The following is a 57,671-nucleotide window of genomic DNA, read 5'->3' on the forward strand; positions in this document are numbered from 1 at the left end:
CAACGCCATAACGTTCAGGGTCAGATACTTGATAAGCAAATACACAACCGCCTTTAAGCTTTGTTTTGCTTTCCAAAAGTTGAGGTAGGCCTGTACCATAAAATATGTTATCTCCCAAAACCAATGCAACAGAATCGTCTCCAATAAAGTCTTCTCCAAGGATAAATGCTTGTGCTAATCCGTTTGGAGATGGCTGTATTTTGTACTCAAAACGACAACCTATTTGAGAGCCGTCTCCAAGAAGTCTTTGGAAAGCTTCCTGATCATGAGGCGTAGTGATAATTAAAATCTCACGAATTCCAGCTAATAACAGTGTGGAAATCGGGAAATAAATCATGGGTTTATCATATACAGGCATTAGTTGCTTGCTGACCGCGATTGTTAATGGGTATAATCTTGTGCCTGATCCTCCAGCGAGAATTATTCCTTTCATATATTGATGTGATTATAGTGAAATAAGCTTTAAGGTATCTCAAAGCTTATTATTCGGTAATTAGTTATATTGTTTTTCGTAATATTTTTGATAGTCTCCAGAGGTCACATGCTCGAGCCATTCTTTATTTGATAAAAACCAGTCGATTGTTTTGGAAAGCCCTTCTTCAAATGTTACAGATGGTTTCCAGCCTAGATCTTTATTAAGTTTTGTCGCGTCTATTGCATAGCGTTTGTCATGTCCAGGTCTGTCTTTCACAAACGTAATGAGCTTTTCTGAAAAACCAACAGATTTGCCTGTTTTTTCGTCAACTTGCTTGATGAGTTCTTTTACAAGGTCGATGTTTTGCCACTCGTTCCAACCGCCAATGTTGTAGGTTTCACCAGTTTTGGCTTCATGAAAAATCTGGAAAATTGCTTTTGCATGATCGATAACATATAGCCAATCTCTTGTGTATTTTCCGTCGCCATATATTGGTAAAGGTTTTTCGTTCAGTATGTTAGAGATGCAAAGTGGAATCAGTTTTTCTGGAAAATGATTTGGCCCATAATTATTCGAACAATTAGAAACGATAAATGGCATGCCATACGTGTTCCCATAGGCTCTTACCAAATGATCGGAAGCCGCTTTGCTTGCAGAGTAGGGTGATTTTGGATCATAAGAAGTTTCCTCGGTGAAGAAACCTGTTTCTCCTAGCGCACCATAGACTTCGTCTGTAGAAACATGATAAAACAGATTGGTTCTTGGTTCATCAGGGAAATTACCATGTTGATGGTCAGGATTTAGTGCCCAAAATTCTTTAGCCAAATTTAACAGGTTAGCTGTACCATTCACGTTGGTGTTGATAAAAGCATTAGGATCGGTAATGCTTCTGTCGACATGAGATTCCGCCGCTAGATGTATGACGGCGTCAGGATTATGCTTTTCAAAAACTTTTCTAAGTTCTTCAGGTTTTGTTATATCAGCTTTTTCGAAAATGTAATTAGCTTCATTCTCGATATCTTTTAAATTTTCTAGATTTCCAGCATAAGTTAGGGCATCTAGATTGATAATGTTGGTGTTGGGAAGGTTCTTAACAAATTCTCTTACAACATGAGATCCGATAAAACCTGCGCCACCTGTTATGATAATGTTTTTCATATTAGTTTTTTACGGTTTTTCTACCGATTGATTTATAAAAAAATCCGTGTTGTTCTGGAACTTCTAGAGGGAACATATTACGACCGTCAAAGATGATTTTGTTTTTCATTTTGGATGCCATAAGTTCAAAATTTGGATTTTTAAACTCGGGCCATTCCGTTGCGATTAACAGACAGTCAGCATCTTCTAATGCGGAATACATGTCTGTCGCGTATTCGATTTTATCACCGATAACTTTGCGAACATTAGACTCCGCAATTTTATCATAAGCTATGATTTTTGCGCCTTTATCAAGAAGGATTTTGATGTTGTCCAAAGATGAAGCTTCTCGGATATCGTCTGTATTTGCTTTAAATGCCAAGCCCCAAAATGCAATTTTTTTACCACTAAGGTCATTAAAATATTTCTCGATATCTCTTGTTAAAATAACTTTTTGAGCATTATTAACAGCTTCTGTAGATTCTAAAATTTTGAAGTTAAAATTTTCATCTTTTCCAGATTTTATTAAAGCTTTTACATCTTTCGGAAAGCATGAGCCTCCATAACCAATGCCCGGGAACAAAAATCTGTGACCAATACGATCATCGCTTCCCATGCCTAGTCTTACTTTGTCAACGTCGGCACCTACCAATTCGCAATAATTTGCGATTTCATTCATGAAAGTGATTTTTACAGCTAAGAAAGAGTTGGCAGCGTATTTTGTGAGTTCCGACGATTTTTCGTCCATGAAAATTATTGGAACACCGGTATTGGTAAATGGCTGATAAATTTGTGCCATAATGTTTTTTGCTCTCTCAGAACTGCAACCTACAACAACTCTAGCAGGATTCATAGAGTCTTCAACCGCAAAACCTTCTCTCAAAAATTCCGGATTGGATACAACGTCAAACGGAATATCTGTTTTCGATTTGATAACAGCACCCACTTTATCCGCCGTGCCTACTGGGACAGTTGACTTGTTAACCACGACTTTGTATTCGGTCATCATTTCGCCAATGTTATTAGCGACTTTTAGAACGTATGACAAATCTGCAGATCCATCTTCTCCTGGCGGTGTTGGAAGTGCTAAGTAGATAACTTCACTTTTGTCTAAAGCTTCTTTAAGATTGGTCGTGAAAAATAAACGATTGGCTTGTATATTTCGAAGAAACATTTCCTCAAGGTTTGGCTCGTATATTGGGACGATACCTTGTTTCATCCCTTCAACTTTTTTTTCATCTATGTCTACACAATATACAGAATTTCCCAATTCTGCTAAGGTTGTACCAGTTACTAATCCTACATAACCAGTTCCTACAATGGTAATATTCAATGTTTGAGTTTTTAAATTTTGTACAAAGATAATTTTTTTTAAGATATTTAACAGGGCTTTAGTCTTTTCCCTGATTTTAGTACAGTTTAATTTTATTTGTTAAATGTTAAGAAGCTTGTTGATGTAAAGCCTTAAAATTCAATATAATTTGGATTTTTTTAAAAAAAGACTTACATTTGCAGAAGATTTACGGAACAGAATGAAAAGGCCTTCGAGAGAGAGCCTTTTTTCGTAGATGTAATTCATTAGGGAATATGAGTTTTAGAGAGAAAGTAGAAGCTTTGGTGGCTTCTTATTTAGAGGAGAGAGAGGATTTGTTTTTGGTTGATCTTAAGATTTCGGCAGATGACCAAATAACAATTATTATCGATGGAGATCAAGGGGTTAATTTACAAGATTGCTTGGATGTTAGTCGCGCTGTCGAGTTTAATCTTGATCGCGAAGAGCATGATTTTGGGCTTCAGGTAATGTCTCCAGGCTTGTCGGAGCCATTGACTTTGGTGAGACAATTCAGAAAAAATCTAGGAAGAGAATTGGATGTTCTTCTGACTACAGATGAAAAAATCCAAGGAGAGTTGATAATGGTTGATGATGAGTCAATCACTTTGATGTTGAGATATCGCCGTCCAAAACTTATTGGAAAAGGTAAAGAAGATGTCGAAGAAGAAAAAGTAATAAGCCTTGCTGATATCAAAAAGGCTTTGGTGGTAATTAAATTTTAATAAAGAAAAATATTAATCAATGGATAATTTAGCTTTAATTGAAGCATTTGGCGATTTTAAAGAAGTAAAAAATATTAGCAAAATTGATTTGATGGCAATCATAGAAGATTCTCTTAAAACACTTTTGAGAAAAAGATATGATTCTGACGATCATTTTGATGTTATTGTTAACCCTGATAAAGGCGATTTTCAAATTTTCTTGAATAAGAGAATTGTTGAAGATGAGATGTCAGAAGATGATGACTTAGAAATCGAAATTTCTGAAGTTAGAAAAATTGACTCAACTTTTGAAGTTGGTGAAGAATATACACAAGAAATTCCTGTGGCTAAATTAGGCCGTAGAAACATCTTGACGCTTAAGCAGATTTTAGCAACTAAAATTCAGGAGCATTTTAATGCGGCTTTGTACGAGCAATTCCGCGACAGGATTGGACAATTGGTAGTTGGAGAAGTTCACCATATTCGTCACAAACATGTTATCATGTTGGATGATGAAGGTAACGAGTTTATCCTGCCAAAAGAAAACCAAATCCCATCTGACTTCTTCAAAAAAGGTGACAATGTTCGTGCAATTGTTGAAAGTGTTGACTTTAGAGGGGCAAAACCACAGATTATCATTTCAAGAACTTCACCGAAGTTTTTAGAGCAATTATTAGAATTAGAAATTCCTGAAATCCAAGACGGAACCATCATACTTAAGAAAGTAGTGAGAATTCCAGGTGAAAAAGCGAAAATCGCGGTTGACGCATACGATGACAGAATTGATCCAGTAGGAGCTTGTGTAGGGGTAAAAGGTTCAAGAATACATGGTGTGGTTAGAGAATTGCGCAATGAGAATATCGACGTAATTCAATGGTCAAAAAATCCGGAAATTCTTGTTAAAAGAGCTTTAGGAAATATCATTATTAATAAAGTAGAAATCAACGAGGAAGCCAACTATGCATTGGTGTATACGCCCGTTGAGGAGATTTCTAAAGTCATTGGTAAACAAGGACAGAATATTAAACTAGCCTCTTGGTTGACAGATTTTGAAATTGATGTTTACAGAGAAAAACAAGAAGACGACGATGTAGAGTTGACAGAGTTTACTGACGAGATTGAAGATTGGGTGATTGCAGAATTCAAAAAAGTAGGATTAGAAACCGCTAGAAGTGTTTTAGATAAAGATACAGAAGCCTTGCTTAATCTTGTTGATTTGGAAGAAGAAACCATCCAAGAAGTTAAAGAAATTTTGAGAGCAGAACTAGAAGATTAATTCTCAAAATTAGTCTTTGAAATATCCTATTAAAAAGTAAAGTTAAAATAGTAGTACCTTTGCTACGACAACTAAAATAAAGAAGTAAATTTAAATATGCCAAAAATTAGATTAAATAAAGCGGTTAAAGAACTTAACATTTCAATACCACGTGCTGTAGAATATCTACAAGGTAAGGGTATTGAGGTTGACAGTAATCCCAACGCTCTATTAGAAGAACAGGCATTTTCTGCATTAGAAGCTGAGTTTCGCAAAGATGGCGAACAAAGAAAAGCTTCTCATGAGGTGGTGATTTCTAAAGTTCCAGACGAAAAACTGGAAATCCAAGAAGCAAAACCTGAGGTTATAAGAGCCAAAGCTAGCGTACCCGAAACTAAAATTTTGGGTAAAATAGATCTTGATGCACAAAAACCAGTAGAAGAGGTGGCTAAGCCAGTTGTGGAAGATGCTGTGCCTGCGAAGCAAGAGGACAAAAAAGAAGAGAAACCAGAACTTAAAATTGTCGATAAAATTGATTTGTCGCAGTTTGAAACAAGGCCAAAAGCTTCCAAAAAAGAAGTTTCTAAAAAACCAAAAGCTGAAGAAGCACCATCAAAAACTGAAGAAGTGAAGCCAAAAGTTGAAAAGCCAATTGAAGCTAAACCTGCAACACAACCAAAAGTTGAAGCACCTGCAAAATCTGAAAAAACAGAAGAACCGGCAATAACATCTTCAGAACCTGATAAAATCGAAACGGTTTATCAAAAACTAGATGGTCCCAAAATCTTGAAAGAGAAAATTGACCTATCACAATTCGCAACAAAACCAAAATCTTCTAATGCTGGCGGACCAAACGCTGCTAAGAAGAAAAGAAAAAGAATTGAAAAACCAGGTCAGCCAGGAGCCAACAACCAACAAGGCGGAAATAATAATAACGCAGGAGGACAAGGCGGTAACAACCAACAAGGAGGCAACAGATTTGGTAACAATAATAACCGAGGTGGTCAAGGTGGCAACAACCAAGGTGGAAACCGTGGTGGCAACAATAACCGTGGTGGCCAAGGTGGAAATCGTGGAGGCAACAATAGAGGCGGACAAAGAGTGATGCCTGTTGAGTTGACAGATGAACAAGTTAAAAATCAAATTAAAGAGACTTTAGAAAAACTTACCAACAAAGGCGGTAAAAATAAAGGAGCTAAACATAGAAAAGATAAACGTAATTGGAGAAGAGAGCAAGATGAACTTCAACAAGAACGTGAAGCACAAGATACAACGCTTAAAGTAACAGAGTTTATTACGGTTAACGAGTTAGCCAGTCTTATGGATGTTAGTCCAACAGAGGTTATCTCTGCCTGTTTCTCATTAGGGGTTATGGTAACGATGAACCAGCGTTTGGAAGCGGATACCTTAACATTGGTTGCCGATGAATTCGGTTATAAAATTGAATTCTCTGATGCTGATCTTGAGGAATCAATCGAAGATGAAGTTGCAGATTCCGAAGAGGATTTGTCAACAAGAGCGCCAATTGTAACCGTAATGGGACACGTTGACCATGGTAAAACATCTTTGCTTGACTACGTTCGTAAAGCAAATGTTATAGCAGGTGAATCGGGAGGGATCACTCAGCATATCGGTGCGTATAATGTTAAACTAGAGAATGGTCAGAAGATTACCTTCTTAGATACACCAGGCCACGAAGCCTTTACAGCGATGAGAGCGCGTGGTGCTCAGGTTACTGATATTGTAATTATCGTAATTGCAGCAGATGACGATGTCATGCCACAGACCAAAGAGGCTATTGCCCATGCACAAGCAGCTGGCGTACCTATGATTATTGCAATTAACAAAGTAGATAAACCAAACGCTAATCCAGATAATATCCGTCAACAACTTTCAGGGATGAATATTCTTGTAGAAGAATGGGGAGGAAATGTACAATCGCAAGAGATTTCTGCTAAGTTTGGTAATAATGTAGATTTGTTGCTTGAGAAAGTATTACTTCAAGCGGAAATGTTAGAGCTAAAAGCTAATCCTGATCGTTCAGCAAACGGTGTTGTAATCGAAGCTGCATTAGATAAAGGCCGTGGTTATGTGTCAACAATGTTGGTTCAGAACGGGACTTTAAAAGTTGGAGATTATATCGTTGCGGGTAAAAACCATGGTAAGATTAAAGCCATGTTGGATGAGCGTGGAAAACCCATGCCAAGTGCGGGGCCTTCTATTCCGGTAACTATTTTAGGTTTAGATGGAGCGCCAACGGCGGGTGATAAATTCCGAGTTTACGAAGACGAAAAAGAAGCTAAAAATATTGCAAACAAACGTGAGCAACTTCAAAGAGAGCAAACACTTCGTACTAAGAAACATCTTACATTGGATGAGATTGGGCGTCGTATTGCACTAGGGGATTTCAAAGAGCTTAATATTATTCTTAAAGGTGACGTGGATGGTTCTGTTGAAGCATTGTCAGATCAATTACAGAGATTGTCTACAGCTGAGATACAGGTTAATATATTACATAAAGGCGTTGGTCAGATTACAGAAAGTGATGTCTTATTAGCCGCCGCATCGGATGCGATTGTTATCGGATTTAATGTAAGAGCAAGTGTTAATGCAAAAGATATTGCAGATAAAGAAGAGGTAGAAATTAGAACATATTCTATTATCTATGCTGCTATCGATGAAGTGAAAGAAGCGATGGAAGGCATGCTTTCTCCAGAGATTAAAGAACAAGTAATTGGTAACGTAGAGATTCGCGAAGTGTTCAAGATTTCTAAAGTTGGTACTATTGCGGGTTGTATGGTTCTTACAGGAAAAGTAACCCGTAACTCAAAAGTTAGACTTCTTAGAGATGGTATCGTGAAATTCGATGGCGAGCTAGAAAGCTTAAAACGTTTCAAAGACGATGTTAAAGAAGTTACCAAGGGCTATGAGTGTGGTCTTAATTTAAAAGGTTACAACGACATTGAGGTTGGCGACATTTTAGAAGTGTACGAAGAAATCTCCGTGAAGAAGAAACTGAAATAAAAAATACTATTCAATGAATAATAGGCTGCTAAGATCATTAGCGGCCTATTTTATTTTTATTAATAATCGTTTTAATTTAAGAATTAACTTGTAAAATAAGACGTGATATAATGTTGTTTTCTTTTTGATTTTAATAAATGTTTAAGAAAGTTTTAAAATTAATTTGGTGTATTAGGAAAAAATTAACATATTTGTAGCTTATAATATCAAATTAGTGTTAATATGAACGTGAAACTACGAGTTTTAAGCGCTGGGGCTATTTTCTTTATGGGGGCCTCAATGTTTTCACAACAAAAAAAATCCGATACGATAACTAATGCTATTGAGGAGGTAGTTATTTTAGGTACGTATGGTATCAAAGAGACCCAAGAACAAAAAGTAGGTTCTTATTCATTAGTTTCTGCTAAAGCCTTAGAAAAGCCTGTTGCGATATCTGTTGATTTAGCCATTGCAGGGCAAGTTTCGGGAGCTGTTATTAGTTCTAATAGCGGACAGCCAGGGTCAAATGCAAAAGTGCTTATCCGGGGTATCAGTAGTCTTAGTGGGGATAATCAACCACTTTATATTATTGATGGTGTTCCGGTTACAGTTGGAGATCAGGCAGGGGTGGCTACATCATCTAATGGTTTGTCATTAGTAGATCCCTCAGATATAGAATCAGTAGAGGTTTTGAAAGATGGTGCAACAACATCACTTTATGGATCTAGAGGGGCTTCTGGAGTTATCATTATCAAGACTAAGTCTGGTAAAGGTGGTAAAGGAAAGCTAACCCTTAATATGGAGTATGGTGTTGGAGGTGTTGCTTATGAGAAGTATGATTTTATGAATGCTTCGCAACAGATGCAGTCATTGATAACAGGCTTCATGAATAATGGAGAAACTTTAGAAAAAGCTACAACAAGTGCAAACGGAATTCTTAGAAATTGGGATGGTACTGTAGATACGGATTGGGAAAAAGCAACAAGACGTTCTTCAACAGGTTTGTATAAGTATGGTCTTAATTATTCTTTTGGAAATGAAAAGATTAAAGGCTATGCATCTATTGGATCTACAGAGCAAGAAGGTATAATTCGTGATGCTTTGTATAGAAGAATTAATGCAACTGTAAAGCTAAATGCTAAGCTGTCGGACAAGATTAACGTGGCTTTTTCAAATATAGTATCTAGAGGAACGCAGTGGGGACCATTGGACTATGGTTATTTTGCAAACCCAGTATTGAGCGCGAGATTTGCATCGCCAACCAGTCCTATTTATAATAAAGATGGTTCTTATAACCTAGACATTATTACTTCTGCAGGTGAAGATTTTAACCCTGTTGCTATTCAGAATATCAACAAGAGAAAATCAGCAGTTTCGAAGATACTTTCATCTTTTGCTTTGGATTATAGTATCATGAGTAACTTAAGATTCTCGACTAATTTAGGTGTAGATTACAATTATTATGATGAGTCAGAATATCGTAATCCAGATTTCGGAGATGGGAACAATCCAGCACAAGAAATCATCGGTTTAGCTTTACAAAGTGACTTTAGCTACACTACATTGAACTGGTCAAACTTCTTACACTACGATTGGACAATTAATGATGATCACAAAATTAATTTATCTGCAGGTACAGAATATACACAGATGTGGACAAAACGTTCACAAGCAGCATCTACTGGTTTTGAAAGCGGTCATTATGAGCAAAATAATTTGCAATGGGGTACTGTGCCTGTTATAGCTTGGTCTTATAACGATCAAAGTCATTTGATTGGTCTTATTGGTAGAGCTTCTTATGGTTACAGAGATTTGTTCAATGTAATGGGGTCATTCAGAAGAGATAAATACTCGCACTTTGGGGCTGATAGAAAAGAAGGTAACTTCTGGGCCACTGGAGCGAATGTTAATCTTCATAAATTTGGAAACATCGGAAATTATTTTAATGAGCTAAAAGTAAGAGCAAGTTATGGTGAAGTAGGTAATATTGGAGCAATTGAATACCTTGCTCGTCCAACTTTAGGTGTTGCCAATTATATGCTAGAAAATGGTATGGCAATTAATAATCCTGGAAATGAAAATTTAGGATGGGAGAAATCTAGAAAATACAATATTGGTTTAGATCTTGGTTTGGTTCAGAATAGATTGAAAATGTCTTTTGATGTTTATAAAAATATTGTGACCGATCAGTTAACAAGACAAGTGCCAAATGCACCCTCTACAGGTTTTGGTAACTTAGTAGGAAATGCGCTAGAACATGAGTCTAAAGGTATTGAATCAACAATCTCTTATGACGTGTTCAAAAAAGGAGATTTCAACTGGACAATTAATGCTAACTATGGCTATAACAAATCAGTCGTAACTAAGATTTTAGGACCTTATGTAGGTGTAGATGGATTTAAGAGATATGTGGTAGGCCATAATCCAACGGAATGGTTTTTAGCACATTATGCTGGTGTTGATAAAACAAATGGTGATGCGTTATGGTATACTAACGGTACGCACACACAATTAAGTAATGGTTCTGGGACAAGCGCAAGTATTGTAAGTGATTTTACAGGGAAAAATGCACTACCTGCACATACAGCTGGTTTAACCAATACATTTAGTTATAAAAACCTAACATTAAGCTTATTGTTCACTTATCAAGGAGATTTCCATGTATATGATCTTTGGGGTAGATACTTTGATAATGATGGACAAGGTATAAAAGATAATCAAGTTGTTGATGTGTTAAATGGTTGGACTACTTCAAATACAAATTCTGATAGACCTCAGTATAGACCAGGTAACACCGTGAATAAATATCATTCTACAAGATACTTATATAGAGGAGATAATATCAAGTTAAAGAGTGCAGAACTTGGCTATAAATTGACGAAAGATCAAATGAAGATAGAAGGTGTTAATAATGTATATCTTTATGTGAGAGGTGTTAACCTATTAACATTCGCATTTGACAAAAACTTACCTTTCGATCCAGAATCTAATAGTAATCACATGGGAACCATTGGTGGTATGGGATTATACGATCAAACAATGCCATTGATGAGACAATTTATGGTGGGTGCAACGATTGATTTTTAATTAAAATTCTAACAACGATTACAATGAAAAATAAAATTATATTAACATTATTTTTAGGTTCATTATTATTTTCTTGTTCAGACAGTATGTTTGAAGAAAATTATTCTGAAGCAGGATTAATAATAGTGGATGAAAATGCAGTGACAACAAATGCTGACCTAGAAAGATCAGTTAAAGGTCTGTATTCTAAAATGTCTAGCTCTAGTGGATTTGGAGGAGATCATTTCACATTTCAAGAACTCACAGGAGACATTGGATTTGTTTCTTTATCTAATTCGGGATATTTTGTAGGGACTAACGGTGGTACACATATTCAGGTTGATGGTGGCGCCGGCGGAGGACTATGGGCTACTTTCTATAATACAATTGCTAATGCCAATTTTGTATTAGGCTTTGAAGGGAAAATCGCAGAAGATGAAAATGCAGTTCATAAAAATGGAGAATTATTTGCTCATGCAAAAATGATTAGAGCTTATAATTATTTAGCATTATTGAGCTATTTTTCACCAAATTATGGGGAAGGCGATCAGACTTTAGGTGTGCCTTATCCTACGACCTATAATAAGGATGCGAAACTCCCTAGAGAATCTGTATCAACAGTTGTTAATAATGTTATTACTGAGCTAGAATCTGTTTTAGCTTATTGTGAAGAAAATTCTATACAACAAGGTATTTATGATTTTAATAGATCACTTAGTCCTATTGCTGCAGAATTATTACTAGCACGTGCTTATCTGTTCAAAAAAGACTATCCAAAAGCTGAGTACTATGCTCAGAAAGTTATCGACGATACCAATATTCCTTTCTTATTGAGAAAAGATGTTGCACAATTCTTTATTAATGGAGAAGAAGCAGCTTATGAAACAATTTTTCAATTGGAATTTAACTCCGTTACACCACAAGGTTTAACAGATTATTGGGGAACCAATGCGAGATACAAGCAAAACTTTATGGCGCGAAAATTCTGGGAGGCTTCAGGACTTAAAGTTCCTACTAATAGCGCAAAACGTGATGCAAGAGCATTCAGTTGGTATATGACCAATAATATTGTAACAGGATATCCAGATAATCCATCTCCAATAGATGTTAGAAAATATATGTCTGGAGCTAGAGATTTAGTTCAGTTAAGAAAGTCTGAAGCAGTTTTCATAAAGGCGGAAGCACAGTTTCATTCTAATCCAAGCTTAGCTTCTCAAACGGTTACTAATTGGGTTAAAGAATACCGCTTCCCAGACTATGTGCCAGCGGTTACATCAGGCCCAGGTGTTTTGGATGAAATCTTAACACAAAAAGCTATGGAGTTTTTCCTAGAAGGTCTACGTTTTTCTGATTTGAAAAGAAATAACAGAGCGATTGTTAAATATCAAACAAACTCTACGGGACAACCATTAACAGAAATTCCTGTAGGAGATAGAAGATTTGTTTGGCCAATTCCATATAGTGAAATGCAAAATAATCCTAACATTACACAAGCTCCTGGATACTAAATTATATTAATTCGGAATAATATTATATTATTCCGAATTAAAAAAAAATATTTATATTTGAATATCATTTAAAATTTATTATTATGAAAAAATTACTACTTTCTTTATCTGCTTTAGCAATCGGAGGTTTATTACAAGCACAAGCACCAGGTTGGGATGGGATGCAAACAGGTGCGCCATCTTTGCATTACCCATATGCAATGTCTGTAATTGATGCTAACACAGTTTGGTTTGCAGATCATGCAATAAGCAGTGCTCCAGACCAAGGAAAATATACAACAAAAACTACGGATGGTGGTGCAACATGGACGAATATCGCAATAACAGGTATTCCTAGTGCGGCTACTTTAGGTGACTTTAGTGCAGCTTCAGCTACAACTGCTTGGGCTGTTTCCTCTGGCTCTGGATCACAAAATGGTGTTTGGAAAACAACAAATGGTGGTACATCTTGGACTAAGCAGACTTCTGCTGCTTACGGAGGCCAATCATTTGCTAACATCGTTTATTTCTGGGATGAGAACGAAGGTATCTCCGCTGGTGACCCTGTAGGAGCTAATTTTGAAATGTACAAAACTACTAATGGTGGTACAAACTGGACAAAAATAACGAATGCACCTGCGCATGCTGGTGATTTCGGTTATACGCATATTAGATTTGTTACAGGTAATAATATTTGGATGGGTACAGATACAGGACGTGTATTATATTCTCCAGATAAAGGTGCTACTTGGCAAACATTCCAGTCACCAGCATTAGACTTTGGTGGTGTTACTACAGCTGGAAGTTTCGCAAACATGGCTTTTAAAGATGCATCAAATGGTCTTCTTCAAACGAATGATAGTGGGGTAGTTGGTCTTTGGAAAACTTCTGATAGTGGAGCGAATTGGACTGAGGTGTTCCCACAAGGAAACTTCAATGGAGAAAATATCGCTTATGTGCCAGGTACAGCTAATACTTATGTAAGTACAAGTGGAGACGGAGCTTCTTACTCTCTTGATGGTGGAGAAAACTGGGTAGATATGGAGTTCCCTGCAGGGGAGGCGCCGTATGCTGGTGCAGTTCAATTTATAAGTCCTACGGTTGGTTATGCTGGAGGGGCGAGCGAGGCTGCTGTTGGAGGTCTGCCTATTAGCGCAATGTATAAATTCAGAGGACAATTCTTAGCAGTATCAGATGTTAATGCTTCTAAAGCTAAATTAACAATTGCTAATAACCCTGTAGGTGATAAAGTTGAATTAAAGTCAACTAAAGAAATTGTTACTGCAACAGTTATTGATATGGCTGGAAAAGCTATAAAAAGAGAAAATGCAGCGTCATTCAATGTTTCTAATCTATCAAAAGGAACTTACATTATCCAAGTTCAATATAAAGACGGAAGTTTTGAAAACACTAAGATGATTAAGAAATAATTTAATTATTTATAACACACGAGCCACCAAATTAGTAATTTGGTGGCTTTTTTATTAAATATTTATGTGTTAAATTTTTGGATATGTTAAATATTATTAACATATTTGCGCCGAGTAAATATTAAATAGTGTTAATATGAATGTAAAATTAAAAGTGTTAACTGCTGGAGTTTTGTTTTTTACAGGACAAGCAGTTTTTGCACAACAAAAAACAAAAGATACGGCTTCTACAAAAGAGATTGAAGAGGTAGTTATTGTTGGTTTTGGCCAGAAGAAAACAGTACAAGAACTTACAGGTGCTGTTGCGACAATGAAAAGTGATGCTATCAAGGATGTGCCCGTTGCTTCAGTGGATAAAATGCTACAAGGTAGAGTATCTGGTGTACAAACAGGTAACGCGTCTGGACAACCAGGTGGTTTTGCGAGTGTTCGTGTAAGAGGTATTGCATCTGTAAATGGTGGTGTTAACCCTATTTATGTTATCGATGGTGTACGTGTGCAGTCTGGAGATTTAACTTCTGGAGCTGTTACCGCTAATATCTTGGCAAACTTAAACAATGATGACATTGAAAGTGTAACAGTTCTTAAAGATGCTGCGTCAACCGCTGTATATGGTGCTGATGCAGGTGCAGGGGTTATTGTTATCACTACAAAATCAGGTAAAAAAGGTAAACCAAAGATTTCATTGAATTTTGAAACGGGTACCAACTCTAGAGCTATCAAAGGAATGGAAGGGCTTAACGCTTCTGAATTTAGATATATTCTAGAAAATGCCTTTGGTAATGCATACGGAATGACTCCAGAAGAAACTCGTGCTGAGATGATTGCTGGTGAATTTGGTGCTGTTCCACAAAATATCTTTACAACGAATGTAGATACTAACTGGAGAGATGTTACGACTAGATCCGCGTATCAAAACTCTATCAACGCGTCTATCAGCGGAGGTAATGATAAAATCACTTACTACAACTCTGCTAACTATTTCTTACAAGAAAGTGAACTTAAAGGTTCTGATTTCAAAAGATTAGGTTTTTCATCGAAAGTTGATTTCAAAGCTTCTGATAAATTCAAAATGGGAACTAACTTCCAAGTTTCTTATAGTAGAATTAATACATTACCTAATGGTGGTGGATTCGCTAACCCAATCTTGTTCGAATTATTTGCAAGACCAACAGATCCAGGATATAACGCAGACGGTTCTTATTATTTAGGTGGTAGCAACGGTAGATTAAGCAACAACTTATTCAACTCTGGTTACAACCAAGAAAATAACTATTTTAGAGCTAACACAGCTAAAGTCTATGGTAACGTTTATGGTGAATACGAAATCATCAAAAACTTAAGTTATAAAGTTGTTTTAGGTGCTGAATTTAACAACATCGAGAACGAAACTTATTATAACCCAATCCACGGTGACGGATTTGCTGTTAATGGTCGTAAGACTGAATCTACAGGACGTTACTTTAACTGGAACCTTCAGAACATCTTGAACTATAGCTTCAAATTAGGTGACAAAAATAGATTCAACGTTTCGGCGATCCAAGAGTCTTATCAACGTAACTATAGATTCGTTGCTGCACAAGGTGTTAATGTAGGATCTCCAAATCTTGAGTCTTTAAGTAACTTTATTAAACCAGTTTACGCAGTAGGAGATAAATCAATTTCTTCAAGAACAGGTTATGCAGGTATCTTAAACTATGATTATGATAAATTAATCTTAGTTGATGCGTCGGTAAGAAGAGATGCATTGTCTAACTTTACAGAAGATCAAAAATGGGGTACTTTCTACTCGGTTGGTTTAGGTATCGATTTAGCAAGAATCCAAGCTGTTAAAGAGTGGGATCAAGTATCAATGTTCAAATTACGTGGATCTTATGGTAAAGTAGGTAACACGATTTCTAGTACACCATACTCTCTATATCGTTTTACGTCTAACTACAACGATATGCCTGCGGGAACTATGCGTTTTGTGTATAACCCAGACTTGAAATGGGAAACTGTTAAGCCTTTATCTTTAGGTCTTGACATGGGATTCTTTAAGAATAAATTAACTGTAACTGCAGAATACTACAACAAGAAGACTAATGACTTAGTATTCAGTGTTCCATTATCAGCTGCACAAGGTTTACCTTTAGGAGATTTAACATATCCGTTTATGGATGTTAACGTTGGATCATTGGTTAACAAAGGTTTCGAATTTACAGTTAATGCTAACATCATCAACAAAGAAGATTTCACTCTTAGCTTAGGTGGTAACTTAAGTACGCTTAATAACGAAGTAACTTCTCTTTACGGAGGGCAAGATATTATTTCTGGAGCAACTATCCTTAGAGAAGGTGAAGGTATCGGTACCTTCTACATGAGAAAGTGGGCTGGTGTTGACAAATCTAATGGTGATGCATTGTGGTACAAAAACGGTGTAGACGGAGAGACAACTAACAAATATGCAGATGCAGGTTTAGCAGTTCAAGGTCGTTCTTACTCTAATGTTTTTGGAGGGGTTAACCTTAATGTGTTCTACAAAAACTTCACATTATCTGCCTTAGGAACATTTGCATTTGGTGGTAAAGTACTTAACGATTGGGGAAGTTATACTCAGTCTGATGGTCAGTACACTTATTCTTACGCTGGTTCAAAAGATGCTTTGGATTTCTGGACGCCTACAAATGTTAATGCTGCTAACCCTAAACCGATATACGGTAATTCAACTTTGTCTAACAGAACATCTACAAGATATTTAGCTAAGACAGATTACCTAAGATTAAGTAACATTAGAATTGGTTACAAATTTGATTCTAAAATGTTACAAGGTACAGGTCTAGGAGGATTTGAGGTGTATTTACAAGGTAACAACATCTTGACTCACACGTTCGATGATAATCTAAGATTTGACCCAGAAAACAACTTGAACGCAGGTAACAACCTTAACCTACCAGTTCAAAAAACTTATTCAATCGGGTTTAACCTTCAATTTTAATCTTTCAAACAATGAAAAAACATATTTTTAAATACGGTGTCTTAGCGGCACTAACAATAGGTACGCTAACATCATGTAGTGATGATTTTGTTGAAACAGAATTTTTTCAAGACGTTCAACAAGGTCCTCTTAATACAATCGAAGAATTAGATGCTTTTGTAAAAGGACAATATGTATCTATGAGATCAGCTAGTTATTACGGATGTGATTTCTTAATGATCGGAGAAGCACGTAGTAACAATATGTATTCTGATTTCCAAAATGGAGCAGGATATTACCAAACGGTAGCAAGTTATTCAATGACTTCTTCTGACCAATATGCAAGAGATCCTTATTTGGCAATCTATCAGGCAATTGCAAAAGCAAACATCGTTATTAATAACGTGCCAAGCAAAACATTAACTTGGAAATCTTCTCAAGATCCAGCTGTTATTACTGCAAAAAGCAATTATCTTAAAGGACAATCTTATGCAACTAGAGCTTTAGCTTTATTTGATGCATTAAGAATGTTCGGACAAGAATATTCTGGAGGAACTCTAGGGGTTGTTGTTCCTACTGTTTATGATCCAAAAGCTCTAATGGCTAGATCTACAGTTGAGGAAACAAGAGCTCAAATCGAAGCTGATTTTGATAAAGCACTTAGCTTAATGTCAGGTACCGCTTCTCCAGCTTATTCTAACAAAACAGAGCTTAACCCACTTTCTGTTAAAGCGCTTATGACAAGATATTATCTTTACAAAAAAGATTATGCTAAAGTAAGAACGCTTGCTGCAGAAATCGTTGCTGCTAACAAATACTCTGTAGTTGCGGCTGCTGATTTTGCAAGTAGCTTCACAAAAGCTAACTCTGCATCTAACTCAATGTTCGAAATCGCAGTTGGTACAAGTGGCGATTTAGGGACTACGTCAGCTGCTTACAAGTTGAATGTTGCACCTAACGGTTATGGTAACATGAAGGTATTACCAGCGCTTAAAGCTACTTTTGCTGCTGATGATATCAGAAAAAATGGTATTTCTGCTGCTAACGTACTTAACGGAAAGTATACTGGTACAACAGATAATATCCACCTAGTTCGTTATGAAGAAGTATTATTAAACGGTGCTGAAGCGGAACTTAACGGAGGTTCTGAAGAAGTTGCTAAAAAATACTTTAACTTAATCCAAGCCAAAAGAGGTATTGCTACAGGTGCTTTGCCAGAGGTAACAAGTTTAAATCTTGAAGCTGTATATGCAGAAAGACAAAAAGAGCTAGTTGGTGAAGGTTTCGGATATTGGGACTTACTAAGAAGAGGACAACCAATCACTCAAAGAAGTGCTGCGGGTGTTGCTGGTACAGTTAGAAATATCGGTGATAACCTATTGGCTTTCCCTATTCCTAGAATCGAGCTTAACGTTCCAGGAACTAAGGTTGTACCTAACCCAGGTTATGCAAACTAATTTTTAGTTTTTATAAATAGTAAACCGCTCATTATTGAGCGGTTTTTTTTATTTTTAAACCAAATTAATTTATATGAAAAATAGTATTGTTATCTTAGCCTTTATACTTTTTGGCTTTGCTAGTGCACAATCAAATAATACAGAGTCTGCAATGGATCACGTTGTTATCACACCGAATGGTTTCTTTACTCGTGGTGTGAAAATTATTAAAGATGATAACACAGAAGGCTCAGCATATATTGATGGAAACAAATTCCGTATAGTAGAAATTTCAGGTTTTTCGAAGCCTAAACAAGGCCTACGTTATAATGCATATTCAGACGAAATGGAGTTCGAAGATGCTGGTGGATTGTATAATATAGAAAAACAAAATTTACTAAAAATTAATTTTCCTGAACTTAAAAAATCCTATGTCTGTCTTAGCTACAATGTTGATGGAAACAAAAAGTATGGCTATCTGGTAGAACTAAAAGAAGGAAAAAATATAAAACTTTATAAAAGAGAAAAAATTGAATTCGTAGCAGGTACGAAAAGTACCAATGCATTTGTTAAAGATGCTAAAGATTATTACGAAAAAGAAAAAGATCTTTACTTAATTCAAACCAAATATCAATTTTATAAAATTCCTAAATCGATTAACGAATTTTCTAATTATTTTGGTGAGAAAAGTACTTTGATAAATGACTTTGCAAAATCTAACAAGATTAATCTAAACAAAGAAGCTGATTTGATAAAATTAGTCGATTTTATTAATCAAAACTAATTCATAAAAATCCGTTACTTTTGTATTTCAAAACTTTCGAATGAGATACATTCTTTTAGCATTCCTTTTTGGTGTTCAGTTTTTGTCTGCGCAGATTATAACCAGCAAAGACGGCACAAAAAAAAGCGAAGATACTTTGGTTGTGGTTTCGGGCACAAAAGACTCGCTGGAAATTTTTAAACCAACAATTAATGATTACTTGTATCAAACACAGTTTTCACAAAAGAAACTTTTTGATACAAGCTTTTCTATTTCGCGATCCTATGCGTTTACCGAATTCAATAACCGCGATAACTTCGGGAAAATTCAGTTTGCAAACATAGGTTCGGGTTTTCAACCACTAATTTTTGAAACCAATAAAGAGCAAAATCTTTCGGTGCTTCCTACCAACAAATCTTTTTTTATTTTAGGAGCCGATGTTATCAAATATTATAATGTCAAAACGCCAACAGCAACGTTTGTCTATCACAATGCGATGCGAAATGGCGCAGCATTGAGTTCAACTTACACGCAAAATGTAGGCAAGAATTTCAATTTTGCGATAGAATATATGGGATTGCGTTCACAAGGCTTGTACAGAAATAGTTTGGCAGCGTCAAACAATAGCATATTTTCTGCGCATTACAAATCCAAAAATGAAAAATATGAAGCCTTCGCGCATTACATTCATCAAAATATAAACAATGAAGAATATGGTGGGATTGCAGATATAGACGTTTTTCTTAGCGGTGATTCTCGTTTTAAAAACCGCCAAAATTTGGAAACCAATCTCACTGATGTGACTTCCAGATTGTATTACAGACGCTATTATTTCAGTCACGAGTTTGCCCCTTTGGATCCTGCAAAATATCCTTTTAAACTTAGACATACGATCTCGCATCAAGGCAACAAATATTATTTCAGTCAAGCTTCAGTACATCCTTTCCTTGGAGATGATGTAATTAATGGTTTTGCCTTGTCGTCCAAGAAATATTCAGATAACTTGAGTAATACCTTCAGTTTAGTTTGGGATAAAGAAAACTTCAAATTGGATGCAGGTGTTCGTCATCAAAACATCACTTTTGGGAATCTTTATCCTTCCGACTCATTGGCCATTCCAGGTACTTTGAAAGAAAACAGGTTCGGTGCTTTAGGAAATTTGGAAATCAAACTTTGGAATCGTTTTCAATTAAAATCTTTTCTTGAATTTTCTAACGGTAATACATTCGGGACTTTTCTTAAAACGACAAATTTAGTTCAGTTCGAGCCCATTAAAAATTATTTCGTAGATGCCCATTTTAACTTCCAAAGTGCAGTGCCAAGTTTTAATAATTTGTTGAACACCTCGATTTATGGACATTACAATTACTATCTTAATGATCCAAAAAATGAAACAACGACAGAGCTGGGTGCAAAACTTCGTTTAAAATGGTTTGACTCAAATATTTATGTCAATTTGGTACGTGTTGACAATTACGCTTATTTTGATAAAACTGGAAAATCTTTACAAGCTCCGGATGCACTCAATATCACACAAGTTGGTGGAGAAGCGACTTTACGTTACGGAAAATTTAACCTCAATGGTCGATTACATTTCCAAAATGCAATTTCGGGGAAAGATTATTTTCCGATGCCGAGCTTTATAGGCCGCGCCAATTTGTATTATCAAACCAAAGCTTTTAAAGATGCTGCCGAAATACAAGCGGGCGTTAAAGTTTATTATTTCACAAAATTTGCATCACGCGATTATTCGCCAGTTCTTAACGAATTTATGCTTCCCAATGACAGAGCTTATTCCATCGGAGGCCAGCCGATTGCGGATGCTTATTTTAATCTGAAAGTGAAACGTATGTTCTTCTATATCGAAGCGCAACATTTTAATACGACATTTTTACAAAACAAATCTTATACAGCGCCATATTTTCCGATTTATGATTTTCGGTTGAATTTGGGAATCGTTTGGTACTTATTTAGCTAAATTCAAGAGGATGAATTTGGATTTTAATCATATCAAAAGTATTCCGCAACTTATCAAAGATTTTCTAAGTGATAATCTAGATTTTGCGGCTTCAAAACCTTTTAGTTTTGAAACAATTTCTCAACAAATTGGAGAAAAAGAAAAATCTTACTCGCCCAAAGTTCGTGAAGTTTTGCATCAAAGTTTGACCAAACAATTGCATAACCAAAATTTGTCATTTTTACAACAACAAAATTTGGATTTGTTAAAGCAAGACAATACGTTTACGATAACAACAGGTCATCAACTGAATCTTTTTACAGGGCCTGTTTTTTTCATTTATAAAATTTTACAAACGATAAAAACGACCGAGGAGCTAAAGAAACAATTTCCAACTAAAAATTTCGTTCCTATTTTTTGGATGGCTACAGAAGATCATGATTTTGATGAAATAGACCATTTCAAAACCGAGCATCATTTTTATCAAACCAAAGCCAAACAAGGCGGTCCAGTTGGACGAATAAAAGTTGAAGATCAATATTTTATTTCCGAATTTGAAAAAGAGTTTAAAGATTTTGTGTTCGGTACGGAGTTAATTTTGATGATGAAGGAAGCCTACAAAGTGGGGAATACTTTCGCCGAAGCAACCAGAATTATCGGACAAAATCTATTTGCAGATTATGGCTTGTTGATGTTGGATGGCGACGACAAAGCTTTGAAAGCCTTAATGATCCCTACTTTTAAAAAGGAATTATTAGAGGAGCAACTTTTTAAAACAACTTTGGAAAGAAGAAATCTTTTAGAAAAAAAATACCATAAAGTTCAAGTAAATCCTCGTGCGATTAATCTTTTTTATCTTTCGGAAACCCGAAATAGAATTGATCGGCAAAATGATAAATTCGTTGTTCTCGACACAGACATCAATTTTACAGAACAAGAAATTTTAAAAGATTTAGAAAAGAATCCTGAAAAATTTAGTCCCAATGCGGTGCTGCGTCCTGTTTATCAAGAACGTATCTTGCCTAATCTAGCTTATGTTGGAGGAAATGCCGAAGTTATGTATTGGCTAGAACTTTCAGATTATTTTGCATCGGTTGATGTGCCGTTTCCAGTGTTGATTCCGCGTAATTCTTTATTGTTTTTAAAAGAAAAAACCTTTAATAAAATTGAAAAACTCAGTTTAAATATTTCGGAGTTTTTTGATGATTTTTCGAGCATTATAAAAAAACATTTGTTGGAAAATCAAGCTTTACACGAGCTTTTAATATTGCAAGAAGAAGAACTAAAAAAGCGTTTCTCTGTTTTGAAAGAAGAAGCTTGGCAGACCGATGTGACATTTAAAAATTTGGTGGAAGCCGAAGAAACACGACAACTAAAATCTTTTAAAAGAATGCAGCAAAGATTGCTTCGCGCAGAGAAAATCAAGCATTCTGAAAAACTAAAACGCTACGAAGATATTTTTCTAGAAGTCCATCCTGGAGGGATTTGGCAGGAACGACAATACAACTTTTCGGTTTTTTATGCGGACGACGGACCAGATTGGCTAAAATCTTGTTACGAACTGATGAATGTGGAAAAATCAGAATTGATCGTTTCGCATTTAATTTGAAAGCCTTATTTTTGTAAATATTATTTTATAAGATGATTAAGAAAATCTTTGTTTTATCTGCATTAACAACAGTTTTAATTGCAAGTGCACAAGCAACTCACAAAGTCGAACCGAAAGAAACGGCCTATGGTATTGCAAAAAAATACGGACTTAGCTTGGCAGAGCTTTATCAACTGAATCCTCAGATTAAAGAAGGAGCAATTGGTATTGGTGACATGTTAAAGGTTTCTAAATCAGGAAGTCAAAATACATCTGCGGCTACAAAACCCGCAACTACTACCACAGCTTCAAATAAAACAGGAGCAATTATTCTTCAGCCAAAACAAACAATTTATGGTATTACAAAACAATATCATATTTCTGAAGCTGATCTTCGCAAACTAAATCCGAATTTGGATAATCACATGAAGATTGGTGACGAAGTTGTTTTGCCTTTAGATAATATTAAGAAATATGCAGACGGAGCAGCTACAAGCCAAACGTCAACTGTTACAACGACAACAACTTCTTCATCCGCAGGAGAAGCAGATGAGTTGTACACGATTAAAGAAAAAGATAATTATTATAAAATTTCGAGACAGTTCAACATTACGCAAAAACAATTGTTTGCTTTGAATCCAGGTCTTGAAGAAAAAGGCCTTAAAGCGGGAGATCAAATCCGTATAAAAGGAGATCTTTCTAATTCTACAATTGTAGTTGCAGAAACAAAACCTGTAACCAAAGTAGAAACAACGACCGCCAGCAATAATACTGTAGCTACAACCACAGAAACAACAACGTCAACTACGAGTACGGATGACTATATTACATACACTGTGAAAAGTGGTGATACGGTTTTCGGAATTACAAATAAATTCAATGTCGATCTTAATGAATTGTTGGCACTCAACCCAGATTTAGTCAATGGACTTCGTGCGGGAATGCTTTTGAAAATTAAAAAGCTAGACCCAATGTATTCAAAAAAAAATGGCGATAACCTGAATGTGGTTTTAATGTTACCATTTGGTTTTGATGCAAATGATAGCAAATATAGATCGATGGCTTTGGATTTTTTGACAGGAGCAAAACTAGCCGTAGAACGTAATGTGGCTAAGGGAATGAATCTCGATATCAAAGTTATTGATGCCGGAAACGAAAATACTTTTAAAAATAGCATTTCGCAAATTAATCAAGACAATACAGATTTAATCATCGGTCCTTTTTTCAAAACGAGCGTTATTGAGGTTTTAGAATTTGTAAAAAATAAAAAAATCCCTGTTGTTGCACCTTTTGCAAATTCTGAGGATTTATACAATTACAGCAATTTAATCATTGTAGAAACCAACCACGATGCGTATGTCGAGAGAATGATAAAAGAGGTTGGGCAGGTCTACTCTAATCAAAAAATATATATCGTGGCTGACGATACAAAAGCGAATGCAAACGCTATCAAAACAGGATTGGAAAAAAATCTTAAAAAACCAGAAATTATTATAGTAAATTCGGCTAATGATATTCAGTTGGATCAAAATATGATGACAGGTCAATCTGCGCCAATTATTTCGATTCTTGCTAATGACGAAGATAATGTTGGCGTTGCTTACGCTAACCGATTAATTGCTTTATCCAAAGACGTTGACGGAAACAAAGCATTCAGCATGTTTTATAATTCAGCATTTGAGAAAAAAACCGACGACTTATCAAAGTCAAGTTTGGTCTATTTGATGGATAAAAAAATCAATACCGAAGGGGCTTTCGAAACCGAAGTTTTGAGTGATTACAAGAAGAAATATTGTAAAACGCCAGGCCGTTATGCTGTTGTAGGATTTGACGTGGTTAACGATATGTTGTCTAGAGAGAACAAAAAAGGAGAAATTTTTAAACAAATTAATAAGTCGCAAACACAATTAGCGACAAAGTTTGAATTCACGAGAATCAAACCAAATGGTGCTTATGTCAACACAGGTTACAGAGTGGTGAGATTGGTGCCTTAATTTTTAAGTATAGGAAAGAGTTAATATATGAAAGCACTTGTATTCCCTGGTCAGGGGTCTCAATATGTTGGGATGGGTAAAGAGTTATATGATGCCCGCAGAGACATCAAAGACTTGATGGATTCTGCAAATGAGATTCTAGGCTTCGATATTCTTAACATCATGTTCGCGGGAACGGATGACGATCTTAAGAAAACTAAAGTTACACAACCAGCGATTTTTATCCATTCTGTGGCAGCGGTTAAAGCGATAGACACATTAGGGGCGCAGATGGTAGCGGGACATTCTTTGGGTGAGTTTTCAGCTTTGGTGGCTAATGGCGTTTTGTCTTTTGAAGACGGTCTAAAATTAGTTGCGGAAAGAGCAGCCGCTATGCAAGAAGCATGCGATGCTAATCCGAGTTCTATGGCGGCAATCTTAGGCTTGGAAGATCAAGTTGTTGAAGATATTTGTCAATCTATTGATGGAATTGTGGTTCCTGCAAATTACAATTGTCCAGGACAATTGGTCATTTCAGGAGAAACAGAAGCGGTTGAAAAAGCTTGTGCCGTTTTGAAAGAAGCAGGCGCAAAAAGAGCTTTACTTTTGCCTGTTAATGGCGCATTTCATTCTCCATTGATGCAACCTGCACAGGAAAGATTGGCGGCAGCAATTGAGAATACAAAGTTTAGAAATGCGACGATTCCGGTTTATCAAAATATTACAATGACAGCAGTTTCTGATCCTGTTGAAATTCAAAAAAATCTTATTGCACAATTGACAGGCCCTGTAAAATGGACTCAAAGTGTGCAAAATATGATTAAAGATGGCGCGGAAATGTTTATCGAAGTTGGACCTGGGAAAACCTTACAAGGTTTAATCAAGAAAATAAATCCTGAAATTTTCGTATCTTCAGCCTTATAATTTAAAAAACTATGAGTCAAATTTTTTCTCGCGGGAAATTATTGCTCACTTCAGAATACGTCGTTCTTGACGGTGCAAAAGCTCTTGCTGTACCAACCAATTGGGGGCAAGAGTTTTTTTTTAAGGAGCAACTAGAAAACAAGCATCAGTTATCTTGGATGGGCAAACATCAAGGCGATGTCTGGTTAACTGCCCAGATTGATTTTAAAGCATGGAAGGTTTTGGAATCTAATAATCCACAAGCGGCCGAGTTTGTTTTAAATACTTTGAGGAATTGTCAAGTTTTGGGTTCTAAGAAATTTGATACTAATGAAGGTGTTGATGTGGTTTCTAACCTTCAGTTTCCAGCTAATTATGGTTTGGGAAGTAGTTCTACTTTGATGACGAGTCTTGCAAAATGGACAGACGTTGACGCGTTTAGGCTAAATGCTTTATCATTGGGCGGAAGTGGTTATGACATTGCCGTAGCGGAAGCAAATCATGCGATCGTTTTTCAAATCCAGGATTCTGAACCAACTTATGAGCGAGTAGATTTTAAACCCGATTTTTTGAAAGACTTGGTTTTTGTTCATCTTAATCAAAAACAAGACAGTCGAGAAGGCATCAGACTTTACCGTTCTAAAGAAAAATCAATGACTTTAATTTCAGAATTTACCCAATTAACGGAAAAGGTTTTAGAAACAAAAAGTTTGACAGAATTCTCAAATTTGATGCAAGAGCATGAAAATTTGTTATCCATTTTTTTAGATAAAAAATGTGTTAAAAAAGAATTTTTTGAAGATTGTCCTGTTTTTGTGAAGTCTTTGGGTGCTTGGGGAGGCGATTTTGTGCTGACTTCAAAATTTGAAGATTATGAAAAATACTTTTCTAAAAAGGGTTTTGAAACAATAATTCCATGGAATGAAATGGTATATTCATAATGTTTAATTAATTTTTTTGAAAACTGACGATTGTCATTTTATTTAATTTAAAAATATTACTTTAAGGGTTTAAATTTGCAAAAGGTCAAATAATATAGTAATTAGTAAATTATGGAACACATTAAACGCTACCTAGAGCGTAATGGTATCACAACGGACGCAGAGATACTTTACAATCCTTCTTACGAAACACTTTTCCAAGAAGAAATGAATCCTAATAACGAAGGATTTGCTAAAGGAATTTTAACCACAACAGGAGCAGTATCTGTTAACACAGGTGTTTTTACAGGTCGATCACCAAAAGATCGTTACATTGTAAAAGATGCCGCTTCTGAGAACACAATTTGGTGGGATGGTAACATCAACAGACCAACAACAACTGCTATTTTTGATGAATTACTAGGTTTGGTACAGAGAGATATGTCTGGAAGTAAGTTGTATGTTGTAGATACATACTGCGGAACTAATCCAGATACACGTCTTAAAGTAAGATTTATAACAAAAGTGGCTTGGCAGGCGCATTTTGTAACCAATATGTTTATTCGTCCTTCACATTACGAATTAGAGCATTATGGCGAGCCAGATTTCTTAGTAATCAATTCTGCAGAAACAGTTAATCCAAATTGGAAAGAGCAAGGTCTTAATTCGGAGGTTTTTGTCATGTTTGATTTGACGAAGAAAATTCAAATCATCGGAGGTACTTGGTATGGTGGCGAAATGAAAAAGGGTATGTTCTCTATGATGAACTATTATCTTCCGCTAAAAGGTATGGCTTCTATGCACTGTTCTGCTAACGTTGGCGAAGAGGGTGATGTTGCGGTGTTCTTTGGACTTTCAGGAACTGGTAAAACGACACTTTCTGCTGATCCAAAACGCTACCTAATTGGGGATGATGAGCATGGTTGGGATGAAAATGGCGTATTCAACTATGAAGGTGGTTGTTATGCAAAAGTTATCGACCTTTCTGCTGAAAAAGAACCAGACATTTTTGCAGCTATCAAGAGAGATGCATTATTAGAAAACGTAGTGGTAAAAGACAACGGTGAAGTTGATTTTGCGGATGGCTCTATCACAGAAAACACACGAGTTTCTTACCCAATTTATCATATTAACAAAATTGTTTTACCTTCTAAAGCTGGACACGCTAAAAAGATTATTTATCTTTCTGCAGATGCATTCGGTGTGTTGCCTCCAGTTTCTATCTTAACTGATGACCAGGCGCAATACCATTTCCTTTGTGGATATACGTCAAAATTGGCCGGTACAGAAAGAGGCATTACAGAACCAACACCATCATTCTCTCCAGCATTTGGTGAGGCTTTCTTGTCGCTTCACCCAACAATGTATTCTCATACATTAATTGGAAAAATGAAAGAACATGGTGCCAAAGCTTATTTAGTTAATACAGGATGGAATGGTACAGGTAAGAGAATTTCTTTAAAAGATACAAGAGCAATTATCGATGCTATTATTGATGGTTCTATCGATAAAGCAACTACCGATACAGTTCCTGTAATGAATCTTGAATTCCCAACGGCACTTCCTAATGTGTCAGAAGGTATTCTGGACCCAAGAGATACTTATGCCGATAAAGCAGAATGGGAAGCTAAAGCTAAAGATTTGGCATCTCGTTATATCAAGTATTTTGAACAATATGCTAATAATGACGAGGCTAAAGCATTAATCGCTAGCGGACCTCAGATCTAATTTTAATTCTTATCTTAAAATAAAATCCCTCACGTTTAGCTCGTGAGGGATTTTTTATGGAATATATTTAATAAGTTTTAAAAAAGTTTTTTTGAGATTCAAAAGCGATGTCTTCGAGATTGATAACTTCTTTTTTAATCCAAATAAAATCAGAAACTTCTTTTTTCTCTAGTTCCGGAACGAACTTTTCATCAACTTCATATTCATAAAATAAATCCAAAGTATTGTAGTCGATATCTTTGTAATGATAGACATTGGGAGAGCTTGTTAGATATTTTAATTTTTTAGTATCGATGTCAAGGTTTAGCTCTTCTTTCAATTCGCGGCGACAAGTTTCTTCTGCGGATTCTTTGGGATCGACAAATCCTCCGCTGAGATCCAACTTCCCAATACTAGGATTTTGATTTCGTTTGGTTAAAAAAATCTCATCACCACAACGGATGACAACCGCCACGGCTCCAGCGCAATTGTGGTATAATGTATAATCGCATTGTCCGCAACTCCATTTTTTTTCGCCATCCCAAAGTAAGGATTGGTTGCCACATTTTGGACAATATTTTAATTGATTCATATTATAAAGTTTGATTTCTTGGGTGATAATTAAGAATGACATCTCTTAATTCTTCAGTTTCCAGTCTGGTGTATATTTGGGTTGTTGTAATGCTACTATGTCCTAACATTTCCTGGATATAGCGCAAATCTGCACCGTTTTGTAACAAGTGCGTCGCAAAAGAATGGCGAAATGTATGTGGCGAGATGTTTTTGTTAACGCCTGCACGATTGGTCAATTCTTTAATAATTAAAAATACAATAACGCGTGACATGCTAGAACCACGAGAATTAAGGAAAATGACATCTTCAAATTTTTTGTTTATTTTACCTTTGGCGCGGACATCTTTGATGTAGTCCCTTAGGATTGTGGCGGTGTATTCGGCTAATGGAACAAGTCTGATTTTGTTTCCCTTTCCTTGAACTTTGAGATAATGTTCTTTGAGGTTAAGATTAGAAATCTTTAAATCTATAAGTTCCGAAACGCGAAGTCCACAGGCATACAAAACTTCCAGAATGCATCTGTTGCGTTGTCCAAGATCGTTGCTGGTGTCAATAGAGTTTATAATTTTTTCAATATCTTCAAAACTTAGCGTGTCAGGAAGATACAAGCCAAGTTTTGGACCTGTCAACAATGTCGCGGGATTGTCATTTCGTATTTCGTCTTCTACAAGATATTTAAAAAAAGCTTTTATGGAAGAAATCCATCTTGCTTGCGATCTTTCGCTAATTTTCTTTTTGGAAAGTTGGTATATAAATTCTTGTAAATGATCAAAGCTAATATCTAAAGGCGAGATGCCTTCGAGTTCTGTTTGGGCGTATTCTTGTAGTTTTTTAATATCCCGTACATAAGCTTCGAGCGTATTGTCGGAGAAGTTCTTTTCAAATTTTAGATAATTTGAAAAGTCGTTTATTTTTTCAGACCAATTCATTATTTGTGTTTTTTATTTGTGTTTTTATTTTAACTCATATAATTTTTCTTCACTTATTTTTAAAATTTCTATTCCTGCGCTTGTTAAAAAATCCAGTCCAGAATTGTCGGAATAATCATTGATATAGACGACTTTACTAATGCCAGATTGTAAAATCAACTTGCTGCATTCTTTGCATGGCGACATTGTAAGGTACAGTGTTGCGCCTTTTGCAGATTGTGTGCTGGAGGACATTTTCAGAATGGCATTGGCTTCTGCGTGCAATACATACCAATGTGTTTTTCCCATGTCGTCCTCACAATTATTTTCAAAACCAGACGGCGTCCCATTGTAGCCGTCTGATATAATCATTCTGTCTTTAACGATTAGGGCGCCCACTTGTTTTCGTCTGCAATACGAAAGATTGGCCCATTCTAGCGCCATTTTTAGATAGGCAATGTCAAACTTATTAAAGTTCATGTTGTTTTAGAAATTTGGTTTTCTCTTTTCTAAAAATGCATTTACGCCTTCTTTTTTGTCCTCGAGGCCAAACAATTCTCCAAAGTTTTTAATTTCTTTTTCAAAACCAGCTTGTGAATCATTAGAAAAGTTGACAGCCTCGATAGCCTTTTCTATGGCTAAAGGTGAGTTTTTTGAAATTGTTTCTGCTAACTCGGTTGTTTTAGTAAGAAGTTCTTCAATTGGGAAAACCTCATTAACTAAGCCGATTTCTTTGGCACGTTGTGCTGTAATCATCTTCGCAGAGAAAATCATCTCATTGGCAAGACCTTTTCCTACCAATTTTGGAAGTCTTTGTGTGCCACCATAACCAGGAATCAATCCTAAGGTAACTTCTGGAAGTCCAAGTTTTGCATTTTCTGATGCGTATCTTATGTGACAAGCCATTGCCAGTTCTAACCCGCCACCAAGAGCAAAACCATTAACCGCAGCAATTACTGGTTTGTTTAGATTTTCAATTTTATCAAATATTAGTTTTTGATTATCTCTAGAAAGTGCTTCTGCTTGCGAAACGTCCAAGTCTGTAAATTCTTTAATATCTGCTCCCGCTACAAAAGATTTTTCGCCAGAACCTGTTAAGATAATCACTTTTATAAATTTGTCCTTCTCGACATTCTCTAAAGCTTTGTTGAGTTCTATTAACAATGGCGCATTAAGAGCATTCAGACTTTGGGGTCTGTTAATTGTTATGTAGGCGATTTTTTCTTTCTTTTCTAGAATGATATTTTTAAAAGTCATCTCTTTTTAATTTTTGTACAATAGTTCTATTTGCAAAATACAATATTTTGTATAATCATATTATAAATATATTCCTTTTTTTATTCTGAATGCAAATTATACTAACAATATTTTTAATAAAAGCGCTTTCTTGTTAATCTTATTCTTTTTTGGGATATAAAACGGATAAAATATGATCTTGTTTTCTTTTTATAAATTTAAAAACTACTAATGCATACAAATTATTTTATTTTAAAATTTCAATTAAAGACTTTAAAGAATTCTATCAAATATTAATCATGTTTTCATAAAATATCAATTCAATTGACTAATTTTGTAAAGCTTTAAAAATGAATATTAAATCAAATTAAATTTAGAAAATGAGTTACATTTCTTTTATCGATGCTAGACAAATTCTAGACTCTAGAGGTAATCCAACAGTAGAAGTTGACGTATTCACAGAAAATGGTGCAATGGGACGTGCGGCAGTGCCTTCTGGAGCATCGACTGGTGAGCATGAAGCAGTTGAATTAAGAGACGGTGGGAGCGATTATCTTGGAAAAGGCGTCCTGAAAGCTGTAGAAAATGTAAAAGAAGTTATTGCTCCAGAATTAATTGGTTTGCCAGTTTTTGAGCAAAATTTGTTAGACCAAATTATGATTGACCTTGATGGGTCCAACAACAAGGGGAATCTTGGTGCTAATGCTATTCTTGGTGTTTCTTTGGCCGCTGCAAAGGCTGCCGCTAACGAGTTGAGAATGCCACTTTATAAGTATGTGGGTGGTGTTAATGCCAATACGCTTCCTGTACCGATGATGAATGTTATCAACGGAGGATCTCACTCAGATGCGCCAATTGCATTTCAAGAGTTTATGGTAATGCCTGTGAAGGCAGACTCTTTCTCTCACGCTTTGAGAAAAGGAACTGAAATTTTCCACAATTTAAAATCTATTTTACATTCTAGAGGCTTATCAACAGCTGTTGGGGACGAAGGAGGATTTGCGCCAACATTTAAAGGGACAGAGGATGCTCTAGACACTTTATTACAGGCGATTGAAAAGGCAGGTTACAAGCCAGGTGATGATGTGATGATTGCTTTGGATTGTGCGGCGTCAGAATTTTATAAAGATGGTATTTACGATTATAGAAAATTCCAAACACCAGATTCTGCACAGTTCAATAGAAGCGAGCAAGTTAACTATTTGGCAGAATTAGCAGCTAAATATCCAATTATCTCAATCGAAGATGGTATGCATGAAGATGACTGGGAAGGTTGGAAAATGCTAACAGACAAAATCGGTGACAGCGTACAATTGGTTGGTGATGACTTGTTTGTAACAAATGTTGAAAGATTGTCTAGAGGTATTAAAGAAGAAGTTGCCAATTCTATTTTGGTAAAAGTTAACCAAATTGGTTCTCTTTCCGAAACGATGGCTGCAGTTCAAATGGCTCAAAATAATAAGTACACATCTGTAATGTCTCACAGATCGGGTGAAACAGAAGATGCAACCATTGCTGACCTTGCTGTTGCGATGAACTGTGGACAAATCAAAACTGGGTCTGCATCTCGTTCTGATAGAATGGCAAAATACAACCAATTGATAAGAATTGAAGAAGCATTGGGTGAAACAGCCGTTTTCCCAGGTTTGGATGCTTTTAAAATTAAAAGATAAGTAAGTTTTAACAAAATTTTAAAAAGAGCGAACTTTCGCTGTTTGCTCTTTTTTATGTATATTTATACCAAAATTATTTTATAATGTCAGATAATAAAGTTATATTGAATTACGATGGTAATTCCTATGAATATCCTATCGTTGACAGCACTATTGGAGATAGAGGGATAGACATTTCTAAATTAAGAGACCAAACGGGTCTTATCACTTTGGATTTAGGTTACAAAAATACTGGTGCAACAATCAGTGATATTACTTACCTAGATGGTGATAAAGGAGAATTGTTCTACAGAGGTTATCCTATCGAGCAAATTGCTGAAAAATCAAACTTTACAGAAGTAATGTATTTGTTACTTCATGGTGAATTACCAACACAAGATCAGTTTACTTCTTTTGATAAAAACATCAAAAATTATAATTTCGTAGCAGACGAAATGAAAAAAATTCTTGACGTTTTCCCTCGTTCTGCTCATCCTATGGGCGTTTTGTCTACTTTGACTTCTTCTTTGACAGCTTTTAACCCTAAAGCGGTTAATGTTAATTCAAAAGAAGAAATGGATCACGCAGCAGAATTAATGTTAGCAAAATTCTCTCATCTTTGTGCATGGACTTACAGAAAAACGCAAGGTTTACCAATCAATCACGGTGATAATAGCTTAAGCTATGTTGAGAACTTCTACAGAATGGCATTCAGATTACCAAACGAAGAATTTGTAATGGATCCAGTTGTAGTAGATGCTTTAGATAAATTGTTAATCCTTCACGCTGACCATGAGCAAAACTGTTCTACTTCTACAGTAAGAATGGTGGGTTCTGCACACACAGGGCTTTTCGCATCTATCTCTGCTGGAGTTTCTGCACTTTGGGGACCACTTCACGGTGGTGCTAACCAAGCAGTTATTGAAATGCTAGAAATGATAGAACAAGACGGTGGTGACGTTAATAAGTGGGTGGAAAAAGCGAAGAGCAAAGAAGACAGCTTCAGACTAATGGGCTTCGGACACAGAGTTTATAAAAACTTCGATCCGCGTGCTAAGATTATCAAAAAAGCAGCAGACGATATCCTTAACAAATTAGGAATCCACGATAAAGCTTTAGATATCGCAATGCAACTAGAAAAAGTAGCATTGGAAGATGATTATTTCGTATCTAAAAAATTGTATCCAAACGTTGACTTCTACTCAGGAATTATCTACAGAGCATTAGGCATTCCAACAGAAATGTTTACAGTAATGTTTGCATTAGGAAGACTTCCAGGATGGATTTCTCAATGGAAAGAAATGAGATTGAAAGGTGATCCAATTGGTCGTCCAAGGCAAGTGTACCAAGGTGCCGGTCTTAGAGACTATGTTGACATGACAAACAGATAATCAAATTTATCTTAAATATAAAACTCCCTATTTTGGGAGTTTTTTTATGTTTTAATTTTATCTTTAAACTTCTTTTCGGGAAGATAACATATTGAGCGAAACGCCGCTTAGTATTAAGACAATTCCGATTAATAAATTGCGTGTGAAATCTTCATTAAAGAAATAAACACTCACGGCAACGGCAACAACTGGTTCCAAAGCGCCCATAATTGCAGTGGGCGTAGAACCGATTTTCTGGATGGCTAAAACCAAAGTTACACTAGATATTAATGTGGTTACCAATGCAAAACTGACGAAATTTAAAACAAGAGAAAAACTAGGAATGCTTAGATTTTCTTTTGAAATCAAAGATTTTATTAAAAAATAAATAGACGTGAATAACATCGAGTAGAAAGACAATTTTATCCCAGAAACATTGATTTTTGCTTTGTTCACGATGATGATATAAAGGCCATAAAACAACGCACTCAGCAATACAATTCCGAGCCCCAGATAATTTATTTCAAATTTATCACCTTTCAAACACAAAATTATAACGCCAGAAAAAGCCAATAATAATGAAACAATGCCCATTTTGGAAAGTTTTTCATGGTAAAATAAAAACATAATCAACGCGACTATAACGGGATAAACGAAAAGAACTGTCGAGGCAATTCCAGCAGATAAATAATCATATCCCAGAAACAAAAATTCTGATGATAGGGCATAAAATAATCCCAAAATCATTAGAATCCTACATTCCCATTTGTTGATTTTAAAATTTACCTTTTTATATAGTAGATACAGGCTCACCATAATTGCTGAAAATAAAAATCTATAAAACAACGTAACGTCCATCGAGAAGTTAATCTGTTTCATAGGAAGTATAAAAATCGGAATCAAACCATACGAAATGGCTGAAATAATGGCTAAAATATATCCTTGAGATTTCATTGCTTTTCAAAAAATTCTTGCAAAGTTACGTCTATGCAATCAGAATTTGTTTGTTTTTGCACCAAATGATATTTTTTTTGCACGAAGTGTTTTTTCCATCTATTCCAAAAACTTTGGATAAATACTTTGAAATTGTTTATTATTTCAAAAGTTTTATATTTTAAATTATCTTCACGCAGATGATATTCCTCATGCCCGCGCCATAGGAGATACTTTGCAATCTGTATATTTGCCTTAGACGAGAATTTTATGAAGCTAAATATTAAAAACGAAACAGGACAACTGAAATCTGTAGTTTTGGGACAACCCAACTCTTTAGGAAATCCACCAAAACTAGAGGAAAGTTACGACGCAAAGTCTTATTTTTCTATTCAAAATAATATTTATCCTACAGAAACCGACATCGTAGCCGAGATGAATGCCTTCGAGCAAGTTCTTCTAAAACATAAGGTTAAAGTCTATCGTCCAGAAGTTATCGAAGATTACAATCAGGTTTTTGCACGCGATGTCGCTTTTGTTATCGATGATAAAATGATTATTTCTAATATTATCGAAGACAGAGCGGACGAGCAGGAGGCTTATCGCAAAATTTTTGAGCAAGTCCCTTGGAGAAATATTATCAACCTTCCAGAAACTGCGCATATTGAAGGTGGCGACGTTATCGTTTGGGACGATTTTGTTTTTGTAGGAACTTGTTACTCACAGGATTATAGGAATTTTAAAACCGCTAGAACCAATGGTTATGCCATAGAAATTTTAAAAGAATATTTCCCTAAAAAACGTATTCTCGATTTTGAACTAAAGAAAAATGATACCGAACCTTACAAAGGAATTCTGCATTTGGATTGTACGTTTAACCCTGTTGGAAAAGACAAATGTATAATTTATAAAAATGGATTTGTTGACGAAAGCGACTATCATTTGATTCTTGATATTTTCGGTAAAGAAAATTGTTTTGAAGTTAATGATGAAGAAATGTTCGAGATGTATCCTAATATTTTTTCCATCTCGCCAGAAGTGGTGGTTTCCGACAAAGCCTTTACAAGATTGAACAATCATCTTCGCGATGTTTGGGGAATAAGAGTGGAAGAAATCCCCTATCGTGAAATTTCTAAAATGGGCGGATTGCTAAGATGTTCTACTATGCCTTTGGTGAGAGAATAAAAAAATAGTCTTGCATATTTAAAATTTAGTTAATACTTTTGCTCTTGTAGTTCAAAATATAGAATTACGCTTATCCAGAAAGATGGAGGGATTTGACCCGTTGAAGTCTTGGCAACCTGCTTAGGTAAGGTGCCACATTCAACCTCAGGAATGAGGAAAGATAAGTCAGAGATTATTTGAAATATATTATTAAAAATATTCAAAACTCTTTCGGCTTGTCGGAAGAGTTTTTATTTTTCCGGCAAATGCCCAACATCTTGGATAAGTTTTTAATGTTTAATAATTTTAAATTTATAAAAGATGAACCATTACAAATTCGAGACCTTACAAGTACATGCCGGACAAAGCGTAGATAAAGACACTAACAGTCGTGCAGTGCCATTGTACCAAACTACTTCTTACACTTTTAATGACGCACAACATGCTGCCGATCTTTTTGGATTGAAAGCCTTTGGAAACATCTACACCCGATTGATGAATCCTACAACGGATGTTTTCGAAAAACGTATCGCAGCTTTATATGGAGGCGTCGGCGCTTTGGCGGTTTCTTCTGGACATGCCGCACAATTCATAGCCATTACAAATATTTTGCAACATGGTGATAACTTCGTGACTTCGCCTTATTTGTATGGTGGAAGTCATAATCAGTTCAAAGTGAGTTTTGCAAAATTAGGAATTGAAGCACGCTTTGCAAAAGACGATAATCCAGAAGATTTTGAAGCTTTAATTGATGACAATACCAAAGCTTTGTATGTGGAAACGATAGGCAATCCCACTTTGAATGTTGCTGATTTTGAAGCGATTGCAAAAGTTGCAGAAAAGCATCAGATTCCGTTAATTATCGATAATACCTTTGGTGCAGGAGGTTATTTATTTAATCCATTCGAGCACGGCGCAAGCATCATTGTAGAATCTGCCACAAAATGGATTGGCGGTCATGGTACAAGTGTGGGCGGCATCATCGTAGATTCTGGAAAATTTGATTGGACAAATGGGAAATTTCCTTTATTGTCTCAGCCGTCGCCCGGTTATCATGATTTGGTGTTTACTGATGTTTTTGGGAAAAATTCGGATTTTGGAAATATCGCTTTTATCATCAAAGCTAGGGTAGAAGGTCTGCGCGATTTTGGTCCAACGATTTCCCCTTTTAATTCGCATCAATTGTTGTTGGGGCTAGAAACTTTATCGCTTCGTTTGGAAAGAACGGTTGAAAATGCTCAAAAATTAGCAGAATTCCTAGAACAACATCCGAAAGTTGAGAAAGTGATTTATCCTGGTTTAGAAAGTTTTGCCGATAAAGAAAATGCCGAAAAATATTTGAAACGCGGTTTCGGAGGCGTTCTTAATTTTGAAATTAAAGGCGGAAAAGAAGCGGCTGTAGAATTTATTAATTCTTTAAAGCTAGCGAGTCATCTGGCAAATGTTGGCGATGCTAAAACTTTGGTAATCAATCCTTCATCGACGACGCATGAACAATTGAGCGATGCTGAACAAAAAGCTGCAGGAATTACGCCTGGACAAATCCGTGTGAGTGTAGGAATTGAACATATTGATGATATTATTGCCGATTTTGAACAAGCTTTTTAAAGATTCTAAATTCATAATGATAAAATGACAAGTTCGGTGGTTTTTCTGCCGAACTTTGCTATTTTTGTGACCTAAACATATTTCACATTATGCAAACAACCAATACTGTTTTGATGATTGAGCCGATTGCCTTCGGTTACAATGCCCAAACTGCTGAGAATAATTATTTTCAAGTCGAACAAAAAGGATCTGAAGTTCAGGATAAAGCTTTGGAAGAATTTCATGTTTTTGTTGATAAACTTAGAAGTAAAGGTGTTAATGTTATAACAATTAAAGATACGCTGGAGCCGCATACGCCAGATTCTATTTTTCCAAACAATTGGGTGAGTTTTGCAGCAGATGGTACGGTGGTGCTCTATCCGATGTTTGCGCCCAACAGACGTGTGGAACGCCGCGAGGATATTTTAAACGAAATTTCATCTAAAGGATTCAATATCACTAAAATTGACGATAGAAGCAACGCTGAAAAAGATGAAAAATTCTTGGAAGGTACAGGAAGTATGATTTTCGATCATGATCATAAAATTGCTTATGGCTCGGTGTCATTGAGGTTGGACGAAAAACTATTCCGTGATTTCTGTGCAGAGTATGGCTATACGCCAATTGTTTTTCATTCTTACCAAACGGTGGATGGAATCAGGCTTCCGATTTATCATACCAATGTGATGATGTGTGTCGCGGATAGATTTGTGGTGATTTGCCTTGATTCTATTGATAATGAACTGGAAAGAGAAAAAGTGATTGAAGTCATAAAATCTAGTGAGAAAGAAATTGTGGAAATTTCTGAAGAACAGCTTCAACAGTTTGCTGGAAATATGCTTCAGGTTCAAAATAATAATGGTGACAAATTCCTTGTGATGAGCCAGTCGGCGTATCAATCTCTAACTGAAAATCAGATTGCGCAAATCGAACAATATTCGGAGATTATTTATTCGGATTTAGAAACTATAGAAACCAATGGTGGCGGAAGTGCACGTTGTATGTTGGCTGAGGTTTTTCTTCCTGAAAATTAATAATACTAAATTGGGATACCCAATCTCCTAGCCCCGATGGAAGCGGCATCCTTTGGCGTTGGCGTGAGGTGGCGGAGCGTAGCGGAGCCAACCGAGCGACAAGGGTAAAGATATAGCGGACAGCGGGAAAAAGCTCCAAAGAAATAAATGAAAAAGCTTCAATCCTAGGATTGAAGCTTTTCATTGAAAAATATAATTTAGTTAAATGTTTATCTCGTTCTCGATTTGATGTCGTCTGCCGCACTGTCGATATCTCTGACTTTTTTAACTTTTTGATTACCAAAGTTGTAAGTTAAACTTACGGTAACACCTCGACGGAATTGGTCATTAAGGACTTTGTTATAGTTGCCATTGGCCTGGATATCTTCTATTTTGACAATGTTGGTTCTCAACACATCGCTAACATTAAGCGCGAAAGTCCAGTTGTTCCAAAGTTTTTTGATGCTTAGATCCAGGCTGGATAATGATTTTAGCATACCTAGTTCTATCTGTTGTTTGTCAACATAAAAGAAATTGACACCTGCGAACCAAGTTTTTGCCTTGTCCAGACGAATATTGTTGCTTGTTTTTATGACAAAACTCGTTGAATTGGTTTTGTTGATATATTGTGAGAAAACGTCTCCCGTAGTTGGGTCGATGCTGAGGCTTCCGTTGTTGCGGTTGTGTTGTACGCCCAAAGTTAAATTGGCAGTCCAATACTGTTTGAAGAAGGATTTTTGCATGCCAAGCATTGCAGACATTGTTTGTTTATCCCCAAAATTCGTTCTTATGTAGCGCAATTGTTGTACTTTGTCAATAATTGGTTCGCCGTTTTGGTTTTCTACAGGATTTCCATTGTCATCAAGTCTTGGCACATCCAATGTTCTTTGTAAAGGAACTTGCGTAATGACATCTTTGAAGTAAGAATGGCTCAGCACCATGAAATATGCATTCTGGAACATATACGTCAACTCATTATTGTAGGAAGATGCAGCTTTTACAAATGGATTGTTTTGGGTGTAATTATTTTCGGTTAAAATATTTCTTACAGGATTCAGTTCCCAAAAGCTAGGTCTTCTCATTCGGCTGGAAAATGCATACGACAGATTGTTTTTTTCATTGATGGCGTAATTCAGACTTAAATAAGGAAGCAGTTTTTTATAATTTTGTTCCACGCGTGCCATGTCTGGACGGTCGATGGGCGCATGGTCAGACGTTCCTACGCTGTTGGTTATTTCGTAGCGTGTACCGATTTTACCTGAGAATTTATCAGAAAATTTCTTCTCTAAAGTTAAATACAGTCCATAGATGTTTTCGTCGTATATGAAATAATTAGGTTCATATTTGGTATCTTTTGATGGAATGTAAAATTGCGTTTCATACTTTGTGTCGTTATCGGTTTTGGTTTTGTTGTAGTTACCACCGACAGAGATTGTAAAGTCATTTTTGAACTTTTTAATATAATCCACCATTCCTGAAAAATTGTTGATTTTTTGTGGAATGCTTTGGAAGATCGTTTGTGATTTTTCAATATAGTGGGCATTGGCATCAGAGAGCCACGTGTCATTTGTAGAGTTTTGAATACGTTTGTAGGTAAGATAGGCGGCATTAAGATTAAGCTTACTTCCCAGAGAATCTGTTTTTAATTCGTAGTTCAAATTAAAGTTGTTGTTGTAAGACCTTGCATTTTCGATGTTGTCAGAAATATTATAGCGGTAATCTTCTATAGCTTTATCATTTAAAAATTTAATGGTATTAAAAAGATTAATGCTAGCGCCATAACTCCTATTGGCCCAAGTATTCCATGTGAGTGCCAAATTACTTTTCTCCGTCAATTGATAATCGATATTTAGATAACCTCCGATATTTTTATTCGGGTCATCTATTCTACCAACCGAAGTGTTTGAATTTTCGGACGTGCCATTCGCGAGTTCATAATATTGCGCTTCGATATCTTCTCCACCTGTGATATTGGCACTTATCCCCAATTTGTCTTTGCGATAGTTAAGGCTAAGACTCGCCGAAGATTCGTTGTATTTTGATTGCGTGTTTGACATTCTCATATTTCCGTTGAGTCCGTCAGAGGTTTTTTTCTTTAAGATGATATTGATAATGCCATCGTTAGCCTCCACCTGATACTCGCTTCCAGGCATGGTTATCACTTCGATTTTTTGAATGTTTTCAGACGGTGTATTTTTAAGAAATTGCGCCAAAGAATCTGCGTCCATATTACTTTTTCGACCATTGATGTAGATCACGGTGTTGCCTTTTCCGGCAATCGTTAAACTTTTGTCATCTGTAGAAGATATTAAAGGCGTTTGTTTCAAAAGATCAAATGTCGTACTTCCTTTGGCTACTGGCGATGCCGCAACATCATAAACAAAACGATCGCTTTCTTTTTTGAAAACTTGTTTTGTAATAGTAACTGCTTGTATTTCATTGGTTTTTTCAGTTTTTATACTGTCGCTAGGTTTTAGCTGAGCCATGGCAAGTCCACTGAAAAATATTGCTGCGATGAGAAGTTTTGGTTTCATGATATTTTGAGTTATGTAAAAATTAATATTTGTTGATACAAAGATATATATTAAAATAAGTAGTATGCAATACAAAGTACTAGAAATGTTTAGTTTTAAAATTTAATATATTGATTATCAGTGTTAAAAAATTAAAATTAAAATTTGCTTCTTGTATAATTAGACAACAGACTTTATAGATTTGTTACATAAAAGCATAAAAAAACATCGATTTTTTTTCGATGTTTCTTAAAGTCTTGATTTTAAATTAGTAAAATCTAAATTATTCGCGTTCTTTCTTGGCTAATTTTTTTTCGACCCATACCGTTGCAAAAGGGAAAAAAGCGGAGATCAGCGCAATGACAAAATCTTCGTCATCCCAATTGTATATTTTTCTCATAGATGGCATAAACAAAAGATATAATGTGAAAAATAATCCATGGATGTTACCAATGATAATGATGTAGATGGTCGGCAAAAGTCCATCTCGGTCTTCTCGTATCCAGATCATCGCGGTGAAGAGGAAAAACCATGAAATAGCTTCTGCGGTACAAACCTGTTTAAACCATTTGATAACTTTTTCTTCAGGATATTTTGCAAAAAATTGTTCTAAAAAATTCATTTCAGTTTATTTATAAAAATTGCTGCCGTCCAAATAATCAAAAACCTCTGGAGGAAGCATTGGACGCGTGTTTTTACCTTCCTTTATCATATTGCGAATTTCCGTTGCAGACAACTCAATGATTGGCGCATTGATCAGAATAATATTTTCGCTTTCAGAAGTATAATTATTATCTTTCTTTTCACCATCAAATAATCTTGGATAAACAATAATCTGATGGTTTTTAATTAAAACATCCGCATTTTTCCACTTATGAAGTCCTGCCAAATTATCTTCACCCATAATCAAACTGAATTGATAGTTTGGATATTTCTCCTGAAGATAAGCAAGTGTGTCAATTGTATAACTCGGTTTTGGAAGCCCGAATTCTACATCGGAAGCGCGTATTTTGGGATAATTTTTTATGGCGAGGTTAACCATGTCCAGACGATTGTGATCGGACAAAAGTGATTTTTTATCTTTAAAAGGATTTTGGGGACTCACCACAAACCACAATTCAGACATGTCAGATTTTTCCAAAATGTAATTGGCTAAAATTAAATGCCCAATATGTATTGGATTAAAAGATCCGAAAAACAATCCGATTTTTTTCATGAATTCAATTTTAATGAAACGAAACGTCACGGATATTTAAGAAATATGATACATTACCTTTCCAATGATTTTCTTCCACTGTGAAGGCCATATCAAAAGATTTATTTCTAAAATCATTAGCAAATTCTCCAAGTTTGAAGCCGATGCATTCAATATTTCTGTTGGTACTTGGTTGATGAATGAAGAACTTCAAATGATTGCCATCTTTTCCCATTAATCTAACATAACCAGCCACTTTCACATCTTTTAACACCAAAACTGGCTTCATGTTTTTAGGCCCAAAAGGCGCTAATTTTCTATGGAAATTGTAGAATTCTCGGTTTAGATCATCAATATTAATAACGCTATCGACATAGATCGACGGCTCTTTTTGATGCTCCTGAATGTGATCCCGAACATAACCTTCGAACATGATTTTAAAAACTTCAAAATTTTCCTTTTCCATGGATAAGCCTGCAGCAGCCTGATGTCCGCCAAATTTCAGAAATAATTCGGAGCAATAATCCAAAGCTTCATGAATGTCAAAATCCGATACAGAACGCGCTGAAGCGACCATCTCACCATTGTTCCCATCGGTGAAAACCAAAGTCGGTTTGAAATGACTTTCTATAAGTCGAGATGCGACAATTCCGATAACGCCTTTGTTCCAAGAAGGATCATAGACAATTGTAGAAAGTGTGTCTTGTGAAGATTCCAAAACCTGATTCATCGCCGATTGTGTGATGTTATGATCCATCTCGCGGCGCTCATCATTTAGGTTGATGATGTTATCAACAATTTGCTGTGCTTGTTTCAGATTATCAGAAATCATAAGTTCTACAGCCGCTTTTGCATGAGAAATTCTTCCTGCAGCATTTATTTTTGGCGCGATATCAAAAACAATATTTGAAATTTCGAAATGTGCCAGTTTTTCTTCCGGTATTAATAATCGCAAACCGAATTTTCTCGTTTTACGAAGGAATTTTAATCCTTGTTTTGCTAATACACGATTCTCTCCAGTTAGTGCCACAATATCTGATGCAATACTAATTGCCAAAAGATCGGTTAGTTCAAACAATTCACTTTCCGGAATTTTATAGATGGTATTAAGACCTTGGCAAAGTTTGAAACCAACACCACAGCCGCTTAACTCTTTATAAGGATAGCGACAATCTTTACGTTTAGGATCCAAAACCGCAACAGCTTTTGGTATTTGGTCGCCGGGTAAGTGGTGATCGCAAATGATAAAATCAACACCTAGTTTGTTGGCATATTCAATTTTATCTACTGATTTTATACCACAATCCAAGGCGATTATTAAGCTGAAGCCATTTTCTTTGGCAAAGTCAATACCTTCATTAGAAATGCCGTAGCCTTCAACATTACGATCTGGAATATAGAAATCAAGATATTTTTTGTCCACGATTTTGCTCAGATAAAGATACATGAGCGCGACAGAAGTTGTTCCGTCCACATCGTAATCGCCATAGACCATCATTTTTTCACCATTTTCTATTGCTGTAGCAATACGCTCGACAGCTTTTTGCATGTCGGCCATCAGGAATGGATTATGGATGTCACCACCATTAGGTTTGAAAAACTCACGCGCACTTTGGTAGTTGTCAATGTCGCGCAAGACGAGAAGTTTGGATTCCAAAGTTCCAAATCCAATCGAGGAAATGAGACCGTCTACAATGTCTTCGTCGGGTTCTGGTTTAAAAATCCATTTTTGACTCATAGTTACAAATTTAGTCAAAAATTTGCTGTTTAAGAAATAGTTTTTTTCTTGGCAATTCCCTCACCGAACTTTGGCCGCGGCTCGGGTCGGGCTGTTCGCTTTATCTTGAGCTGTGGCGCTCGGTCGGCTCCGCTGCGCTCCGCCGCCTCGCGCCACACCCAAGGATGTCGCTGCCATCCCTATTGCAGAGATGGCAGACCAAAATATAGATGTCAAAAAAAATAATTTTCAAGGATTTGAAAAATGATAGTTTCTAAAAAACCGCGGAAGCAATTTTTTTTGTCACATCGCTTTTTCCCATGGTGTAGTAATGTAGAACTGGCGCACCTTTTTCTAGTAGTTCTTTACTTTGTTGGATGCACCATTCGATACCGATTTCTTTAGCAGCTTTGTTGTCTTTACTTTTGGCAATTTCGATGACCAATTCGTTTGGAATATCCACTTTGAAACGATGCGGAATCATACTTAGCTGGCTTTTGGTAACCAAAGGTTTCAACCCAGGAATTATCGGAACATTAATGCCTTCTTCTCTGCATTTGTCAACAAATTCAAAATATTTTTGATTGTCAAAAAACATTTGTGTCACGATGTAATCTGCGCCAGCTTCAACTTTTTTCTTTAAATAGTGCAAATCTTGCGAAAGGCTTGCAGCCTCCATGTGTTTTTCGGGATAGCCAGCGACGCCAATACAAAAATTAGTTGGACAGGAGTTTTCCAAAGACTCATCAAGATAATTTCCAGAATTAAGACCTTGAATTTGAAGCACCAAATCGCTCGCATTGGCGTGACCGTTTTTTTCAGGTTTAAAATAAATTTCGGATTTTACAGCATCGCCACGAAGTGCTACCACATTTTCGATACCCAGAAAATCCAAATCGATCAGAAAGTTTTCGGTATCTTCACGATTGAAGCCGCCACACAAAATATGAGGAATGGCATCAACTTTATATTTGTTTTGAATTGCGGCGCAAATGCCGACCGTTCCTGGACGTTTTCTGACAACGCGTTTTTCCAATAGCCCGTCGTGTCTTTCGATATATTCGTATTCTTCGCGATGATAAGTCACATCTATAAAAGCGGGATTATAATCTAGCAATGGATTAATCGCATCAAAAATCGATTGAATGTTTTGGCCTTTTAAGGGCGGTAATATTTCAAAAGAAAATAATGTTTTTCCGTTTGCGTTTTTTATGTGTTCTGTAATTTTCATACTTTAGATTCTAGAGCCAAGAACCAAGATTCAAGATTCAAGATTCAAGACTTGATGTATATTTTTCTATTTTTAACTTTTAAACGACAACTATCAAGCATCAACCAAAATCGGAGCAAGCCATTTTTTAGCGTAATCCAATTCGATATTTTTACGATTTGCGAAATCTTCCAACTGGTCTTCTTTTATTTTTCCTACCCCAAAATATTTGGCGTACGGACTTCCAAAATAATAGCCAGAAACCGCTGCTGTAGGGAACATCGCTAAACTTTCGGTAAGGATAACTCCAATATTTTCTTCAACTTTTAAAAGTTCCCAAATCGTTTCTTTTTCTAAGTGATCCGGACAGGCAGGATAGCCAGGCGCTGGACGGATGCCTACATATTTTTCGGCAATTAATTCTTCATTTTCTAAATTTTCATGTTCAGCATATCCCCAAAATTCGGTTCTCACTTTGAAATGAAGACATTCGGCAAAAGCTTCGGCAAGACGGTCAGAAAGTGCTTTGGCTAAAATGGCATTGTAATCGTCATGATCCTGTTTAAAGGCATTCACCAGTTCATCAGTTCCAAAGCCTGTGCTTACTGCGAAACAACCGATGTAATCTTGCTTTCCGGTTTCTTTTGGGGCAATAAAATCGGCAAGCGCAAGATACTCTTTACCAGCTGGTCTTTTCAGTTGCTGACGAAGCGTGCGGAAGGTAGAAATTACGTTTCCGTTTTCATCATACACTTCAATATCATCGCTCACCGAGTTTGCAGGGAAAATCCCAAAAATTGCTTTTGCCGTTAATTGTTTTTCAGCGATGATTTGCTTCAGCATTTTTTGAGCATCTTGATAAACTTCTCTCGCTTGTTCGCCCACAATTTCATCCTCTAAAATTTCTGGAAATTTACCATGAAGTTCCCAGCTTCTGAAAAACGGTGACCAGTCCAAGAATGGAAGAAGTTCTGCCAAATCAAAGTCTTCAATTATTTGGATTCCTAATTTTTTAGGTTGAAAAATAGTTTCATTTTTCCAATCGATTTTAAATTTATTTTTTCGTGCTTCTTCAATTGGGAGATAAACTTTTTCAATTTGTCTGCCCAGGAATTTTTCACGGAACTCGTCGTATTCGGCTTTTAATTCTTTCTGGTAATTTTCAGAATTTCTATCCAAAAGTTGTGAAACCACACCTACAGCTCTGGAAGCATCATTGATGTGAACCACAGTGTTCTCGTATTTCGGAGCAATTTTTACAGCAGTATGCGCTTTAGAAGTCGTTGCACCACCGATTAACAAGGGGAATTTTAAGTTTTTTCTTTGCAGTTCATCGGCAACATGCACCATTTCGTCCAAACTTGGGGTAATCAATCCGCTAAGACCAATGGCATCCGCATTTTCATCAATCGCAGTTTGAATGATTTTTTCCGCTGGAACCATCACACCCAAATCCACAATTTCGTAATTGTTACAACCCAAAACCACACTCACAATATTTTTTCCAATATCGTGAACATCGCCTTTCACGGTTGCCATCACCACTTTTCCATTGGCTTTTCGAGTGCTGTCTTTTTCTGCTTCGATAAAGGGTTGAAGATGAGCCACTGCTTTTTTCATCACCCGAGCCGATTTCACCACTTGGGGAAGAAACATTTTTCCGCTGCCGAACAAGTCGCCTACAACGCCCATTCCGGTCATCAGATTAATTTCGATAACATCCAAAGGTCGTTCTGCAGACCATCGGGCTTCCTCCACATCTTCGATGATGAACCGATCTGTTCCTTTCACCAATGCATGGGTAATTCTGTCCTGCAATGGCTGGTTTCGCCATTCCAGATTTTCTACCGTTTCTTTTTTTGTGGATTTATGTTTTTCGGAATAGTCTAAAAGTCGCTCTGTGGCGTCATCTCTACGATCCAACATTACATCTTCCACCAGTTCTAACAAATCTTTTGGAATTTCGTCATAAACTTCCAACATCGCGGGATTCACGATTCCCATGTTCATTCCGTTTTTAATGGCGTGATACAGGAAAACCGAGTGCATCGCCTCACGAACGCTATCATTCCCTCGAAACGAAAACGAAACGTTGGAAACACCGCCACTTACGGAAACATAAGGTAGATTTTCGCGAACCCATTTTGTAGCCTCAATAAAATCTAAAGCATTTCGACGATGTTCGTCCATTCCTGTTGCCACAGGGAAAATGTTAAGGTCGAAAATAATATCTTCCGCAGGAAAACCAACTTTGTTTACTAAAATATCGTACGAACGTTTTGCAATTTCAATTCTTCTGTCGTAATTATCGGCTTGTCCGGCCTCATCAAAAGCCATAATAATCGCCGCTGCGCCGTATCTTTTAATCGCTGTTGCGTGTTTGATGAATTCTTCTTCACCTTCTTTTAGGGAAATGGAATTCACCACCGCTTTTCCTTGAACAACTTGCAATCCCGCTTCCAAGATTTCCCATTTTGAAGAATCAATCATAATCGGAATCCTTGCAATATCGGGTTCAGAAGCAATGAGGTTAAGGAATCTTACCATCGAGGCTTTTCCGTCCAATAATCCATCATCGAAATTAACGTCCAAAATTTGAGCACCGCCTTCCACTTGATGACGAGCGATATCCAAAGCTTCGGAAAATTTTTCTTCTTTAATTAAACGCAAAAATTTCTTAGATCCCGCAACATTGGTACGTTCTCCAACATTGATAAAATTGGATTTTGGAGTGATGATGAGGGGTTCGAGACCGCTTAGTTTTAAATATTTCATAGTATTGATGAATGTAACAATGTATCAATTTACCAGTCTAGTAATGTTTTGTTAAACTGTTACATTAATTTTTCTTGGTTGATAATTTTTCGCCAAATCTGCAATCGCTTTGATGTGAGGTGGCGTTGTTCCACAGCAACCGCCAATAATATTGATTAAGCCTTTTTCTAAATATTCTTTTACTTGTTGCGCCATTTGTTCGGGCGTTTCGTCGTACTGACCGAAAGCATTCGGTAAACCAGCATTGGGATAGGCCGAAATCAAAAATTCTGATTTCGAACAAATGGTTTCCAAGTAAGGCGTTAGTTGTTTCGCTCCCAACGCACAATTGAAACCAACGCTCAACAAATCTAAATGCGAAACAGAGATTAAAAATGCCTCTGCTGTTTGTCCGCTCAGTGTTCTTCCAGAAGCATCCGTAATCGTTCCTGAAACCATAATTGGAATTCGGATTTCTCGTTCTTCAGCAATTTCATCGATGGCGAAAAGTGCTGCTTTTGCATTCAACGTATCGAAAATGGTTTCCACCAAAAGAATATCTGAACCGCCGTCTAACAAAGCTTTCGCCTGTTGTTTGTACGCAATTCTCAATTCATCAAAAGTGATGGCGCGATAGCCAGGATCATTGACATCTGGACTTAAACTCGCTGTTTTGTTGGTTGGTCCAATAGAACCCGCCACAAACCTCGGTTTTTCAGGATTTTGAGCGGTGAACTCATCGCAGACTTGGCGAGCTATTTTTGCGGATTCAAAATTCAGTTCGAAAACCAAATTTTCCATGTGATAATCGTCCATCGCGATTGTAGTTCCGGAGAATGTGTTGGTTTCGATGATGTCTGCGCCAGCTTCTAAATATTTTTTGTGAACCTCAGCAATGGCTTGTGGTTGCGTTAATGAAAGTAAATCGTTGTTCCCTTTCAAAGGGTATTCCCAATCTTTGAAACGCTCACCCCGATAATCTTCTTCCTCGAATTTGTAGCGTTGAAGCATGGTTCCCATAGCACCGTCGAGAATCAGTATTCTTTCAGATAATGCTTTATATAATTTATGGTTGTTGGTTGTTAGTTGTCGGTTGTCGGCAACTGAATAGCCATTATTTTTTGTGCTCATTTTTGAAAAGTTTTGTAATAGTTGATAAAACCATTTAATAATTTTTTACAGGAAAAGATATTCATTCCAACTGATTTGAATTCGTCATCAGAAATATAGTTTTGGTCAAATGCTAAATACAGCTGCGTTTCAAGTTCATATACTGAACCTCTCGCAATATGTAAAAATTGAATAGTATCGTTAGCTGTTCTTCTTCCACAACCTTCAGCAATGTTAGATGGAATTGAAATTGCAGCTCTTCGCACTTGGTTAACTATACCAAACAATTCATCTTTTGGGAAATTCTTTTACAAAATGTAAACTGAATTCACAAGTTTTCTTGCCTCTTGCCAAACTTCTAATTCTGTATATTCCTTTTTCATTTTTGTTTTTTCTAATAACCAATAACTTTTAACCCATAACTAAATTAATCCAAAGCTTGTTTTAAATCCGCAATAATGTCCTCTACATTTTCTAATCCAACCGAACAACGCACCAATCCTGAAGTAATTCCCACCTCGTTTCTTTCGTCATCAGAAAGTTTGGAATGTGTTGTGGATGCGGGATGCGTAACAATGGTTCTGGTGTCGCCCAAGTTGGCTGAAAGGGAACACATTTTTATTTTGTTCAAGAAATTTCGACCGCCTTCAATACCTCCTTTTACTTCGAAAGCCACGATATTTCCACCTAATTTCATTTGTTTTTTGACAACTTCATAACTTGGATTCGATTTTAAGAACGGATATTTCACCAACTCAACATGAGGATGATTTTCTAAAAATTCAGCGACCTTCAATGCGTTTTCGCAATGTTTCTCAACTCGAATGGCTAAAGTTTCCAAACTTTTACTCAAAACCCAAGCATTAAAAGGCGACATTGCGGGTCCCGTGTTTCTCGCAAACAAATAAATTTCACGAATTAAATCCGCTTTCCCAACCGCTACACCGCCTAAAACTCGACCTTGACCATCCATTAATTTTGTTGCAGAATGCACCACAACGTCTGCTCCGTACTTAATGGGCTGCTGCAAATAGGGCGTTGCAAAACAATTATCTACAATAAATAAAAGATTGTGTTTTTTAGCAATTTGGCCCAAAAATTCTAAATCTAAAATCTCAATCGCAGGATTGGTGGGTGTTTCAACATAAAGAATTTTGGTGTTGGGTTGAATGTATTTTTCAACATTCTTTTCGTCTTCGGCTTTGAAATAGGAGGTTTCGATATTCCATTTTGGGAAATATTTTTTGAATAAAGTATGTGTTGAACCAAAAACCGACTGGCAACTTACAATATGATCGCCAGAATTCAACAAAGCTGCAAACGTGGAATAAATTGCCGCCATGCCTGTTGCAAAAGCATAACCAGATTCTGCGTCTTCCATTTTTATAATTTTATCAATAAACTCAGTTACGTTGGGATTAGAAAATCGGCTGTACAAATTTTTGTTTTTTTCTTCTGCAAAGCTTACGCGCATATCTTCGGCATCTTCGAAAACGAAGCTTGATGTAAGATATAACGGCGTAGAATGCTCATCGAACTGCGTACGTTCGGTTTGGGTGCGAACGGCAAGGGTTTCGAAGTGGTTATCAGTTGTTGGTTGTTGATTGTCGGTACTCATTGTTTTATTAGTCTACCATTTTATGAACTATTGTTACATTTTTACATTGCTATATTATCTAAATTATTTTGTTTCACTCAATCTTAAAATATCTCCGAAAACGCCACGTGCTGTAACTTTCGCTCCAGCACCAGCTCCCATAATTACAATCGGATTTTCGCCGTAACTTTCGGTATAGATTTCAAAAATAGAATCAGAACCTTTTAGTTGTCCCAATGCGGAATTGGCAGGAACGGAAATTAATTTCACGTCCAGTTCGCCTTTGTCTTTTTGCAAATCTCCATGCAAATCTCCAACATAACGAAGAACATGATTCGGTTCTTGCTCATCTTTCGTTTTTTGGAAAACCTCATCTAATTCTTCAATTCTCGATAAAAATTCATCTTTAGAAATTGGAAGAAGCGGTTCTGTAACGAGGTTTTTGATGTTGATATCTTCAAATTCGTTTACCAAATCTAATTCTCTCGCCAAAATCAACAGTTTTCTTGCAACATCATTTCCAGAAAGGTCTTCACGAGGATCTGGCTCTGTAAAACCTTTGTCCATTGCTTCTTTCACAATGCTTGAAAATTTCTCATCCCGAACTGAAAACTGATTAAAAACATAACTCAAAGTTCCCGAAAAAACACCTTTGATTCTTGTGATATTTTCTCCTGAAAGATGTAAAAGCTTAATGGTGTCAATTAAAGGTAAACCTGCTCCAACATTGGTTTCGTATAAGTATTTTTTGTTATTCTTAGCAAGAATGTTTCTGAAATCTCGATAGTCGGAAATCGAAGATGTGTTGAAAATTTTGTTAGAAGAAACGATATCAAAACCATTGTCCACAAATTCTGTATAATTTTTAACAAAATCTTTGCTAGCCGTATTGTCCACCAAAACAAGGTTTTCTAGATTGTGATCTTTGGCGTAATGGATAATGTCTTGAATATTAGTTTCTGTATTTGAATAATTGATTTTTTGTCGCCAATCGCTTCTGAATCCAGATTTATTTAATACCATTTTCTTTGAATTGCAAATTGCAATGATTTTTAAGTCAATTCTTTTTCTTGTTAAAATGTCATAGGCCGAATCTAAAATCTGTTCAATTAAAGTAGAACCAACATTTCCATGCCCAATTAAAGCCAGATGAACCACTTTTGGCTTTCCAAAGATCTCGGTTTCGATGATGTTTTGGGTAATTTCCGTTTGGTTATCTGTCACCACAATGTTGACGCGACCAGTTGATGATGCTTGATTTAGTAATAAAGGGAAGATTTTATTACGTTGAAGCTCGGATAGTATTTTGGCATTCTGTTCCGATACAAAACCGAGTACGCAAAGGTTATCAATGCTGTAGATATTGCTAACGATGCCCGTGTTTTTTTCATGTTTAAATTCTTTGGAAAGCAATGTTACAGCCGCTTCTGCGTCTTTCTCATCGACCAAAACCGACACGCCATTTTCTATAGCCTGTTGAGAAATCACGCCAACGCTGATGCCGCCATTGTTTAAAGTGTTAAAAATTCTTGAATCGATACCAATTTGACCCAGGAAGTCCTTGCCTTCAAAATTAACTAAGGCTTTTTTTCTGTATATATTGATGGAGGGTTGATCTGTCATGATGTTTAGTAAATAGGTTTTAGAAGTTCTTGTAATTGTTTGTATTCCATTAAAAAAGCGTCGTGGCCATGGCTGGATACGATCTCGTCGTAGAAAATATCCTTTTTGTCTTTTTTAATTTTTTCAAAACATTTTTTAATTTCAGATGCTGGAAAAAATAGATCTGTATTAATAGCGATGAGGTTGATATTGGCTTTGATTTTTCTTAAATATTTTTCATCCGTATCTATAGTCATCAACAGTTGGTTCATGAGCTTGTAGGCTTTCAAACTAAATCTTTCGTTTAGTTTTTTGCCGTGATAGATAAGCCAATCTTCTGATTCGCGCATGGATTTTTCTGGAAGTATTTTGTTATTAAATCTTTCATTAAGAGATTCTGGCGTTCTGTAACATAACATGGCGTGTACGCGGGCTTTTTCTAAAGGCTTCTCTGTGGAATCTAAAAGGTACTTTTGTACCAAGCATTGTGAATAAAGCCAATCGTGGGTTTTGTAATCGGAGGCGATTGGGATGAAGTTTTCGGCAAGATTTGGTTGTAATGCTAACATTTCCCAAGCAATAGAACCTCCTAGAGAACCTCCAATAATACTATGGAGTCGCTGGATTTTTAAATGTTTTAATCCAAGTAAAAATAGATTTGCAATATCTTTACTTGTAAAGCTTTCATAATCCTCGATAAAAAAATCGTTGTAACCATTGCCAGGAATATTAAAGCTAAGAATACTGTATTTTTTAGTTGAAATAATCTGTTGGGTTCCGATGATATTTTTCCACCAACCTTTGCTTCCAGAAACGGTTGAGTTTCCAGTTAGGGCATGATTTACTAATACAATTGGCGCAGTGCCGAGAGTTTTGCCAAAGACTTCGTAGCTAAGAGGAATTTCAAAGTGTTTTCCTGAAAGTGTTTTGTAATTGATAGGGATTGTTAATAATTCTTTTTTCAATGTTGATGATGTTTTTAATTACATTGAAAATGCCGTTGAGAATGGCTGAAAAAAGAACTTCAGTTGTTATCTGTCCAAAATATTTTGGTAGAACGTAGCACCTTCTTCGCTTTCGCAAAGGGTTGCCAAGGTTTCGTAGGGTCTAGTCCCTCAACCTTTCTGGATAACATTTTCAATATGTGAATGAACGCTTGTGCAAATGTAGCAACTAAATTTTAATTTCTAATAAAAAAATCTAAAAATAACAATATTTTAGAAAATTTTATGGGTAAAGTGTTTTTGTTTGAAGTGTTTGTTGAAAATATTCTGATTTCTGATTTTGTTGAGTAGGGGTTTTTAATTTTTTTTAAACATATTTATTATGATAAAATTTAATGTTTTGAGAACGCCACATTTTGTAATTTTGTTAGTGAGACTTTATCATTTTAAATAAAATATTTTGATAAAAATAATAGCAAATGGTAGAATTTGAAAGAATAAATAATCCGAATTGGAAAAAATGGGGACCTTATGTTAGTCACCGCCAATGGGGAAATGTTCGCGAGGATTATAGTAATAATGGTGATGCGTGGGGATTTACAAACCACAATAATGCCGAAAGTTGGACGTACCGGTGGGCGGAAGAAGGCATTGCCGGAATTTCTGATGACAGGCAGTTGATATGTTTTGCCTTGTCTTTTTGGAACAAAAAAGATGCAATTATCAAAGAGCGTTTCTTTGGGTTGAGTAATTACCAAGGCAACCACGGTGAAGATATTAAAGAGATTTTTTATAATCTCGATAATACACCATCGCACAGCTATATGAAAATGCTTTACAAATATCCTATAAATGCTTTTCCATACGAGGATTTAATTAATACCAATGCACACTGAACCAATAAGGAAAGAGAATACGAAATTATCGATACAGGTATTTTTGATAATGATGAATATTTTGACATTTTTATAGAATATGCTAAAGTTGGAGAAGATGATTTTTTGGTGAGAATTGATGTTCATAATCGTAGTGATAATGATGCGCCTTTGGTTGTTTTGCCAACACTTTGGTATCGTAATAATTGGCGATGGGGTTATAACGATTACAAAGCTCAATTAAAATTTTCTAAACAAGGCGAAATTGATATTCATCATGATAGTATCCCGCTGAAGAAGCTTTATTCCAGGAATAAAAATGTAGAAGCGCTGTTTTGTGAAAACGAAACCAATAGGCCGAAACTCTTCGAGGAAACCCGCGACGGTGGTTTTTATAAAGATGGGATTAATGATTATATCCTCCGTGGCGGAACTTCTGTAAATCCTGAGAAATTAGGAACCAAAGCGGCTTTTCGTTGCGAAGAACTTATACCAGCAAAAGCCAACAAAATTTTTGAATTTCGTTTGTCGCCACATATTCTAGAAGATGCCTTTTGGGATTTCGAAGAGCATTTCAATCGCCGTATTCAGGAGGCCAATGATTTTTATGCCCATATTCAACAAGATATAAAAAGTGAAGATGAAAAAAATGTCCAGCGACAAGCTTTCGCGGGACTACTTTGGAACAAACAATTTTACCATTATAACGTCGGGAAATGGCTGAAAGGCGATCCAGATAATCCTGTTGAGCGTTTAGGCTATATTAGAAATCATGATTGGCCTCATCTGCACAACAAAGGTGTTATCTCGATGCCCGACAAATGGGAGTATCCTTGGTATGCGACGTGGGATTTGGCATTTCATTGCGTAAGTTTTAGTTTGATAGATTCTCTTTTTGCAAAAAATCAACTTTTGTTGCTGACCAAAGAATGGTATATGCATCCTAATGGACAACAACCAGCCTACGAGTGGAATTTCAGTGATGTCAATCCGCCTGTACATGCATGGGCAACGTTTCGTGTTTTTAAGATTGATGAAAAACATAATGGAAAACCTGATTTATTCTTCTTAGAAAGTGTATTTCAGAAACTGTTATTAAATTTCACTTGGTGGGTTAATCGTAAAGATTTGAATGGAAATAATATTTTCGGTGGTGGATTTCTTGGCTTGGATAACATCGGCGCATTTGATAGAAATATGAAACTCACCGAAGGTGAATATCTTGAGCAGGCGGATGGCACGAGTTGGATGGCGATGTATGCGCTTAATATGATGCGTATTGCGATGGAACTGGCGACATACAATCCAGTTTATGAAGATATGGCGATTAAGTTTTTCGAACATTATTTGTACATCGCGGAAGCTATGGAAAATATAGGAAACGAAACCAATGGACTTTGGAATAAAGACGATGGCTTCTTTTATGATCTTTTACAATTGCCAGATGGATCCAGCGTTAATTTAAAACTTCGAAGTATTGTTGGTTTAATTCCGATGTTTGCTGTTGAGGTTATTGAGCATAGTTTGCTAGAAAAGCTTCCTAATTTTAGGAAAAGGATGGATTGGGTGCTACACAACAAAAAAGATTTAACGCAATTGGTGTCCAAATGGTATGTTGAGGGCGAAGGTAACAAACATTTGATGAGTATCATGCGGAAAACGCGTCTTACAAAAGTCTTGGACAGAATGTTGGACGAAAAAGAATTTCTGAGTGATTATGGAATTCGCGCCCTGTCAAAAGTTTATGAAGAACATCCTTTCAAATTCAGTATTGCAGGGCATCATTACGAAGTAGGTTATCTTCCCGCGGAAAGCGACAGTCGGATGTTTGGCGGAAATTCGAATTGGCGAGGTCCAATATGGTTTCCGATAAATTTTTTAATTGTCGAAAGTCTGCAACGCTTTCATTTTTTTTATGGTGATAATCTGAAGGTAGAATTTCCGAAAGCTTCTGGAAATGTCGTTAATCTTAACGAGGTTTCTAAAGGGCTTTCACAACGATTGTGCAATATTTTTCTGAAAGACAAGCATGGAAATCGCGCGTTCAACGGTGGCGATTTAAAATTCAATCAAGACCCGAATTTCAAAGATTACATCATGTTTTACGAATATTTCCATGGTGACAATGGTCGGGGTGTTGGCGCGTCGCATCAATGTGGCTGGACGGCTACGGTTGCCAAATTATTGAAACCGAGATTTTGATCTTTTCTAATGATTAAAGGAGTATGGATTTTTAATGTTTAAAATTGGATCTAAAACATCGGAAATCTTGATTGTTATTAGTATTTTTGAGAAGGATTAAACACTATTTTTTTACAATATTTATTAAATTAAATTTTAAAATTCTAAGAATGAAAAGTTTTGCAGCCACAGACATTTCGACTTACGAAATGCAGGATATTATGAAATATGCGATTGCGCCGCGTCCTATTGCGTTAGCTTCCACCATCGACTCGGAAGGAAATTGCAATTTGTCGCCGTTCAGTTTCTTTAACATGTTCAGTGCAAAACCGCCGATACTGATTTTTTCGCCATTGCGACAAGGAAAAGGCGATCCTAATAAAGACTCTTTACGGAATATTTTGGAAGTTCCCGAAGTTGTGATCGGGTTGGTTAATTTTGATATTGTTCAACAAATTTCGTTAGCGTCGGCGCCTTTCGGTCGCGAGGTTAATGAGTTTGAAAAAGTGGATTTAACAACTTTGGACGCTGACCTTGTAAAACCAAAACTTATCGCAGAATGTCCAGTTAATTTTGAATGTAAAGTTCTTGAAGTGAAACCGCTTGGTGAAAATGCTGGCGCTGGCAATCTTATTATTTGTGAAGTTTTAAAAGTGCATGTTAAAGATGAATGCTTTGGAGAGGATGGAAAAATTGATCAGGCTAAACTAGATTTGGTGGCGCGGCTGGGTGGCGATTGGTATTCGCGAAATAATGATCAAAATTTATTTAAAGTGCCACGACCAAATAATCAAAATATTGGTATTAATAATCTTCCTTTTGAATTGAGAAGTAGTAAAGTTTTTACCGGAAACGATCTAGGAATGTTGGCAAATATCGATGCGCTTCCTGAAGCTCTGTTTTCTTCCGATGTTGACCATCATAAAAAAGCGCAAAACTTCCTGCTTCAGAACAAAATTGAAGAAGCATGGGAAGTTTTAATTTTAAAATCTTGATAATTATTCCGGGGGTTGATAGCCTCTTTTTTGAGAGATTTCAAGGCCAGCTTGTTTTAGCATTTTTGCGGCGCTTCCGTTGATGCGGTCGTCGAGTCCACCGATTTTTCCCATAATGGTTAAACCGGCAATCATGGTGTTGGAAAAGTCAAAAATTGGAACCGAAATTGCCGTGAGATCCGATAAGATTTCTGCGCGACCTTGGCTGATGCCGTCTTGTTTAACGGTCTCAAGCATTTCTTTCACTTTGTTAAGATTGTTTTCCAGGTCAAGTTCTCCTTTGTTGCTCTTGATTTCTTCGATAATCATCGGCATCATTGAGCTATGGGGAAGATGTGCCGCAAAGTTTTTACCAACTGCTGAGGTGAGAATAGGTAATACACTTCCGATTCTTAAATCAAATAAAGTTTCGCTATATGTGCCGTCCAATCTATAGATAATGGTTGGGCCGCGGTTACCCCAAACGCCTAAAAATATGGTGTGTCCCAAGTCGTTTGCGAGTTGACGCATAT

The 57,671-nt window shown here is 36.3% G+C and carries 42 protein-coding genes, 1 pseudogene and 2 riboswitches (2 of these 45 cut by a window edge); of the genes and pseudogenes, 23 read left to right on the forward strand and 20 right to left on the reverse strand.

Translation table 11 applies throughout. The features are described from left to right. The 3 genes in view from rfbA to ACVFVN_RS02140 are tightly spaced (at most 60 nt apart) and all read right to left on the reverse strand, a layout consistent with a single transcriptional unit that may run on beyond the window. Positions 1–433 carry the 5' portion of a glucose-1-phosphate thymidylyltransferase RfbA gene (rfbA, locus tag ACVFVN_RS02130; RefSeq protein WP_456233984.1) on the reverse strand. Its footprint begins 428 nt before the window's first position, so the window shows 433 of its 861 coding nt (coding positions 1–433); it begins with the start codon at positions 431–433; its stop codon lies beyond the left edge, outside the window. A gap of 60 nt (positions 434–493) precedes the next feature. Next, entirely contained in the window at positions 494–1,573 is a 1,080-nt protein-coding gene (rfbB, locus tag ACVFVN_RS02135) for a dTDP-glucose 4,6-dehydratase (RefSeq protein ID WP_456233985.1), read from the reverse strand. A 1-nt stretch (position 1,574) separates the two neighbouring features. Then, entirely contained in the window at positions 1,575–2,885 is a 1,311-nt protein-coding gene (locus tag ACVFVN_RS02140) for a UDP-glucose dehydrogenase family protein (RefSeq protein WP_456233986.1), read from the reverse strand. A 254-nt stretch (positions 2,886–3,139) separates the two neighbouring features. On the opposite strand from ACVFVN_RS02140, the gene rimP reads away from it, so the two are divergent. The 15 genes from rimP to pckA all read left to right on the forward strand — a co-directional run bounded on the left by rimP (position 3,140) and on the right by pckA (position 28,051). Next, positions 3,140–3,607, forward strand: a complete 468-nt coding sequence (rimP, locus tag ACVFVN_RS02145) for a ribosome assembly cofactor RimP (protein ID WP_165135389.1) — start codon at positions 3,140–3,142, stop codon at positions 3,605–3,607. A gap of 19 nt (positions 3,608–3,626) precedes the next feature. Beyond that, positions 3,627–4,862, forward strand: a complete 1,236-nt coding sequence (gene nusA, locus ACVFVN_RS02150) for a transcription termination factor NusA (protein ID WP_165135392.1) — start codon at positions 3,627–3,629, stop codon at positions 4,860–4,862. Between the two features lie 96 nt (positions 4,863–4,958). After that, complete coding sequence (gene infB / locus ACVFVN_RS02155; protein WP_456233987.1) at positions 4,959–7,865, forward strand: translation initiation factor IF-2; 2,907 nt, start codon at positions 4,959–4,961, stop codon at positions 7,863–7,865. A 222-nt stretch (positions 7,866–8,087) separates the two neighbouring features. Continuing rightward, positions 8,088–10,931: a SusC/RagA family TonB-linked outer membrane protein gene (locus ACVFVN_RS02160; RefSeq protein WP_456233988.1), complete on the forward strand. Its 2,844-nt coding sequence runs from the start codon at positions 8,088–8,090 to the stop codon at positions 10,929–10,931. 23 nt (positions 10,932–10,954) lie between these two features. After that, the gene (locus tag ACVFVN_RS02165) at positions 10,955–12,418 is read left to right on the forward strand and encodes a RagB/SusD family nutrient uptake outer membrane protein (protein ID WP_456233989.1); all 1,464 of its coding nucleotides are present in this window, start codon (positions 10,955–10,957) and stop codon (positions 12,416–12,418) included. Positions 12,419–12,501: 83 nt separating this feature from the next. Beyond that, the gene (locus ACVFVN_RS02170) at positions 12,502–13,827 is read left to right on the forward strand and encodes a T9SS type A sorting domain-containing protein (protein ID WP_456233990.1); all 1,326 of its coding nucleotides are present in this window, start codon (positions 12,502–12,504) and stop codon (positions 13,825–13,827) included. A gap of 136 nt (positions 13,828–13,963) precedes the next feature. Further along, positions 13,964–16,804, forward strand: coding sequence for a SusC/RagA family TonB-linked outer membrane protein (locus ACVFVN_RS02175; protein ID WP_456233991.1), 2,841 nt, complete (start codon positions 13,964–13,966; stop codon positions 16,802–16,804). Positions 16,805–16,815: 11 nt separating this feature from the next. Then, positions 16,816–18,240 (forward strand): RagB/SusD family nutrient uptake outer membrane protein, encoded by a 1,425-nt coding sequence (locus tag ACVFVN_RS02180; protein ID WP_456233992.1) that lies wholly within the window; start codon positions 16,816–16,818, stop codon positions 18,238–18,240. Between the two features lie 73 nt (positions 18,241–18,313). Beyond that, positions 18,314–19,003 carry a hypothetical protein gene (locus ACVFVN_RS02185; RefSeq protein WP_456233993.1) on the forward strand — a complete coding sequence of 230 codons (690 nt, stop codon included), beginning with the start codon at positions 18,314–18,316 and terminating at the stop codon, positions 19,001–19,003. Between the two features lie 40 nt (positions 19,004–19,043). Beyond that, a complete protein-coding gene (locus tag ACVFVN_RS02190; RefSeq protein ID WP_456233994.1) occupies positions 19,044–20,960 on the forward strand; it encodes a putative porin in 1,917 nt (638 codons plus the stop codon). 10 nt (positions 20,961–20,970) lie between these two features. Then, positions 20,971–22,548 carry a bacillithiol biosynthesis cysteine-adding enzyme BshC gene (gene bshC, locus ACVFVN_RS02195; RefSeq protein WP_456233995.1) on the forward strand — a complete coding sequence of 526 codons (1,578 nt, stop codon included), beginning with the start codon at positions 20,971–20,973 and terminating at the stop codon, positions 22,546–22,548. Positions 22,549–22,580: 32 nt separating this feature from the next. After that, on the forward strand, positions 22,581–24,521 hold the full coding sequence (locus ACVFVN_RS02200; RefSeq protein ID WP_456233996.1) for a LysM peptidoglycan-binding domain-containing protein: 1,941 nt from the start codon (positions 22,581–22,583) through the stop codon (positions 24,519–24,521). Positions 24,522–24,548: 27 nt separating this feature from the next. Further along, positions 24,549–25,424, forward strand: coding sequence for an ACP S-malonyltransferase (gene fabD / locus ACVFVN_RS02205; protein ID WP_165135422.1), 876 nt, complete (start codon positions 24,549–24,551; stop codon positions 25,422–25,424). Positions 25,425–25,435: 11 nt separating this feature from the next. Next, a complete protein-coding gene (locus tag ACVFVN_RS02210) occupies positions 25,436–26,344 on the forward strand; it encodes a GYDIA family GHMP kinase (RefSeq protein ID WP_456233997.1) in 909 nt (302 codons plus the stop codon). Positions 26,345–26,455: 111 nt separating this feature from the next. Then, entirely contained in the window at positions 26,456–28,051 is a 1,596-nt protein-coding gene (pckA, locus tag ACVFVN_RS02215) for a phosphoenolpyruvate carboxykinase (ATP) (protein ID WP_165135428.1), read from the forward strand. A 67-nt stretch (positions 28,052–28,118) separates the two neighbouring features. Here the strand turns inward: pckA and ACVFVN_RS02220 are convergent, their stop codons facing one another. Genes ACVFVN_RS02220 through ACVFVN_RS02235 form a run of 4 tightly spaced genes read right to left on the reverse strand, consistent with a single transcriptional unit; the run spans position 28,119 to position 30,768 of the window. After that, entirely contained in the window at positions 28,119–28,622 is a 504-nt protein-coding gene (locus tag ACVFVN_RS02220) for an NUDIX domain-containing protein (RefSeq protein ID WP_456233998.1), read from the reverse strand. 1 nt (position 28,623) lies between these two features. Further along, positions 28,624–29,532: a site-specific tyrosine recombinase XerD gene (xerD, locus tag ACVFVN_RS02225; RefSeq protein WP_456233999.1), complete on the reverse strand. Its 909-nt coding sequence runs from the start codon at positions 29,530–29,532 to the stop codon at positions 28,624–28,626. A gap of 24 nt (positions 29,533–29,556) precedes the next feature. After that, positions 29,557–29,991 carry a deoxycytidylate deaminase gene (locus ACVFVN_RS02230; protein WP_165135437.1) on the reverse strand — a complete coding sequence of 145 codons (435 nt, stop codon included), beginning with the start codon at positions 29,989–29,991 and terminating at the stop codon, positions 29,557–29,559. Positions 29,992–29,997: 6 nt separating this feature from the next. Further along, complete coding sequence (locus ACVFVN_RS02235) at positions 29,998–30,768, reverse strand: enoyl-CoA hydratase-related protein (RefSeq protein ID WP_456234000.1); 771 nt, start codon at positions 30,766–30,768, stop codon at positions 29,998–30,000. 359 nt (positions 30,769–31,127) lie between these two features. On the opposite strand from ACVFVN_RS02235, the gene eno reads away from it, so the two are divergent. Further along, entirely contained in the window at positions 31,128–32,420 is a 1,293-nt protein-coding gene (gene eno, locus ACVFVN_RS02240) for a phosphopyruvate hydratase (protein ID WP_456234001.1), read from the forward strand. 83 nt (positions 32,421–32,503) lie between these two features. Next, positions 32,504–33,790 carry a citrate synthase gene (locus ACVFVN_RS02245; protein WP_165135446.1) on the forward strand — a complete coding sequence of 429 codons (1,287 nt, stop codon included), beginning with the start codon at positions 32,504–32,506 and terminating at the stop codon, positions 33,788–33,790. A gap of 63 nt (positions 33,791–33,853) precedes the next feature. Here ACVFVN_RS02245 and ACVFVN_RS02250 read toward each other — a convergent pair whose 3' ends face one another. Beyond that, entirely contained in the window at positions 33,854–34,723 is an 870-nt protein-coding gene (locus ACVFVN_RS02250; protein WP_456234002.1) for a DMT family transporter, read from the reverse strand. Between the two features lie 249 nt (positions 34,724–34,972). Between ACVFVN_RS02250 and ACVFVN_RS02255 the strand changes: the two genes are divergently transcribed. The 3 genes from ACVFVN_RS02255 to ctlX all read left to right on the forward strand — a co-directional run bounded on the left by ACVFVN_RS02255 (position 34,973) and on the right by ctlX (position 38,487). After that, positions 34,973–35,887, forward strand: a complete 915-nt coding sequence (locus ACVFVN_RS02255) for a dimethylarginine dimethylaminohydrolase family protein (protein WP_456234003.1) — start codon at positions 34,973–34,975, stop codon at positions 35,885–35,887. A gap of 67 nt (positions 35,888–35,954) precedes the next feature. After that, a riboswitch (SAM riboswitch) is annotated at positions 35,955–36,054 on the forward strand. Positions 36,055–36,187: 133 nt separating this feature from the next. Continuing rightward, positions 36,188–37,474: an O-acetylhomoserine aminocarboxypropyltransferase/cysteine synthase family protein gene (locus ACVFVN_RS02260; RefSeq protein ID WP_456234004.1), complete on the forward strand. Its 1,287-nt coding sequence runs from the start codon at positions 36,188–36,190 to the stop codon at positions 37,472–37,474. An 89-nt stretch (positions 37,475–37,563) separates the two neighbouring features. After that, a complete protein-coding gene (ctlX, locus tag ACVFVN_RS02265) occupies positions 37,564–38,487 on the forward strand; it encodes a citrulline utilization hydrolase CtlX (protein ID WP_456234005.1) in 924 nt (307 codons plus the stop codon). 209 nt (positions 38,488–38,696) lie between these two features. Here ctlX and ACVFVN_RS02270 read toward each other — a convergent pair whose 3' ends face one another. From ACVFVN_RS02270 to ACVFVN_RS02320, 11 genes and pseudogenes are all read right to left on the reverse strand, one after another. Then, the gene (locus tag ACVFVN_RS02270) at positions 38,697–41,000 is read right to left on the reverse strand and encodes a TonB-dependent receptor domain-containing protein (protein ID WP_456234006.1); all 2,304 of its coding nucleotides are present in this window, start codon (positions 40,998–41,000) and stop codon (positions 38,697–38,699) included. A 262-nt stretch (positions 41,001–41,262) separates the two neighbouring features. Then, positions 41,263–41,601: a DUF3817 domain-containing protein gene (locus tag ACVFVN_RS02275; RefSeq protein ID WP_456234007.1), complete on the reverse strand. Its 339-nt coding sequence runs from the start codon at positions 41,599–41,601 to the stop codon at positions 41,263–41,265. 6 nt (positions 41,602–41,607) lie between these two features. Beyond that, the gene (gene nadD / locus ACVFVN_RS02280) at positions 41,608–42,195 is read right to left on the reverse strand and encodes a nicotinate (nicotinamide) nucleotide adenylyltransferase (protein ID WP_165135482.1); all 588 of its coding nucleotides are present in this window, start codon (positions 42,193–42,195) and stop codon (positions 41,608–41,610) included. Between the two features lie 10 nt (positions 42,196–42,205). Further along, positions 42,206–43,912 carry a single-stranded-DNA-specific exonuclease RecJ gene (recJ, locus tag ACVFVN_RS02285; protein WP_456234008.1) on the reverse strand — a complete coding sequence of 569 codons (1,707 nt, stop codon included), beginning with the start codon at positions 43,910–43,912 and terminating at the stop codon, positions 42,206–42,208. A 253-nt stretch (positions 43,913–44,165) separates the two neighbouring features. Further along, entirely contained in the window at positions 44,166–45,122 is a 957-nt protein-coding gene (gene metF, locus ACVFVN_RS02290) for a methylenetetrahydrofolate reductase [NAD(P)H] (RefSeq protein ID WP_456234009.1), read from the reverse strand. A gap of 93 nt (positions 45,123–45,215) precedes the next feature. After that, positions 45,216–47,876: a methionine synthase gene (gene metH / locus ACVFVN_RS02295; protein WP_456234010.1), complete on the reverse strand. Its 2,661-nt coding sequence runs from the start codon at positions 47,874–47,876 to the stop codon at positions 45,216–45,218. A 51-nt stretch (positions 47,877–47,927) separates the two neighbouring features. Next, positions 47,928–48,986 carry a homocysteine S-methyltransferase family protein gene (locus ACVFVN_RS02300; RefSeq protein ID WP_456234011.1) on the reverse strand — a complete coding sequence of 353 codons (1,059 nt, stop codon included), beginning with the start codon at positions 48,984–48,986 and terminating at the stop codon, positions 47,928–47,930. Continuing rightward, positions 48,983–49,261 (reverse strand): annotated as a pseudogene (locus ACVFVN_RS02305) (four helix bundle protein); the annotation flags it as partial. The gene ACVFVN_RS02300 and the pseudogene ACVFVN_RS02305, both read right to left, overlap by 4 nt. A gap of 131 nt (positions 49,262–49,392) precedes the next feature. Then, positions 49,393–50,583: a trans-sulfuration enzyme family protein gene (locus tag ACVFVN_RS02310; protein ID WP_456234012.1), complete on the reverse strand. Its 1,191-nt coding sequence runs from the start codon at positions 50,581–50,583 to the stop codon at positions 49,393–49,395. Between the two features lie 63 nt (positions 50,584–50,646). Beyond that, on the reverse strand, positions 50,647–52,185 hold the full coding sequence (locus ACVFVN_RS02315; RefSeq protein WP_456234013.1) for an ACT domain-containing protein: 1,539 nt from the start codon (positions 52,183–52,185) through the stop codon (positions 50,647–50,649). A 5-nt stretch (positions 52,186–52,190) separates the two neighbouring features. Further along, positions 52,191–53,129: an alpha/beta fold hydrolase gene (locus ACVFVN_RS02320; protein WP_456234014.1), complete on the reverse strand. Its 939-nt coding sequence runs from the start codon at positions 53,127–53,129 to the stop codon at positions 52,191–52,193. Positions 53,130–53,192: 63 nt separating this feature from the next. After that, a riboswitch (SAM riboswitch) is annotated at positions 53,193–53,299 on the reverse strand. A 288-nt stretch (positions 53,300–53,587) separates the two neighbouring features. On the opposite strand from ACVFVN_RS02320, the gene ACVFVN_RS02325 reads away from it, so the two are divergent. The 3 genes from ACVFVN_RS02325 (at position 53,588) to ACVFVN_RS02335 (ending at position 57,159) form a co-directional block, all read left to right on the forward strand. Next, positions 53,588–54,004, forward strand: coding sequence for a hypothetical protein (locus ACVFVN_RS02325; protein ID WP_456234015.1), 417 nt, complete (start codon positions 53,588–53,590; stop codon positions 54,002–54,004). A gap of 108 nt (positions 54,005–54,112) precedes the next feature. Next, positions 54,113–56,185 (forward strand): MGH1-like glycoside hydrolase domain-containing protein, encoded by a 2,073-nt coding sequence (locus ACVFVN_RS02330; protein WP_456234186.1) that lies wholly within the window; start codon positions 54,113–54,115, stop codon positions 56,183–56,185. Between the two features lie 149 nt (positions 56,186–56,334). Continuing rightward, positions 56,335–57,159, forward strand: a complete 825-nt coding sequence (locus ACVFVN_RS02335) for a flavin reductase family protein (RefSeq protein ID WP_456234016.1) — start codon at positions 56,335–56,337, stop codon at positions 57,157–57,159. Positions 57,160–57,162: 3 nt separating this feature from the next. Here ACVFVN_RS02335 and ACVFVN_RS02340 read toward each other — a convergent pair whose 3' ends face one another. Next, on the reverse strand, positions 57,163–57,671 hold the 3' portion of the coding sequence (locus ACVFVN_RS02340) for an IclR family transcriptional regulator (protein ID WP_456234017.1). 280 nt of this gene lie beyond the right edge of the window; 509 of the gene's 789 nt are visible here — the last part of the coding sequence; the start codon falls outside the window, past its right edge — the gene reads right to left on this strand; its stop codon occupies positions 57,163–57,165.

This window comes from Soonwooa purpurea (genome assembly GCF_053891095.1).

Bases quoted from the DNA above. Each gene is read 5' to 3' on its own strand.
- nusA (WP_165135392.1), top strand. From the start codon at position 3,627: ATGGATAATTTAGCTTTAATTGAAGCATTTGGCGATTTTAAAGAAGTA.
- ACVFVN_RS02245 (WP_165135446.1), top strand. From the start codon at position 32,504: ATGTCAGATAATAAAGTTATATTGAATTACGATGGTAATTCCTATGAA.
- ACVFVN_RS02315 (WP_456234013.1), bottom strand. From the start codon at position 52,185: ATGACAGATCAACCCTCCATCAATATATACAGAAAAAAAGCCTTAGTT.
- xerD (WP_456233999.1), bottom strand. From the start codon at position 29,532: ATGAATTGGTCTGAAAAAATAAACGACTTTTCAAATTATCTAAAATTT.
- rimP (WP_165135389.1), top strand. From the start codon at position 3,140: ATGAGTTTTAGAGAGAAAGTAGAAGCTTTGGTGGCTTCTTATTTAGAG.
- ACVFVN_RS02255 (WP_456234003.1), top strand. From the start codon at position 34,973: ATGAAGCTAAATATTAAAAACGAAACAGGACAACTGAAATCTGTAGTT.
- recJ (WP_456234008.1), bottom strand. From the start codon at position 43,912: ATGAGTCAAAAATGGATTTTTAAACCAGAACCCGACGAAGACATTGTA.
- ACVFVN_RS02165 (WP_456233989.1), top strand. From the start codon at position 10,955: ATGAAAAATAAAATTATATTAACATTATTTTTAGGTTCATTATTATTT.
- ACVFVN_RS02230 (WP_165135437.1), bottom strand. From the start codon at position 29,991: ATGAACTTTAATAAGTTTGACATTGCCTATCTAAAAATGGCGCTAGAA.
- pckA (WP_165135428.1), top strand. From the start codon at position 26,456: ATGGAACACATTAAACGCTACCTAGAGCGTAATGGTATCACAACGGAC.
- ACVFVN_RS02310 (WP_456234012.1), bottom strand. From the start codon at position 50,583: ATGAGTACCGACAATCAACAACCAACAACTGATAACCACTTCGAAACC.
- ACVFVN_RS02190 (WP_456233994.1), top strand. From the start codon at position 19,044: ATGAGATACATTCTTTTAGCATTCCTTTTTGGTGTTCAGTTTTTGTCT.
- ACVFVN_RS02300 (WP_456234011.1), bottom strand. From the start codon at position 48,986: ATGAGCACAAAAAATAATGGCTATTCAGTTGCCGACAACCGACAACTA.
- bshC (WP_456233995.1), top strand. From the start codon at position 20,971: ATGAATTTGGATTTTAATCATATCAAAAGTATTCCGCAACTTATCAAA.
- metF (WP_456234009.1), bottom strand. From the start codon at position 45,122: ATGAAAATTACAGAACACATAAAAAACGCAAACGGAAAAACATTATTT.
- ACVFVN_RS02220 (WP_456233998.1), bottom strand. From the start codon at position 28,622: ATGAATCAATTAAAATATTGTCCAAAATGTGGCAACCAATCCTTACTT.
- infB (WP_456233987.1), top strand. From the start codon at position 4,959: ATGCCAAAAATTAGATTAAATAAAGCGGTTAAAGAACTTAACATTTCA.
- ACVFVN_RS02335 (WP_456234016.1), top strand. From the start codon at position 56,335: ATGAAAAGTTTTGCAGCCACAGACATTTCGACTTACGAAATGCAGGAT.
- ACVFVN_RS02160 (WP_456233988.1), top strand. From the start codon at position 8,088: ATGAACGTGAAACTACGAGTTTTAAGCGCTGGGGCTATTTTCTTTATG.
- ctlX (WP_456234005.1), top strand. From the start codon at position 37,564: ATGCAAACAACCAATACTGTTTTGATGATTGAGCCGATTGCCTTCGGT.
- ACVFVN_RS02180 (WP_456233992.1), top strand. From the start codon at position 16,816: ATGAAAAAACATATTTTTAAATACGGTGTCTTAGCGGCACTAACAATA.
- rfbB (WP_456233985.1), bottom strand. From the start codon at position 1,573: ATGAAAAACATTATCATAACAGGTGGCGCAGGTTTTATCGGATCTCAT.
- ACVFVN_RS02235 (WP_456234000.1), bottom strand. From the start codon at position 30,768: ATGACTTTTAAAAATATCATTCTAGAAAAGAAAGAAAAAATCGCCTAC.
- ACVFVN_RS02210 (WP_456233997.1), top strand. From the start codon at position 25,436: ATGAGTCAAATTTTTTCTCGCGGGAAATTATTGCTCACTTCAGAATAC.
- ACVFVN_RS02185 (WP_456233993.1), top strand. From the start codon at position 18,314: ATGAAAAATAGTATTGTTATCTTAGCCTTTATACTTTTTGGCTTTGCT.
- fabD (WP_165135422.1), top strand. From the start codon at position 24,549: ATGAAAGCACTTGTATTCCCTGGTCAGGGGTCTCAATATGTTGGGATG.
- ACVFVN_RS02200 (WP_456233996.1), top strand. From the start codon at position 22,581: ATGATTAAGAAAATCTTTGTTTTATCTGCATTAACAACAGTTTTAATT.
- nadD (WP_165135482.1), bottom strand. From the start codon at position 42,195: ATGAAAAAAATCGGATTGTTTTTCGGATCTTTTAATCCAATACATATT.
- ACVFVN_RS02170 (WP_456233990.1), top strand. From the start codon at position 12,502: ATGAAAAAATTACTACTTTCTTTATCTGCTTTAGCAATCGGAGGTTTA.
- ACVFVN_RS02325 (WP_456234015.1), top strand. From the start codon at position 53,588: ATGGTAGAATTTGAAAGAATAAATAATCCGAATTGGAAAAAATGGGGA.
- metH (WP_456234010.1), bottom strand. From the start codon at position 47,876: ATGAAATATTTAAAACTAAGCGGTCTCGAACCCCTCATCATCACTCCA.
- eno (WP_456234001.1), top strand. From the start codon at position 31,128: ATGAGTTACATTTCTTTTATCGATGCTAGACAAATTCTAGACTCTAGA.
- ACVFVN_RS02275 (WP_456234007.1), bottom strand. From the start codon at position 41,601: ATGAATTTTTTAGAACAATTTTTTGCAAAATATCCTGAAGAAAAAGTT.
- ACVFVN_RS02250 (WP_456234002.1), bottom strand. From the start codon at position 34,723: ATGAAATCTCAAGGATATATTTTAGCCATTATTTCAGCCATTTCGTAT.
- ACVFVN_RS02270 (WP_456234006.1), bottom strand. From the start codon at position 41,000: ATGAAACCAAAACTTCTCATCGCAGCAATATTTTTCAGTGGACTTGCC.
- ACVFVN_RS02260 (WP_456234004.1), top strand. From the start codon at position 36,188: ATGAACCATTACAAATTCGAGACCTTACAAGTACATGCCGGACAAAGC.
- ACVFVN_RS02175 (WP_456233991.1), top strand. From the start codon at position 13,964: ATGAATGTAAAATTAAAAGTGTTAACTGCTGGAGTTTTGTTTTTTACA.